We start from the raw sequence: 57,076 nt of genomic DNA, 5'->3' as shown, positions 1-57,076 counted from the left end.
GCGCTTCTACGACGCCGCCACCGTCACCGACGTTGCGCTGACCAACTGGTACGTCGGCGAGTGGTTCCTGTTCGCCGAGGCGAGATGGCGGCTCGACCTGGAGGGAGGCGGCCGCGTGGCGATGATGACCGTCGAGATCCTGCCCCTGGGCTCGGACGGGAAGTTGGTCGGGCGCAGCGGGTACGGCACGTCGTTCGAATGACCGGCGTCCTGCCCCGGGCGACGGCACGCACGGAGGAGGGAGCTCGACGGGGACAGGTGACCGCGGCCGAGCTCCCTTCGAAGGTCACGGCTCACGTCCATGATCGGACGATGTGCCGGACTCGACCTCGAGACGCAGGGCCTCGTTCATCCGGCCGAACTGCTCCCGCATCGCGACCTGCAGGTCGCGACGTCGGGTCAAGGCCCACAGTCCGTGGACGCGTTCGGCCTGGCGCAGCACCGTGCCCCCGTCCGCCGGGATCAGGACGAAGCTGTGCCGGCCGGACAGCTGCCAGCGGCGGTGAGAGCCACCGACCCAGGCGAACTCCCGCTCCGCCTTCCAGGTGTCCAGGACGACGTCGATCGTCGCCGGTCGACCGCCGGTGCCCACGCGAGTGACGTGCCAGAGCGCACCTCGCCCGTAGGCCCCGCCGGTGTCGATGCCGATGACGAACGGATTCCACGCCGGGTATCCGTCGAAGTCGGTGAGCACCGTCCAGACGGCCGCCGGGCTCGCCGCGACGAACGTGTCGACGACCGCACACACCCTCACCGCGACCCCGGCGTCCGGCCGGCGCTCACCATGCGGCACGACCGCGGCGTGCCCGGGAGAGCACCCGGTAGACCGGGTCGGTCTCGTCGTCGGCGCCGGACAGGGTGGTCCCGTACCGGGGTCGTGCTCCCGCCTCGTCGATCGGCCAGCCGTCGGCCCAGTCGACCACGGCGGCACGGTCGGCGATGCGCCAACGCCCGCTGCCGTCCCGCCGGTACTCGTCGAGGTACCGGCCGCCCATGATCCGGTAGGCGTAGCCGGTGTCGGTCGTGTGCACGGTGTGGGACACGTTGCGCACCTCGCCCTCGGCCACGTCGCCGTCGACCCAGATCAGGTGGTTCGTGAGCTGGTGGGCGACCATGATGCTGCCGGCGCGCAGCCGCGACATCGCCTCGATGTACTCGCTCGCCAGGCCGTTCGGCTCCCCCCGGTTGTCGCGACCGTCGGGCAGGTAGACCTGGCGGAGCAGCTCGGCGTCGTCGCGGTCGCAGGCCATGCCGTACAGCAGAACGAGATCGCGGATCTCCTGCTTCGCGATCACCTCGTCCATCAGCGCTTCCCGTGTCCTGGGCACGTCGTCGACGTGATCGGGTGCAGTCGGCCGGTTCATCCGACAAGGCCCGCCAGCCCGTGCGGCGCGGTGCCGTACAGCCGGGGAACGGCCACGGCGAGCTCCTCCGGTCCGAGCACGAAACCGTCGCGGGAGCGGTACCGCGCACCGGGCGACCAGCCCTCCATGCGGACGACCTCGTTGCCCTCGACCCGCAGCACCTGGCCGGTCAGCCAGCCCGCTGCCGGTGAGGCGAGATACACCACCAGGCCCGAGGCGTTCTCGGGGGCGAGCGGGTCGAAGCCGCCGTCGGTGGGCGCCTCGTCCATGATCGTCGCTGTCATTGGGGTGCGGGCGAGGGGGGAGACGGCGTTGGCGGTGACCCGGTAGCGGGCGGACTCCTGAGCGAGACTCAGCGTGAACCCGATGATCGCGGCCTTCGCGGCCGCGTATGCCGTCTGCCCCGGGTTACCCGCCATGCCCGCACCGGAGGTGGTGTTGACGACCCGGCCCGCGACGTCGCCGCCGGCCTTGGCCAGGCTCCTCCAGTACGCGCACGCGTGACGGGACATCGCATAGGTCCCCTTGACGTGGACGCCGAGGGTGAGGTCGAGATCCTCCTCGGTGGCCGAGGTCAGCATCCGGTCCCGGGCCACGCCGGCGTTGTTGACGAGGATGTCGAGGCGCCCGAGCTCCTCGACCGCGTGCTCGACGACCGAGGCGCAGGCCCGCCAGTCCGCGACCGACGAGGTGTGCGCGACCGCCTTTCCCCCGGCGGCGACGATCTCGTCGACGACCTCCACCGCAGGCGACGTGGTCTGGTCCGCCCGGGTGGGGACGTCGTTCACCACGACCGATGCGCCGGCGGCCGCGAGCGCCAGCGCGTGGGCCCGGCCGAGCCCGCGCCCGGCGCCGGTCACGATCGCCACGCGGCCGTCAAGAAGTCCCATGGGTGTGCCTCTTCTCGGTGCCGGTCTCGGATCTGCTCGCAGGGTCGATCCCGGGGTCCGGTGGGACGGGCAGCTCCACCACGGCCTTGCCCGACAGGGATCCGGCCTCCAGCGCCAGGAGCGCCTCGGGCAGCTGCTCGAACCGGAAACGCGACCCGATGTGGGGCCGGATCGTGCCGGCCTCGACCATCGCCCCGAGCTCGCGTGCGGTGGCGGCCATCGAGTCGACGGGACGTCGGAGCGGTCCGTTCCAGGCCACCCCCACGAGCGAGGTGTTGTTCAGCAGCAGGCGGTTCGTGCCGATCGTCGGGACGGACCCGGCCGCGAAGCCGAGGACGAGCAGCCGGCCCTCGGGGGCGAGGCAGCGCAGCGCCTCCGGCGTCACGCTGCCGCCCAGCGGATCGACGACCAGGTCCACGCCGTCCGGGGCCTGTGCGAGCACCTCCCGACTGAAGCGCTCGCCGAGCACCACGACGTCGTCAGCCCCGACCGAGACGGCGACCGGAACCTGCTCCGCGGTCGCGACGCCGGCCACCACCCGCGCGCCGCTCGCGCGGGCGATCTGGACCGCCGCGCTCCCGATCCCGCCCGCGGCGCCGAGCACCAGCACCCGCTCGCCCGCCACCAGCCCGCCCCGGACCCGCAGGGCGAAGTGCGCGGTCTGGAAGTTGATGACCAGGGCGACGGCCGAGCCGAAGTCCGCGCCCCGGGGGACCGGGACCACCCGGTCCCCGGGGACGTCCACCAGCTCGGCGTAGGCACCACCCTCGACGTAGCCGCAGACGGCATCCCCGGGTAGCCAACCGGTGTCCGGGGATGCCGCGGCGACGATCCCCGCCACCTCCCGGCCGGGGACGGCGGGCAGGCTCGGCAGACCCTGGAGCCGACCCCGGGTCGTGAGCAGGTCCGGATGGTTGATGCCGATCGCGCGGGCCCGGACCACGACCCGGCCCGGTCGTACTGCCGGCTCCTCGGTGACCACCGGGCGCAGTGCCCGGGGGCCACCGAAGGAGTCGAGCCGGTAGGCGCGCATCACCCGATCGCGAAGAACGGATCGGTGCTCTTCTCACCGAGGATGAACGGCTGGATGTCGTGGTAGGTGCCGTCGTAGGCCGGCACGACGTCGCCGTTCTTCACGACCGAGAACCCCATGTAGGGAGCGAACAGGCGGGGGAAGCCCGGCACCCGGGACTGGGTCGTGAAGTTCAGCGGCGGACCGGTGTCGTCGCTGTTCGCCGACGTGGTGGCACCCAGGGCCTGCTGGAGATTCGCGCCGGTGACGTCCTTGCCCTGCGAGACCATCTCGCGGATCGTGTTCGAGAGCACGGACATGGCCACCCACACCGGTTGGGCCGTTGTGGGGGAGTGCTTCTGCTTGTCCACGGTGGAGTACGCGGCGATCGCGTCGCGGAAGCCCTTCCACTGCGGGCCCTGGACGTTGGTCACCAGCCCGGTGACGACCGTGCCGTCCCACGTCGCGGGGTTCTGCGAGACGAGCTCCTTCGTCAGGCTCGCGTTGCTGATGATCCGCGAGAAGGTGATGCCGGCCTGGGGCAGCGCCGCGCCCAGCTGGGCGACGAAGGTGTCGGACGTCGCGCCGATGATCAGGCAGTCGCTGCCCTTCATCTGGGCGACGATCGGGCCGATGTCGCTGACGTTGGTCGGGTAGGTGATGACCCGGACACCGACACCCTGCTTCGTCAGGCCGTCCTGCTGCGGCTTAGCGCGGGCGACCAGGGACTCGTTGGTCACCAGGGCGACGGACCGGCACCCCTCCTTGACCGCGGCGGCGACCTGTCCCATGCCCTGCTGGAGCGAGCCGACCGTCACGGGGAACGAGTTGGTGTTGGTGAAGGCGTCGGGGGTCTGTGCGGTGCCGGGGACCCAGGGGATCCTGGCGTCCGCCAGGACCTGGAGGAAGGCCGGGCTCTCGATCGCCCAGCCCACCGTGGCCACGGCCTTGTCCGAGACGGCCTGCCGGGCGCACGCCGCGGTCTGCGTCGGCGACGCCTGGTTGTCGCACGTCGTGATCTGCAGGGGACGGCCGTTGATCCCGCCCGCCGCGTTGACCTGCTTCGCATAGGCCTGGGCGACGTCGATGAACTGGGGCAGCGAGACGAGCTGCGCGTCAACCGGTGCCGTCGCCATGACGACGATCGGCGCCCCGGACGGTCCACCGGACGTGCCGGCGGCACCGGGGGTGCCGCTGCTGCAGGCCGCCAGGCCGAGCAGGCCGGCGGCGACGGTCGCGGCAAGGCCGCCGACCCTTCGCCGGTGACGCACCGGTGGGGGCACAGCTCCTCGATTCGCGCGATTCGGGATGGTCAACGACTGCTCCTCTCTGAGCAGGAGACCCGTCGGAGCGATCGCCCACGCCGGTCGAGCCGCCACGCTGACATAGTTTACCAAGTAGAGCAAGTGCTCTTCCTGTATACATACAAGGATAACCTGGTTAACCTATTGCACTCGCTGGGATTGCGTGATTGGGTCGGCCGCGACCAGAGGGCTCGCACAGTGGGGAGCAGTCGATGCGAACGTCGCAGAGCGCACTCGTCGTCATGGATTTCCAGGAGGCGATCGCCGCAGGGTGCCCGGCCGCGCCCATGGCCCTGAAGAAGGCCGTCGAGGCGATCTCGCTGGCCCGGGCGGCGACCATGCCCGTGCTCTTGTGTCGGGTCGCCCTGCGCGCCGGCGGTGCCGGCATCGGCTCGGGGAACGCGATGTTCACCGCCGTGGCGGGCAGCGGTGCGTTCGCGCCGGGGTCCCCGACGGCGGAGTTCTGCGCCGGGATCGCGTCGGAGGACGCGATCGTCGTGGACAAGCGTCGGGTCAGTGCCTTCGCGGGGAGCGACCTCGACGAGGTGCTCTGTTCCCTGGGGGTCGGGACCGTCGTGCTCGCCGGTCTCCACACGAGCGGTGTCGTGCTCTCGACGCTGCGCGCGGCGGCCGACAAGGACCTCGCCGCCGTGGTGCTCTCCGACGCCTGCGCCGACCCGGACCCGGTGGTGCACGACGTTCTGATGGAGAAGGTGTTCCCGGCGCAGGCGACCGTGCAGGACGTCGACGGCTGGGCCGCGGCCCTCGGTGAGGGCCGGTGACCGAGGTGGCGATGGCGCCGACCGCGGCGGAGATCGACCGCTGGGTCGCCGAGAAGGTCTGGCGGACGGACAACCTGCTACACGTGCTCGACGCGCACGCCTCGGCTCACGGTGATCGGCTCGCGGTGGCCGACCAGCACCGCAGGCTGTCCTACCGCGAGTTCGCCGACCGGACCGCGGCGCTGGCGGCGTGGCTCGTCGGGCTGGGTCTGCCGGCGGGCGCCGTCGTGGCGGTGCAGTCGCCCAGCAACGCGACCATCCCGCTGATGCACTTCGCCTGCGACCGCGCGGACCTGACCTTCCTGCCGCTGTCGGACGCCTGGCGCGAGCGCGAGATCGGACACCTCCTGGAGCGGTCCGGAGCGAGGGTGGTCGTCGTCCCGCCGGACCGCGACGACGTCCGGTACTCGGCGATGATCGCCGGGCTCCGGGCGGACCTTCCCGCACTCGAGGTCGTCGCCTCCTTCGGGCCGGGTGCCTCGGTGGACCTCGACGAGGTCATGCTCCGGCCGGCGCGGCACCGGGGGACCGGTCTCGCCACGCAGTCGCTGCCGCGCATGTGCATGGTGACGTCCGGGACATCGGGATTCCCGAAGATCTCGCTCTACAGCGACGACAACCTCTGGTTCTTCCTCTCCGTCTACCGGGAGACCCTGGGAGTCGGTGAGCAGCCCGAGGTGTTCGCCGGCATCGCCCCGGCGAACACCGGATCGACCGGCTACCTCTTCCCCGTGCTGACGCCTCTCCTCTTCGGGTCGAGCAGTGTCATGCTCGAGCACTGGAACCCCGTGGCCGCGCTCGACCTGCTGGCCGAGGAAGGCGCGTCCGTCGCCGTCGCGGTGCCCACCCAGCTGATCAAGATGCTCGACGTCGCGAAGCGGCGTGGGATGCGGCTTCCCGCACTGCGGGTGCTGTCCAACGCGGGCGCTCCCATGCCGCCCGACGTCGCCGCGGAGATCGACGCCACCCTCGGCCAGGTCCTGCCCATGTACGGCGCCACGGACGGCGGTGTCCCCACGATGACGACCGTCGACGATCCGCCCGGGAAGCGGCACCGCTCGGTCGGTCGGCCCCTGCCCCACACCGAGCTGCGGATCGGGGAGGGGGCCGGTTCCGAGGTGGGCGAGATCCACTGGCGAAACCCCATCAAGAGCTACGGGTACCTCAACGACGCCGCCCAGACGGCGGCCGCCTTCACCCCCGAGGGTCTCTACCGGTCGGGTGACCTGGGCCGGGTGGACGAGGACGGCTACCTCCACGTCGTCGGGCGGGTCAAGGATCTGATCATCCGGGGCGGGCAGAACATCAGCCCCCGGGAGATCGAGGACGTCGTGGTGGAGATGGCGGAGGTCCTCGAGGTGGCGGCGCTCGGGGTGCCCGACCCGGTCTACGGCGAGCGCGTCTGCCTGTGTGTCGTGCCGACCGGACCCCTCACTCTCGACCGGGTGGCCGCCCACCTGCGGACACGGGGCCTCGCGGAGTTCATGGTGCCCGAGCGGTTCGAGGTGTTCGACGAGTTCCCCACCAACTCTGGTGGCAAGGTCAGCAAGGTGGACCTGCGGGCACTCGTCCTGGCCCGCGCCGCTCCGAACCCCGAGGAGGCCGTCCGGTGACGCTGCTGGAGACCTATGCCAGTCTCAACCCGTCCTTCGTGGCGGACGGCGTGCTCGAGCTGCTGTTCGACGCGCCGAACCTGAACGCGGTCACCGCCGAGATGCACGCGGACCTGGGGCACGTCTGGCGGGACATCGAGCGGTCGCCGGAGGTCCGCAGTGTGGTGCTGCGCGGGGCGAACGGCACCTTCTCGGCCGGCGGCAGCTTCGACGTCATCGACCGGGCGATCGAGGACCCGGCCTTCCGCACACAGCTGCTCCGGGAGACGCGGGACATCGTCTTCGCCATGATCGAGACCACGAAGCCGGTCGTCTCCGGCATCCGGGGAGTCGCGGTCGGCGCCGGGCTGGTGGTGGGTCTGCTCGCCGATGTCTCCGTGGTCTCGCGGACGGCACGCCTCGTCGACGGGCACACCCGGCTCGGCATCGCCGCGGGGGACCATTCGGTGATCTCGTGGCCTCTGCTCTGCGGCATGGCGAAGGCGAAGTACCTGCTCCTCACCTGCGAACCGGTGACGGGGGAGGAGGCCGAGCGGATCGGCCTCGTCTCCCTGTGCGTGGAGGACGACGAGGTCGACGTCCGGGCGCTGGCGATCGCGACGAGGCTGCGCCACGGTGCCCAGGACGCGATCCGCTTCACCAAGCAGTCGCTGAACCACTGGTACCGGGCCAATTCGGCGGCCTTCGACCTGTCGGTCACGGCGGAGATGTTCGGGCTCGGCACCCCGGACGTCCGGGAGGGGGTGGCGTCGCTGCGGGAGAAGCGGGCGCCCCGATTCGGATGAACGCATCAGGTCTCGCGGCCGGCTGTCCCTTGCGCCGAGTAATGTCTAACTTATGTCCCTAGGTGAGTCCGAGCGCGTCCGCGTGCCGAAGGCTGCGGAACTCGTGGCGATGCGACTGCGCAAGAGCATCGTGGAAGGCGAGCTGACCGACGGGGATCTGCTGCCCACGGAGGCGATGCTCACCGAGCGCTACGGGATCAGTCGTCCCACCCTCCGGGAGGCTCTACGGATCCTCGAGTCCGAGGCGCTCATCGAGGTGCGCCGGGGCAGCCGGGCCGGTGCCGTCGTGCGTCCGCCGAAGGGTGAGGTGGCGGCCCGCTACGCGGGCTTCCTGCTCGAGTACCGGGGGGCCACGCTGTCGGACGTCTTCACGGCCGCGGCGTCGATCGAGAGCCAGTGCGTGTCCGCGTTGGCGGCCAACCGGACGGAGGAGGATCTCGCCGCGCTACGGGAGGCGCTGGCGCGCGAGACGTCCGCGGGGTCGATGGAGGAGTCGCTCGCGGCCCAGAACGAGTTCCACGGGCTCGTCATCCAGCGCACCGGCAACATCACGATGGTCGCGCTCGCCGAGATGGTCCGCCATGTGATCGACCGTGCCACGACCAAGGCACTCGAGCGTGAAGGAAGGTCGGAGCGGCAGTCCGAGGCCCGGCACAAGAGCGACCAGACCCACCGCAAGCTCATTGCGCTGCTCGAGGCGTCGGACGCCGACGGCGCCAGCGAGCTGTGGGAACGCCACGTCCGGGAGACCAGCCGCTATCTCGAGAAGGTTCTGGACAGCCAGGCCGTACTCGATCTCTTCGACTGACCCGCCGCCTCGCGCGGCCATTGCGTGCCGGCCCTCGCCGGTCTACCCTAGATAGTTAACTAGGTCAGCTATCTGAAGGGCGTCGGCATGATCACGACGATCGGCACGTACCTGCCTCCGTGGGCCGGGCGGACGGGCCGCCGGGCGGGGCCCGACGAGGACGCGGTCACCCTGGCCGTCGCCGCGGGGCGGCTGGCTCTCGGCGCAGCGACGGGGCAGGTAGTCGGCCGGGTAGTTCTGATCTCGCGGGAGCTCCCGCTGCTCGAAGGCGGCAACTCGGCGGCCCTCACGGCCGGTCTGGGCCTGCCCCGCGGTGTCCGGGTCGTCGAGCAGCTCGGCGGGGCCGCCGCGACACTCGACGCTCTGCTCGAGTCCCCCGTCGCCACGCTCGTCATCGGCGCCGACGCGGGCGAACCGGCGGGGGCGGCCGCGGCGGTCGTCGGCGCGGGAGGGCTCGACGTCCGGTACGTGAGCCGGATCAACCGATCGCTGCCGGTCCGGTCGCGGGACAGAGCCGGGGGGTTCCACGACTACGAGGACCCTCGGCTCCTGCGCGATCGCGGCGCTCTTGCGTCCCTCGCCGAGCTCGGCCACCCGAAGCTCGACGTCGTCGCCGGCGTGGGCGGCCGGGAGGCCGGGGACCTGTCGTCCGGGTCGCCGCTCGACCTCCCGACGGTGGGCGCGTCGTCCGTGCTGTTCGCGCTCGCCGGGGCAGCCTTCTCCCCGGGAGCAGTGCTGGCCGCCGTCGACCAGGCCAGCGTCACCGTCGTCGAGCTCGACGGAGGGCACGTCGCCGTCCGGCGGGACGAGCGCGCCGCTCGCCCCGCTCCGCCCCTCACCCTCACACCGGGCCCGCCGATCCCCGTCTCGCTGAGCGCCTACGACCGGGCCTTCCGGGCGAAGCTGGGATGGCGGGCGAGCACCGACGCCGACACCGGCGAGCTGCGGTTCCCACCCAGACCCCACGGGGCCGTGCGGGACGCCGCGGGAGAGGTGGTCCTCGTCGACCTGCCGCGCCGCGGCGAGGTCTACACCTCGAGCACCGTCAACGTCCCGGTCCCGGGCAAGGCCACCCCGTACCAGCTGGTGATCGTCGAGCTCGACGGGATCGGTGTCCGGGCTCTCGCGTCGACCACCGGCACCGCGGCGGCGGTGGCGATCGGGGCGCCGGGCGAGATGGTCCTGCGCCGGATCGAGATCCGTTCCGGCATTCCCGACTACGGCTACGCCTTCCGGCCGGACCAGGAGATCACGGTATGAGACGGTGCGCGATCGTCGGCGCGGGCATGACCCGGTTCGCCGAACACTTCGACAAGGGGATGAAGGATCTGCTCCCGGAGGCGCTCGACGAGTGCCTGCGCAGTGTCGACAAGGGCGCCGCGAAGGCGGACATCCAGGCGGCCTGGTTCGGTCAGCTGCAGACGAGCGACGGGTTTCCCAGCGGGGTCCTCGCCGACTCGTGCGACCTGCTGGACATCCCCGTGACCCGTGTGGAGAACGCGTGCGCGACGGGCAACGACGCACTGCGCAACGCCGTCTTCGCCGTCGGGTCGGGAGCGTTCGACGTCGTCCTGGTCATCGGCGCGGACAAGATCCGTGAGTCCTCCGCACGCACGACGTTCTGGGAGTGGGCCGGCATGACCCGCGACATGGCCTGGGACTACCCGCTGGGTCTCATCGCCCCCGCGAACTTCGCGCTTCACGTGCAGCGGTATCTCCACGAGAGCCCGGCCACCCGGGAGCACATGGCGATGGTCGCGGTCAAGAACCACCGTCACGCGCTGAACAACCCGAAGGCGCAGCTGCGCTTCGAGATCTCCGTGGAGAAGGTCCTCGGCGCGCCGATCGTCGCCGACCCGTTCGGGCTCTACGACTGCACCCCCCAGAGCGACGGCGCGGCCGCGCTCCTCGTGGTCGCGGAGGACCGGGTCGACCGGTTCACCGACACTCCGGTGTGGGTGCGCGGGGTCGGGCTCGGGCTCGACCGGGTGATGCACCAGCACAAGCGCGACATGACCACGTTCCCGGCCACGGTCCGCGCGGCCCGTCAGGCCTTCACGATGGCCGGCATCACCCCGGACCAGGTCGACGTCGCCGAGGTCCACGACTGCTTCTCCGGGGTCGAGATCATGTCCTACGAGGATCTCGGGTTCGCCGACCGGTTCCAGGCCTACCGGCTGGTGGAGGAGGGAGCCACGAGCGTGGGCGGGCGGATCCCGGTGAACCCGAGCGGCGGCCTGAAGGCCAAGGGGCACCCGCCGGGTGCGACCGGGGTCGCACAGTGCGTCGAGATCGTGGAGCAGCTGCGGGGTGAGGCCGCGACCCAGGTCGACGGGGCCCGCCTGGGGATCGCGCACAACATCGGTGGACCCACCGCGGTGTCGGCCGTCTCCGTGCTGTCGATCGACAAGGGCTGATCGCGAGGAGGCCCGCCCGGTCGCCGTCTCGCGGGGACCGGGCGGAGCCACGGGGAGCGCCGGGCCGGGCGCCTCAGCGCGGCGCCCGGGGCAGGCCCAGGATCCGTTCGGCGAGGATGGTGCGCTGGATCTCGCTGGTCCCGCCGAGGATCGTCTGGGCGTGCCCGACCAGCATCCGCTTCACCAGCGGCTGTTCCTCCTCGAGCGCGGCGGGTCCCAGCGCGGCGATGCCGAGGTCCGCGATGTCGCGGTAGGTCTCCGAGGTCAGCAGCTTCAGCACGGAGAAGGTCGATCCCGACGGGTCGGTACCCTCCTCGATGGCGCGTTCCCAGGTCACCCGCATGAGCCAGACCCGGATCCAGGCCTCCACGATCTGGTCGCGAAGGGCGTCGTCGAGTCGCCCGTGCGCAGCCGCGGCGGTCTCGAGCTCCACGATGCTCTCGAACATGCCGACCGCGTTCGCCCCCAGCGAGAGCCGTTCACGGCCGAGCGTGGCCTTGGCGACGGCCCATCCGGCGCCCGGCGTGCCGATGACCTGGTCGGCGCCGAGTACGACGTCGTCGAGGAAGACCTCGTTGAATTTGCTCTCCCCGTCCATCTGTCGCAGCGGGCGGACCGTGACCCCGGGGCTGCGCATCGGCACGACGAACGCCGACAGCCCGCCCGGCCCCGGCCCGCCGGAGCGGGCAAGCAGGATTCCCAGGTCCGCGCTGTCCGCGGCACTCGTCCACACCTTCTGCCCGCGGACCTGCCAGCTCCCGTCCGGTCGCTCGACCGCCCTGGTGGCGACGGCGGCGAGATCGGATCCCGCACCCGGCTCGGAGAACAGCTGGCACCAGAGGTCCCGGCCGTCGCGGATGCGGGCGAGGTGACGCTGCTGCTGGGCGGGGGTTCCGAAGCGCATCAGCACGGGGCCGACGAGGTCCGGGCCCACCATCGACAGCTGACGCGGCACCCCGGCCCGTGCGCACTCCTCTGCGAAGGCGGCCTGGTCGGCGACCGAGGCGTCGGGCCCGCCGTGCTCGGCCGGCCAGTGCAGGCAGGCGTAGCCGTGCTCGGCGAGGGTCGCCTGCCAGTCGCGACCGGCCCGCACGTCGCCGTGCGACGGGGTCGGGCCGTAGTCGTGCAGGCCGGCCGGCCGGGGCGCCGTCTCCAGGAAGCGCGTCACGTCCTCACGGAATCTCACAGACCCACCAGCACCTTCCCGGACGCCCGCAGCGCCCGTCTGTGCTCCGCCGGCTGCCCCAGCAGTACGGCCGAGCCGCGTGATCGTTTGACGTGCAGCTGGGCCGAGTGCTCCCAGGTGAAGCCCGTTCCGCCGTGCAGCTGAACGTTCGTCGAGGCGCAGGCGAGATAGGCCTCGGTGCACACCGATCCGGCGATCAGCCGGGAGACCACGCCGGGGTCCGCGTCGGGCCCGGGCGGGTCGTCGAGCTCCTGGGCCGCCCGTCGCGCGGCGGATCGCGCGCTCTCGACGCGCAGCAGCATGTTCGCGCAGTGGTGCTGCACGGCCTGGAACGACCCGATCGGACGGCCGAACTGGACCCGGGTCCGGACGTGGTCCACGGACCGTTCGAGACAGGCCGCGGCACCACCGGTCTGCTCGGCGGCCAGCATCGTGACACCCACACCGTGTGCGGCGAGCACCGCCTCGGGTCCGCCGACCATGACGGCCGGGGAGTCGTGGAGGACCACGTGACCCACCCGGCGCGTGCGGTCCGATGTCGCGACCGGCTCGACGGACGCGACGTCGGCCCGCTCGACGGCGAACAGGCCGACCGTCCCGCCGGCGTCCGCCGTGACCAGGAACAGGTCCGCGACGGCGGCGTCGAGGACGTAGCGCAGGCGCCCGGCCAGGCGCCAGGCCGGGCCCGACGACTCCGCGGAGACGCCGCTCGGCGGGTCGTACCAGCTCCCCGAGCCGGCCGCCGGCGCGGCGACCGTGACGATCGTCGTGCCGGCGGCAAGGCCTGGCAGCCATCGGCTGCGGGCCTCGTCCGTCGAGGCCGACAGGGCCGCCGCCGCCAGGGTCGCGGTGGCGAGGAACGGCACGCAGGCGAGGGTGCGGCCCAGCTCCTCGTGCACTACGGACTGCTCGGTCCAACCGGCACCGGAACCACCGAGCTCCTCGGGGACGGCCAGTCCCAAGAGCCCGACCTGTGCCATGGCGGCCCAAAGCGCACGGTCGAAGCCGTCGCCGTCCATGTGTTCCCGGACCTGCTGCTCCGTCGCCAGGTCGGCGAGCACCGACCTCGTGACGTCCCGTAGCGCGGCACGCTCGAGGGTGTCCGTCACGGCACCTCCAATTACTTGTGGAAGTTAACTAGGTTACATGTTAACGTCGCCGCTGCCGGCGACGCAATCGCCCGGCCCTCCCCTCACCGGCGAGTTGGAAGGAGCAGTGACGCGATGGCCGTCACGGAAACGTCGGGCTCGCTGGGACAGGTCCAGCGGGTGGCCGACTCGTTGCAGCGTTCGATCAGGCACGCCGAGTCCGAGTACGTCGTGCCGTTTTCGACCGAGATCGTGATGGCCACGGTCTCGTCCCCGGAGTCCCTGCGCTGGTCGGACGATCTGGTCTGGATCGCCCCCCGGTTCGGCGGTAACGGCTCGCTCGCGCTCGAGGCCGCCACCGACCGTGCGGGCGTCACGGCCCACTACGAGTGGGTCAAGGGTGCGGGCGAGCGGGACCGCTACGACCTCATCGCCCGCCTGTCGACGGACTGGTGGGTCATCTGGGACTCGGAGTGGCGAGGTGTCTCGCCCTTCACCGGGGAGCGGGTGGAGACCGAGGCCTTCTCCCTGCACTTCACCGACGGCGACGGGATCAGCGGGGAGATGACCTCCCTGCGGCTCCGGCCGCCCGTCGACCAGTCGCACGCGGAGCGCGTCCAGCTCTTCAAGGACTACTTCGCCGCGGCCGAGGCCAACGACGTCGAGCGCCTGGTCTCGCTGTTCAGCCCGGCCGAGTACATGGGCACCGCGGTCCGGAGGTACTTCGGCCCCGAGGGGCCCGAGCTCGCGTTCCTCCCGGACCTCGCGGATCTCCGCCGGCACTACGAGGACGTCCGGGACGCCGTCACGGTGACCGGGGTGAGCATCACCAACTGGTACATCAAGGACTGGTACCTCTTCGCCGAGGTCTGCTGGTCGCTGGAGACCCGGAGTGGGGACCGGATCGGGATGTCGACGGCCGAGGTGCTGGTGTTGGCCTCGGACGGCCTCATCTCGGGACGCCTCGGCTACGGCACCCGTCCCGAGCCGCTCCCCGCATGACCGAGCTGCTCGGGGTGGCGGTGCTCGGTCTCGGGCTGAGCTCGCTGTACGCCCTCGCGTCGCTGGGCCTGGTGCTCACCTACCGTGGCTCCGGGGTCGTGAACTTCGCCCAGGGTGCGATCGGTCTGTGCGCGGCGTTCGTGTGGTTCGAGCTGCACGTCAACGGTTCCTGGCCCTATCTGCCCGCGCTCGTGGTCGCCGTCGTCGCGGCGGCGATCCTCGGCGCGGTGATCCATTTCGCGTTCATGCGGCCGCTGCGGACGGCCTCGGCCATCGCCCGGACGGTCGTGACGCTGGGCCTGCTGATCACACTGCAGGCGGCGGTGATCCTGCGCTACGGCTCGGTGGTGAACACCGTGCCGAGCGCTCTCCCGACCACTCCGTTGTCCGTCGGCGGGGTCACGGTGCCGGTCGACCGGCTCGTCCTGATCGCCGTCGCCGCCGCCCTGACGGTGGCGCTCTGGCTCGTCTACCGCTTCACCGGGTTCGGCCGCAGCACCAGCGCGGTGGCCGAGGACCAGACGCTCGCCGGCGCGGTCGGGGTCTCGCCCGACGTCGTCGCGGCGGCGAACTGGGCGCTGTCGAGCGCGCTCGCCGCGCTCGCCGCGATCCTGGTGGCGCCGATCATCACCCTCCACGCCAGCTCGATGACGACCCTGGTCATCGGGGCCCTCGCGATTGCGCTGATCGCCGGCTTCCGCTCGTTCCCGGTCGCCTTCGCCGCGAGCGTCGTCCTGGGCGTCGGCCAGACGCTCGTCACCCGGCTCGTGGACCAGCCGGGCGCGGCGGCGGCGGCCCCCTTCGTGGTCATGATCATCGTGATGACGGTGCGCGGGAAGGCGATCCCGCTGCGGGACCATCCCTTCGCCAAACAACCCCGCGTCGGGAGCGGTCGGCTGCGGCCCGGCCCGGTCGTGGCGGGGGCGATCGTCACCACCGTCCTCGTCCTCACGCTCTCCGAGGCGTGGGTGCTCGCGATCGGCACGACGCTCGCGGTGGCGACCTTCCTGCTCTCCTTCGTGGTGCTGGTCGGGTACGTCGGCCAGATCTCGCTCGCCCAGTGGCCGCTGGCCGGCTTCGGTGCGTGGGTGGCCGGGCGGCTCATGTCCGCACACGGAGTCCCGTTCCTGCCGGCCCTGGTGATCGGCGTCGTCGCCACCGTCGTCCTCGCGGTCGTGATCGCGCTGCCCGCCGTCCGGGTGCGGGGCATCAACCTCGCCATCGTCACCTTCGGCCTGGGGGCGGTGCTGGAGTTCCTCCTGTTCACCAACTCCGAGTACACCGGTGGCATCGACGGGACCGCCGTAGACATGGAGCTCTTCGGCTGGTCGTTCGACGGTGGACTGCACCCCTACCGCTACGTCGTGGTGACCTTCGTCGTGCTCCTGCTGCTGTCGGTGGTCGTCACCAATGTGCGTCGCGGGCTCGTGGGACGGCGGATGTTGGCCGTGCGGACGAACGAACGGGCCGCCGCCGCGCTCGGGATCGGTGTCACCTCGGTGAAGCTCTACGGCTTCGCGCTGTCGGCCGGCATCGCGGCCGTGGGCGCGGTGCTCGTCAGCTTCTCGGTCGGGATCGTGGACTACGCCCAGTTCTCCTCCTTCGGGTCGACGGTCTACCTGGGCCTCGCCTACCTGGGCGGGATCGGGTTCCTGGCCGGGCCGCTGCTCGGCTCCCCGCTGGCCCCGAGCACCATCGGTACGCAGTTCGGGAAGGACGTGCTGGTCGGGTTGGGGGCGTATCTCCCGCTCATCGGCGGCATCGCGCTCGTTCTGACCGTGGTCGCCAACCAGGACGGGGTGGCGAACGACCTCGCCCGTATTTCCCGGCGGGTCGTGGACCGCATCGGCCTGCACCGCCGGTCGAACGGGCGGGCCCGGCCGGTCGCGTTGCCGGAGAGCCCTGTCGCGGACCGCGGCCGGGTCCGGCCGGCCCTGCTCGAGGTCGAGGGGCTCTCAGTCAGTTACGGCAGCACGGTCGTGCTCGACGGGGTCTCGCTGGACGTGCGGCCCGGCGAGGTGCTGGGCCTGATCGGGCCCAACGGCGCCGGGAAGACCACGCTCATCGACTCGATCACGGGCTTCACCCGGCCGACCGCGGGCACCGTGACCCTGGATGGCGCCGACCTGCTGGGGCGGTCCCCGTCGGCTCGCGCCCGGGCCGGGATCAGCCGCGCGTTCCAGTCCCTCGAGCTGTTCGAGGACCTCACCGCGCTGGAGAACATCATCGCGGCCACCGATCCGGCCAGCCGCGCCTGCTACGTCACCGACCTGCTCCGTCCGGCACCGGTGCGGCTGGAGCCCGGAGTGGTCGACGCGATCCGGGAGTTCCGGCTCGAGGACGACCTGGACCGGCCGGCATCGGACCTCCCGTACGGCCGACGGCGCCTCCTCGCGATCGCCCGTGCCGTGGCGAGCGGCCCGAGCGTCCTGCTGCTCGACGAGCCCGCAGCGGGCCTGTCCGGCGAGGAGTGCCGGGAGCTCGCGCGGGTCGTCCGCAGGCTCGCCGACGAATGGGGGATGGCGGTGCTACTCATCGAGCACGACGTGGAGTTCGTGATGGAGACCTGTGACCGGCTCGTCGTCATCGACTTCGGCCGGGTGATCAGCAGCGGCGATCCCGCCGTGGTGCGACACGATCCGGCCGTGGTCGAGGCCTACCTCGGTGGGGGAAGCGCGCCACTCGCGCTGAACGCGGAGCGGACGTCGTGAGCGCTGAACGCGGAGCGGACGTCGTGAGCACGGGGGCGAGGGCCGCGGCGGACGTGCCCGTCGTCGCCGAGGTGCGCGGGATGTGCGCCGGCTACGGGAATGTCGCGGTGGTCAACGATGTCGACCTGGTCGTCCGGGCCGGACACGTCGTGACGCTGCTCGGCCCCAACGGCGCCGGAAAGACCACGACGTTGCGCGCGATCGCCGGGCAGATTGGCCTACGGAGCGGCGAGGTCCGCTTCGCGGGCCGGGCGACCCGCATGCCGATGCACCGGCGCGTCCGGTCCGGGATGGCGTACATCCCGGAGAACCGGGCGGTCTTCCGCAGCCTGAGCTGCCGGGACAACCTGCGCCTCGGCAGCGGCGGCCTGGCCGCGGCACTGGCCGTCTTCCCCCAGCTGGAGAAGCGGCTCGACGTGCCGGGCGGCCTGCTCTCCGGCGGGGAGCAGCAGATGGTGGGGCTCGCCCGGGCACTCAGCCGGCGGCCGCGACTGATCATCGCCGACGAGCTGTCGCTCGGGCTCGCCCCGTTGGTCGTCGACGAGCTGCTCGCCGCGATCCGGAGCGCCGCCGACGACGGCGCGGCGGTCCTTCTCGTCGAGCAGCACGTCCGGAAGGCGCTCACGATCGCCGACGAGGGTCACGTCATGAACCGCGGCCGGATCGCGCTCTCCGGGAGCGCCGCCGAGCTGGTCGAGCGCATCGACGAGATCGAGGGCGCCTACCTCAGCCTCGCGACGGCGGACGAGGGATGACGCTGCTGCGGCTGCGGAACGTGGGTGCTCTGGAAGAGGCCGTCGGAACACCGCTCGGGCCCGGGTCCTGGCACACTGTCGGACCCTCGAGCGCGGAGTCCTTCGCCGGGGCCACGGGCCGCGGCACTCCGCCCGATGTGGTCGACGGGCTGTTGACGTTGTCGCTCCTGCCTCGTCTGGTGAACGAGATGCGAACGGTCGAGAACGTCCGGATGGGGGTCAACTACGGCCCGAACCGGGTGCGGTTCCCGGCCGCCGTCCCGATGGGTGCCCGGGTCCGCGCCCGGGCGGTGATCATCGGCGTCGAGCGGCTGCCCGGTGACGCGGCCCAGGTGGTGACCCGGGTAGTCGTCGGTCTCGAGGACAGTGTCGATCCGGCCTGCACCGCGGACCTCGTCGTCAGGTACTACTTCGCCAGGGAGCCGTGAGCACCGATGTCCCGTCCTAATGCCCTTGCCGGTGCCCCGGGTGAGCCGGCGCCGCACCTGCGGGAGTCCGCGGTCCCGATCCGGAGCCTCGTGCACGTCGGGGCCGAGCCCGCAGCGTTCGAGCAGGCGGTCGGAGCAGGTGCGGACGCGCTGTTCTTCGACCTCGAGGAGCCTCGCCTCCCGTACGGACCCGACGAGATTACCGAGGCGCGGGCAGCAGTCCGCGACTGCCTCGACCGGTTGCCGGTGGGCCGGGGTCCGCTGGGCTTCGTCCGCGTCCACAGCCCCTGGTCAGGCGAGACCCTCGCCGATCTCCGGGCGGTGCTGCGGTCGTCGTTGACCGGCGTCATCCTGCCCAAGACGGCCGGGCCGGCCGACGTGATCGCGCTCGATGCGCTCCTGACCTGCGTCGAGCACGAGGCCGGGCGTGCGGTCGGTGAGCTGCAGATACTGCCGTTCCTGGAGACTGCCCAGTCGATCAGGGTGGCCTACGAGATCGCGACGGCCTCGCCCAGGGTCACGTACATGGGGGGCATGGTCTCCCGGTTCGGCGACGTTCACCGGGCGATCGGATACCGCTGGACCCCGGAGGGCGGGGAGTCCCACTACCTGAGGTCGAAGGTGCTGATCGACGCCCGGGCGGCCGGCATCCGCTACCCGATCAGCGGGGTGTGGGGTGGCGAGCCCGACGATCTCGAAGGGCTCCGACGGTGGAGTGGACAGCTCCGCGACCTCGGGTACTACGGCATGATCGTAAGTCCGGCGGGTGTCGGTGTCGCCCATGAGGTCTTCTCCCCGACCGCGGAGGAGATCGCCTCGTGGATGGCGCTCGTCGAGGCCGACGGTGACGCGGGCTCGCCACCCGATCGCCATCTCTCCTACGTTGAGTCCGCCCGGTCCAACCTGCAGTGGGCGAGCCGGCTCGGTGGAGGAACTGGTACTGCCTGATGGACCTGGCCGCGTCGCTCGCGGCGCCTGCAGGAGGGCCGGAAGCGCCGAGGCTCGAGATCGCCGGAGCACGGGCGTGGAGCCCGAGGCGGCGGTCCGGCCGTCACGGCGAGCCCATCGCGCGTGACGCGCTGCGCCGAGGCCGTCCGACGATCTCGGAGATCGCGGCGAAGACGGGCTACCAGTCGGAGCGTGCATGTGGTGCGCCTTCAGCCGCTGTCCCAATTCGGCGACGACGTGGGCGTTGATGCACCGCGAGCGGATCGTAGAGCGGGGCCGGCGGGCGTGATCTACGACGCCCTGGAACGTATTCGCGGCGGCTCAAGCGCGACGTGCTCTTGGCGGATGGCGATAGACGGCGCGCCGGCTCAGCGATGGGCCTCGGTTGACGGCGACCGATGCTTTCAACTACCGTCCGGCTGGCCGGTTGGTCGAGAAGATTCGACAGGCTTGGTCCGGTGAAAATAGAGGAGTGACAACGCTAATATGTGTCCGCAAAACCGACCGGCTGGCCGGTCGATAGAGCCGTTGCCCACTGATCTGGAGCTGCTGTCCCCGGCCAGGGTTGCGGACCCGTATCCGGTGTACGAGGTGCTGCGGGCTCAGGGATCGGTCGTTGAGGTGCCCGAGCAGGGACTGTGGCTGGCCACGACGTACGCGGCGTGTCTGGAGATCCTCGGTGATACGGAGCGGTTCTCGTCGCGGGAGTCGTTGTCGGGTCGCAATCAGTTCAAGGCGCACCCCGAGGCCGCCTCGGTGCTGCGCGGCGGTCCCGGCTATCCGCGGGTACCGACCTTGATCCTGACCGACCCGCCGCAGCACACCCGCTATCGGAGGCTGGTGCAGCGCGCGTTCGCCCCGGCGAAGACGATCAAGCAGTTGCGGCCGGAGCTCGAGCGCATCGTCGACGAGCTGATCGACGGCTTCGTCGACCACGGGAGTTGCGACTTCGTGGCCGAGTTCGCCTATCCGCTGCCGATGCAGGTCATCAGCCTGGTCCTGGGCATCCCGCCGGAGATGCGGGACACCCTGAAGAGGTGGTCGGACGACTTCATCGCGGCGCAGGCTGGCAACATTGACGCCGAACGGGTCGCGTCGGCGGCGGCGAGCACGGTGGAGTTCGAGCACTACGTCTCCGACGAGTTCGACCGGCGCGCCGCCGCCCCCGACCGCTACGAGCGGACGGACTTCCTGTCGCGGCTGGTCGTGGAGGACGAGGCGAGCTCCCCCGAGGAGCGGCTCAGCCGGCAGGAGCAGCTCAGCCTGGTGCAACAGATGCTGGTGGGCGGCAACGAGACCACCACGAATCTGCTGGGCAACGCCATGGCGATCCTGGCTAACAACCCGGAGCAGGCCGAGCGGCTGCGCGCGGACCTCACGCGGGTCCCGGAGTTCGTGGAGGAGGCGCTGCGCTACCGCTCCCCTCTGCAGGGCCTGTTCCGCATGACGACCCGCGACACGCAGGTCCAGGGCATCGACCTCCCCGCCGGGGCCAAGGTCATGGTGCTGTTCGGCTCGGCGAACCGGGATGAGGGCGTCTACTCCCGGCCGGGGTTCGACCCGGACCGGGACAACCGCTCGAACCCGCACCTGGCGTTCGGCCGAGGTGCGCATGCCTGTATGGGGCAAGGGCTCGCTCGGGCCGAGGCTGCCACCGCGGTGGCCCGGCTGGTCGGCCGGCTCGCGGACATCCGCCAGGTCCCGGGCAGCGTCTGGGCGCCGGTCGAGCTGTTCGGCTTCCACGGCCACCGGGTACTGGACATCGAGTTCATCGCACGGAAGGCCTGACCGGCGGTTCCGGATCCACCACCTCACCACGTCGACGAAGACAGGAGGAACCGTTGTGAGCGTCACGAGCAGCGGTAGCGAGATCGAGCGGAAGGCACTGGAAGCCTGGCAGGCCGAGCGGCTGCGGGACACCGTGGCTCACGTCGTCGGGAACTCGCCGTACTGGGCGCGGCGGTTCGCCGACGCCGGGATCGACCCGAGTTCGGTGACTACTCCGGCGGACCTGTACCGGTGCCCGACCCTGACCAAGCGCGACTACATCGACGTGCTGGCCGAGAGTCCCGGGGACTACGGGGGCCTGCTATGCGAGCCGCTCGCTGATGTGATGGCCAACGGCGCGAACTTCTACCGCACGACGGGCACGTCGGGGTTGCAGGGCCGGTTCGTCAACACCGACGAGGGCAGTGCCGTCTACGGCGCGCAGGGCGCCGAGCTGCTGCGTTCGGCCGGGGCGGTCGCGGGCGACACAGCGCTGCTGGCGTTCCCGCTGGGGTTGTGGGCGGCCGGCTGGGGCCTGTATTACGGGGCCAAGCAGGCGAAGATCGTCGTCGTGGCGGCGGGTTCGCCTACCGACACCGCCGGCCGCGTGCAGTTGTTGCAGGACTACCGGCCGGCGGTGGTCGCCGTAACCCCCAGCTACGCGCTGACCCTCGGCGGAGCGCTCGTGGAGGCCCACGTCGACCCGACAACGTTGGGAGTCAAGGGCCTTCTGTTGGGGGGTGAAACCTTCTCGCGGAGCCGCCGAGACCGCATCGAGGAGCTGTGGGGTGTCCCCGGCGGGACGCGCAACTTCTTCGGCATCAGCGAGGGCGGGCCCCTGTTCGCCGTGGAATGTGCCGCGCAGGACGGGCTGCACCTGTTCGAGCGCGACACGATCCACCAGTTCTGGAAGCCCGACAGCACCGAGCCCGCAGCACCGGGTGAGCTGGCCGAGCACGTGTTCACCAGCATCGCGCATCGGACCATGGCGACCTGGTTCAACTTCCGGACCCGCGACGGCGCCGTGTACTCCGATGAGCCCTGCCCGTGCGGCAACCCGAGCCGCCGGATGTGGATCAAGGAACGGCTCGACGACATGGTGAAGATCCGTGGGATCAACATCTTCGCGTCCGCCGTGGAGCAGATCCTGTCCGGTGTGCCGGGCGCATCGTTGCAGTTCCGCCTGGTGGTTGAGCGGGAGAACGAGCACGACACGGTGACGGTGGAGGTCGAGATGGACCCCGCCGCCGACAGCGCCGGGCTGGAGGCCGCGGCCGCGGCGGCGCTGCGGACGGCGATCGGCACCCGGCTCGATGTCCGGGCGGTGGCCCCCGGCACCCTGCCGACGACCGAGCTCAAGGCCCGCCGCTGGCTCGACAAGCGCCCGAAGGACTGAGCCGGTGACGACGTCCCCGATCTCACCGACCTCCGCGGTCCCAGCGGCCGGGCGGACGGCCGGTCCCTACCACTACGAGGACTTCGAGCCCGGCCGGTTGTTCGCCCACCACTGGGGGCGCACCCTCACCGAGGCCGACGCGGTGCTGTTCGCCACCCAGACCCACCAGTACCAGCCGGCACTGTTCAACGCCGCGTACGCGGCGCACCTGGGCCACCGGGACCGGCCGGTGAGCGAGCTGCTCACCTTCTCCGTCGTGCTCGGCCTGTCGGTCGCCGACCTCACCGAGTCCGGTGGCCCGTTCCTCGGCGCCGACGAGATGAGCTTCGGCGTGCCCGTGTACGTGGGGGACACGCTGGATGCCACCAGCGTCGTCGTGTCCCGCCGCGAGTCGGGCAGCCGGCCCGGTTGGGGCGTCGTGCGGTGGCGCACGGTGGGCACCAACCAGCACGGCGACATGGTCGTGCACTACCAGCGCTCCAGCCTCGTGCGCCGGCGTCCGGAGGAGACGGGGGCGGACACGTGACCGTCACGACCGCGGCGTACTACTTCGAGGACATCGAGCCGGGGCTGGTGGTGGAGCACCGCCGTGGCCACAGCGTGTGCACGGCGGACAACCAGCTGCTCTCGCTGTTGACGATGAACACCGCGCAGACCCATTTCAACCGCGACTCGCTGTCGTCCTACATGGACGGTGCTTTTCCCGAGCCGCTGCTCAACGCGTGCGTCGCGCTCGCGCTCGCTGTCGGGCTGACCACGGACGACCTGAGCGCCAACGCCCTGGCCGACCTCGGATACGCCGAGTTCCGGATGCCGGCCCCGGTGTTCGTGGGGGACAGCCTCTATGCCGCCAGCGAGGTCGTCGAGGTCGCCGACGTCCCCGACCGGGCCGACGCCGGCGGCGTCACTTACCGGATCACCGCCCGCTGTGGTGACACGACCGTGCTCACGGTGCGGCGCCACGTCCTGATCAAGCGCCGGTCGCACTGGCTCGCCCGCGACGAGGAGTTCCTCCGGGCCGTCCATGCCGCCGGAACCGCGCTCCTCGGGCGCGGCTGACCATCGAAGGAGGAGATGTCGTGGACATCGTCATCGACTGGGGTCTGTGCGAGAGCCACGGGCAGTGCGAGTATGTGGCCGGGAAGGTGTTCCGGCTCGACGACGAGGGCGATCTGCACGTCGCGGAGGACGTCGGCGAGGAGCTGCGTCCGCAGGTCGAGCTCGCCGTGAACGTCTGCCCGGCCCAGGCCATCGCGATCCGGGGCTGACGGGTGGCACCGACGCGACGGATCGCGGTCGTCGGGGCCTCCCTGGGTGGGCTGCGCACCGCGGAGGCGCTGCGGACGCTGGGCTACGACGGCCAGCTCGTCGTCGTCGGTGAGGAGCCGCACGCCCCGTACGACCGCCCGCCCCTGTCGAAGGACTTCCTCACCCGGCCGATGTCGGTCGACGAGCTGACCCTGCGCTCGCGGGACCGGCTGGACATCGACTGGCGGCTCGGCGTGCGCGCGACCGCGCTCGATCCCGGCGCTCGCTCGGTCCGGACCACCGACGGTGTGCTGTCCGACCTCGACGGCGTCGTGATCGCGGCCGGGGCCGCGGCCCGCACGCTCGAGCTTTCCGGGCTGGCCGGGATCCACACCCTACGGACCGCCGCGGACGCCCTGGCGATTCGTGAGTCCCTCGCCGTCGCCGCGCGCGGGTCCGGGGCCGTGGCGATCCTCGGGGCCGGACTTGTCGGTTGCGAGGTCACCGCGAGCTGTCGTGAGCTGGGTCTGTCCGCCGTCCTCGTCGATCCCGCTCCGCGGCCGATGGCCCGCGCCCTGCCTGGCGTCGTCGGCGGGCTGATGGCCGAAGAGCACCGCCGGGAGGGCGTCGACCTGCGGCTTGGCACGACAGTCACCAGCGTCCGTGGCAGGAACCGGATCAGCGGCGTCGAGCTGAGTGACGGCACCTCGGTGGAGGTCGACGCGCTGGTCGTGGCCGTCGGATCGGTGGCTGCGACCGGCTGGCTGGCGGGCTCCGGCCTGGACCACGTCGACGGCGTGCTCGCCGACGAGTGGTGCCGGGCCCTCGGCGGGGGCGGGCGGGTTGTCGCCGTCGGCGACGTCGCGCGCACCCCCCGGCCACGGGGTGGGCCGGAGCGCGGCGAGCACTGGTCCCTTGTGGTGGAGCAGTCGCTCGTCGCGGCCAGGGCGCTGCTCGGCGACCTGTCCCCGGGTGTGCCCGCCGTGCCCTTCTTCTGGTCCGACCAGTACGGCCGCCGGCTGCAGATCGTCGGCAGCCCGCGCGACACCGACGCGTACTCCGTCGAGACGTCCGAGCAGGGGTGGGCGGTCTCGTTCACCCGGGACGACCGGCTCGTCGGGCTCGCCGCGCTCGACTTGCCCGGCCGTGTGGCCGCCGCCCGCCGGACCCTGCGGACCGCGTCGGCTCTCGCCCGCTCGAACCACGGAGGGGCATCGTGAGACCGAGTCCTGATCTCACCGCCACCCCCGTCACCGACCTGCTCGATCTCGGGGGCCGGACCGCGGTGGTCACCGGCGCCGCCCGCGGGATCGGCAGGGCCTGCGCCCTGCGGCTGGCCGAGGCCGGCGCACGCGTCGTGGGGGCCGACCTCGTTTACGGCGACGGCACCGAGGAGGGGATCGACGGGATCGCCGCACGGCACGTCGACGTGACCGACCCCGACAGCGTGGGCGCGGTCGTGGACCGGGTCGTGCAGGAGACCGGACGCCTCGACATCTGGGTCAACGCCGCGGGCATCTTCCCCCGGGGCGGCGTGCTCGAGCTCGGCCTCGAGGATTGGCGGACCGTGTTCGCAATCAACGTCGAGGGCAGCTTCCTGGGCGCGCAGCTCGCCGGCCGGCACATGACCGAGGCCGGCGGTGGCGTCATCGTCAACGTCGCCTCCACCGTCGCCCACCGGGTTAATGGCAACGCCGCGCATTACCGCGCGAGCAAGGCGTCGCTGCTCTCGCTCACCCAGAACCTCGCCGTCGAGCTCGGGCCGGCCGGCGTCCGCGCCCTCGCCGTCTGCCCGACCCTGACCCTCACCGAGGGGGTGCAAAACCTGGCCGGGACCGATCCCGTCGGGCTGGAGCGATTCGGGGCGCGGCTGCCCCTCGGCCGCGCCGCCGTGCCCGACGACGTCGCCCGCGCGGTGCTGTTCGCCGTCAGCCCCATGGCCGGCTACATGACCGGCAGTGCCCTCTACGTCGACGGCGGGGAGCTGCACAGGTGAGCCATCATCGCCGTCCGGTGGCTCCTTGCCGGAAGTCCCTGCCGGGAACAGTACGATCGATGGTGGGTGACCGGCTGGCCGGTCATCGATGGTGAGGTGGACGGAGGCCGACCGATGAGCGTTGCGCACGACAATGATGGCGAACTCACGGATGCCAAGCGGCTTATCGTCCGGCACGCCGCGGCCCTGTTCCGTCGGAAGGGGTTCCTCGGGACCTCCATGCGCGACATCGCCGACGCCGTCGGCATGTCCAAGGCCGGCATCTATCACCATTACCCGACGAAGGAGCGGCTGCTCCAGGACATCGTCGGAGTGGGAGCAGACGCTCTCGACGCACAGCTTCGCGAGGTCATGGACTCCGGAGCGTCGACCGAGGATCGCCTCGACTGCTACTTCCGCAGCCGGATGCGCACGATCGCGGAGTATCAGGACGTTCTGACTGTCATCTGGCAGGAGCGGCCGACCATAGGCGACGGCCTGTTCGAGTCCGTCGCCCGCCGGCTTGAGCGATACCGTGCGGGCGTAGTCGAACTGATTGCCGAAGGCCAGAGGTCCGGAGTCGTGCGTGCTGACCTCGATGCCCACCTCATGGCGCTGGCTGTCGACGGGATGACCGGTTGGGCCTACCTCTGGTATCGCGACAACGGTGGCCAGACGCCCGAGCAGATCGGTGGAGCTTTCTGGTCGATGCTCTGGGACAGCATGCGGAGCGGGTAGCCCCGCTGAGGAGGAGGCCGAGGACACGATCGCGGCCATCCGATGTGCGGACTGCGGGCCTGCTGACTACCTGGTTGGGGTCTCGCTTCGGTGGGGGGTCTGTCCGCGCAAGTTGGCCTTTTGGATCTTGCCGGTGGACGAACGGGGAAGTCGTCGACGAGGGTGAGTCGGCGGGGCATCTTGAACGAGGCGATCGTCCCGCGCAGGCGGTCGAGCAACCGCTGCGGGGGCGTCGTGGTAGCCGAGCATGATCGTCGGGCTGTCCACGCGGATCTCGCCGACGACGCCGGTGGAGGCAGACTGTCCGTCCGGGCCGACGACCGGACCGACGCGCCGTTCAGCCCGATCCCTTCGGAGCCGGCCGGCTCCGCGGTGCTCCAGTCCAACGGCGTGGAGGTGACATTGCCGGACGCCTCGGTCAGCCCGTAGAGGTTCATCAGGCGGGCACCAGGGTCTGCTCGACGCGGGTGAACACAGTCGGCGGGCCACCACCCCACCAGGCGGACCGGAGGGTGCGCACGGGAACTGGGGGCAGGCCGTCGGGCCCGCGGCGTCGGCTCTGACCGCCGGGCTGGCGTGGCGTTCGACGACGATGCCGGCGACTTCTCCTGTGCCGTCCACGCTGTACCGGCGTCGGGCGCTGCCGAAACGTCGATGATTCCGCTGTGCACCAGGTGTTGTGCACGTCCTTCCGGGCCACCGGCACGAGAATGACTCCACCCGTGGCCGCGCCCGGGTCCTGCAGGAGGTGGTGAACGGGACGCTCGTCTCCGGCGGCTGGCGGTCTCCTGAGGTCCACGATGCTCTGGGCCTCTGCCCGTCCTGCAAAGGATATGCGTCGGACTGCCCGACCTGGGTGACATGGCGAGCTACAAGGCGGAGGTCCTGCACCAGGCCTACCGCGGTGGGCTCGTCCGAGATCGCACTGCGCGCTGGGGTGGCTCCTCGCACCTCCGCACGTGGTTCGAACAGCACGAACGCCCCGTCGCGGGTGACCCGGTGCTGTTCTGGGTCGACACCTTCACCGAGGTGTTCTCCCCGGAGGGCGGCATCGCCGCTGTCACGGTCCTCGAAGGCGCAGCTACCATGTCGAACTCAGTGCCCGCGGCCTGTGCTGCGGCCTGACCTGGATCAGCACCGGGCAACTCGACACAGCCCGTCGGGTCCTCGGCAGGAGTGTCGCCGTCCTGGCGCGATCCGCGGGCCGCCGGGATCCCGATCGTCGTCCTCGAGCCCCTCGTGCGCAGTCGTGTTCCGTGGGGACGCGGCGACACTCCTCCACGACACGCACAGCGCCGACGCCGTGCCAGTGTCGACCGAGACCCTGGCCGAGCTGCTCAGCAGCAGCCCCGGGTGGGAGACCCCGATCTGAGCGGCACCACCGTCCTCGCTCAGCCCCATTGCCACCATCACGCCGTCATGGGCTGGGAAACCGACCGCGGGCTGTTGGCCGCCGCCGGCGCCGAAGTGACCGCGGTGGGTCGATGGTGCGGACTTGCCGGCAACTTCGGTGCCGAGGAAGGACACTTCGATCTCTCGGTCGCGGTCGCGGAGACCACGCTGCTCCCCGCCGTCCGGGCCGCAGCCGACGATCATGTCGTCCTGGCCGACGGATTTCCTTTCGCACCCAGCCCGAGGCCCTCGCGCCGCGCAAGGGGAGTCACCTTGCCGAGTTCCTCGCGGCGCAAAGGCACCGAAGCTGGTCAGCGACGTCGCCGTGACGACCAGTCGGTCGGTCGACTCTGGGGATGTCGGCCGGCACGAGGAGGGTAACCCAACGGTGGTTGATTGTGCGACCGCCGTCACATGGCGCGGAGCCGAGTGGTGGTGCCTCGGATCAGGCTCGCCGAAGGTCGTGCTGTGATCAATCTGCGGTATCGATTCGATGGGGGCACTCCTGCCGGCTGATCGCATGCCGCGGGATCTGCCGGAGCGGGCTGGGTATTGGACCACCTGTCCGGCCGGGCGCGGTCGCATCACGGCGCGCCAGATCGGTGACTCGGTCGCCTCGTAGGCGCTAGCTGTTCAGGCCCTGAGTAAGTCAAGTCTCGCGACGCAGGGCGGTTTGCGCACCCAGGTCGATCACTCCGAGTCGGGGTGCTCCATCAGGGCGCGATTGGAGGCGGCCCTGACGTGGGTGAGCATCTCCGCCGAGGCGGTGGCGGGGTCGCCTACGGCGAGAGCGTCGAGAATCCGCCGATGCTCGGTGGCCGCGCGTGCGGCGTGCGCGTGCCCGGCCTTCATGAAGAGGCGGAATCGCTGCACCGGGCCGCTGAGCGCGTGGAAGGCGCTCTCGAGGAAGGGATTGTCAGCCTGAGACGCGATGAGGCTGTGGAAGCGGGCGTCCGAGGTCCAGTAGAGGCGGAACCCGTCGGCGTCGCTGTCCGCGTTGGCCGCGGAGGCGGCGAGCTCGTCGATGGTGACGGCGAGCTCGGCGATGAACTCCGGCGTCCGGCGCAGCGCGCTCTCGGCGGCGATGGCCGGTTCGATGAGCTCACGGGCGGCGGCCAGCTTCGACATCTCGCGGTTCGTGAAGGCGGGGGCCACGAAGTAGCCGCGAAGCGCCTCGCGCTGGACGAGCCCGGAATGCTCCAGGCGCGCCAGGGCTTCACGGAGGGGAGTCTGGCTGACCTCGAGCTCCCGGCTGAGCGCCCCGATGTTCAGGGGCTCTCCGGGCTTCCGGGTACCGTCCATGAGCTGCGTGAGCAGTACGTCGTACATGCGGTCCGCAAGAGGAACCCTCGGCAAGGACCATCCCCCCATCGCTTCGTCGACGGCTGGAGGGAGAACCCTGCCAGGCTCGTCGGGTGACGCCGTGCCGATGTAGCGCTGCGTGAAAATAGTATCTCGCGCATCGTACGCCGTACCACCGTGACGTTCACACACCGTGCGGACCGCCCGGCCGAGCGCTACCCGGTTACATCGTCGGAGACCGCTGCGGCGGTCGCCAGCAGTTCCGCGTCGCGACCGCGCACGGAGAACAGCTGGATGCTCCAGGGCGCCGGACCGTCCCCGGCGCCGGGCAGCGAGATCGCGGGGCCACCGAGGAGGTTCTGCAGCCGGGTGTTGCGCATCAGCATTCGGCGCACGTTCTCCAGGACCGCCTCCTCGCGGGTCGGCCCGGTGATCGGGATCGTCGCGTTGACGAGCGCGTCGTAGCGCTCGGCGAGCGCTGCGACCTCGGTACGCACCCGGTCCACCTCGCGCAACGCGTTCTCGTACTGCTCGCTGGTGATGCGGGAACCGTCCTGCAGTCGCTCGCGGACATCGGCGCCCAGCCGCTCGGGGATCGTCTCCAGGCGTTCCCGGTTCACCCGGTAGGCCTCGTAGGCCATGATCGTGCTGGACACGTCCATGACGTCGAACCCGATGGGCGACGTGACGGAGTCGATCCGCCAGCCGCGGTCCGCCAACGAGTCGAGTGCTCCCTGCAGTGCTGCCGCGATCGCGGGATCGACGGCCAGGTCGGGATCGTCGAACAGAGCGAGCCGGCGCCCTTCGCCGGGCCCGACCTCGATCGGGACGTGGCCGAACACGCGCATCGCGATGCGCGTGTCCGCTACCGAGACGGCGAGGAAGCCGACGTGGTCGAGGGTGGGGGCCGTCGGATGGACCCCCTCGGTCGACAGCAGCCCGTAGCTGGGCTTGAAGCCGACGATCCCGCAGAGGGCGGCGGGGGCGCGGATCGAGCCACCGGTGTCGGAGCCGAAGGCGATGGGGGAGAGACCGCCCGCGACGGCCGCCGCGGAACCGCTGCTGGAACCACCGGGGATGATCCCGGGGTGACGCGGGTTGTAGGCGCCGCCGTCGAAGTCGTTCAGACCCGACGGGCCGTACGCCAGCTCGTGCATCCGCGTCGTGCCGATGATGATCCCGCCCGCGGCGCGGAGCTGGGTGATGACCGGCGCATCGGACGTCGGGACGATGTCGACGGCACCGGACCCGGCACGCATCTTCTGCCCGCGGATGCCGATGATGTCCTTGACCGCGAAGGGGATCCCGTCGATCTCCGACAGCAGTCGGCCCGCGCGGCGCCGTTCGTCGCTCTCCTGCGCCTGCCGGCGGGCGTCGTCGGCGAAGACCACGACGAAGGCACGGATCGAATCGACGGTGGCGTCGATCTCCCTGAGGTAATGCTCGAGGAGTTCGACCGCCGAGTACCGGCCCTGTACGAGACCGTCGCGCAAGTCGCACAGTGTGTTCGGTGTCGGCTGGCCCAGTGCGTTCTTCAGCGTCTCCACGATCCGAAAGGTACTACAACTTCTCCGCCTCTGCTATAGTATAGGCAAATGGCTGACATCGATCACCTCCGTCCCGGCGTCCGCGCCAGCCTGCCCGAGTTGAAGGAGTTCTCCGATCAGCGGCTCGCGGAGAAGATCGTCGACGCGTGGGCGCTCTCGTTGAGCGAGACCGAGTTCGAGCGCATCGAGGACATGCCCGGCTCGGCCAATCCAGACTCGCCGCCCCTGCGCGACGGCAACCAGGCCACACACGTCCGCGGCGTGGCACTGCTGACCGTCGCTCTTGGCGAAGAGCTGCAGCGGGTTCTCGGGCCCCTCGGCATGAACCGCGACATGCTCTATGCCGGGGGAGCGCTGCACGACCTCGGGAAGCCGTTCGAGAACAGCCCGGCCAACCAGGCGCGTTGGAAGGCAGACCCGGGCAGGACCGGCCTGCCCTCGATCCGGCACTCCGTGTACGGGGTGCACATCGCACTGACCGTCGGCTTGCCCGAGGAGCTCGCCCACATCTGCGGCTGCCACTCCGGCGAGGGCCAGCTCGTCTACCGCAGTCTGCTCAACAGCGTCGTGCACCATGCCGACCACGCGTTCTGGGCCGCCGCCGAGAAGGGCGGCCTGCTCGACATGGATCCCTCCGAGCTCTGGACGAAGAAGGGCTGACCCGCTCCGCCCTGCACCAGCGATCTCGTCTGTGCAACCCGAGATCGACAACTCTCATCCGAGACCACGAAAGAAGGAGAAAGCTGATCATGGCCAACGAAATCCTCGCCAAGGGCATCGCTCCGCTCGAAGTTCCCCTCACCCACGTCGTGCGCGCGGGTGACATGGTCTACATGTCCGGGCAGATCGCCGTCCGTGCGGACGGGACGATGGTCAAGGGAGACTTCAAGGAGGAGACCCGCGCAGTCCTGGGGAACATCAAGGCCGGCGTCGAGGCGGCCGGCGGCACGCTGGACGACGTCGTCAAGACCACCGTCTTCCTGCTCAACGCCACCCTGTTCGCACCGATGAACGAGGTGTACCGCGAGTACTTCACCAAGCCCTTCCCGGCGCGCTCGACGATCGTCGCCCCGCTGTCCGATCCCGACCTGCGCATCGAGATCGAGGCCGTCGCGTACATCCCCGAGCACAGCTGACCGTGGCTCCGACCGACAGTGGCGAGGCCGGGGCGACGGGCAGCCGTCCAGGTCCTACCGGCCCTCCACAGCACCGGACGGTCCATGCCAGCGGGCTGCGCTGGCACGTGATCGAGGCGGGCGGTGGGCCGACGATCGTGCTCGTGGCCGGCTTCCCGCAGAACATCCACGCCTGGCGGCACGTGATCCCGCTGCTCGCCGAGAGCTGGCACGTCGTCGCGGTCGACCTGCCGGGTCAGGGCGACTCCGAGGTGCCGGCCGGCGGGTTCGACACGTGGACCACGGCCGGGCGGCTGCACGACCTGCTGTTCGAGCTCGGTCTGCACCGGTACCTGCTGGTCGGGCACGACATCGGCTCGTGGGTCGGCTTTCCCTTCGCCCACCGCTATCCCGAGTCGCTCACAGGCGTCGTGTTCGTGGACGGCAACATCGCCGGGATCTCGTTGCCGGAGATGGTGCCGACCGGGCTGGACGGGTGGCGCCAGTGGCACTTCCTGTTCAACGCCCTGCCCGACCTGCCCGAGGCGCTCCTCGCGGGCCGGGAACGGATCCTCATCGAGTGGTTCTTCGCCCGCAAGACCGCCAGCTGGCGCGAGACCTTCACCGATGCGGACGTCGCGGAGTACGCCCGCACCCTGGCGGCGCCCGGCGGTATCCGGGGCAGCCTCGGGTACTACCGCGCGGTGGCCGAGAACGCCGAGCGCAACAAGGAGCTGCAGAAGACGCAGATCCAGGTGCCGGTCTTCGCCGTCGGGGGCGAGGTCGGTTCCGCACCGGGCCTGCAGGACGACATGCGCTCGCTCGGTGTCGACGTCACCGGCACCGTGATCCCCGGCTCCGGGCACTACATCCCGGAGGAGGAGCCGCACGCGCTGGTCGAGGCGATCGTCTCGTTCGCCGCGCGGCTGGGTGACCGCTGACGAGGTCGCACAGGTAGACGTGCTCCCCGGCGGAACGCGCTCGGCATCGCCCCCGTGGCGGCGCCGGGCGTGCATCGCGTGGCGGCGGGGGTGAGACGGACGTGTCGCCGGGCCCCGCCGCCGCCCGACCGCCGAGCAAGGAGGACCACCGATGGCCGATCGATCCATCGTCATGATGAGCGGGTTGGCGACGCGCAAGGCGTTCGACGACCACCTCTTCGCTGCCTTCACCGAGCGCACCGGGGTCGAGATCGTCCCCGTGTACGACCCGACGGTGGCACTGCTCCGGCGCCTCGACGCCGGCGAGACCTTCGACGTCATGATCGCGGCCACCCCGTCGTTCGACGACCTGGTCGCGCGAGGCGTCGTGGCCCCCGGCCCGCGCCCGATCGTCCGGGCCGGGATCGGACTCGCCGTGGCGCGCGGTGCCGCGCACCCTGCGATCGGGACCACGGACGAGTTCGTGGCCGCGCTGGCGTCCGCGCGCTCGGTCGCGTACTCGCAGACGGGTCAGAGCGGCATCTATTTCGTCGAGCTGGTGACGCGGCTCGGTCTCGCCCACGTCGTACTCCCCGGGGCCACCGCGCTCGAGAAGGGCTTCACCGCGACGGCCCTGGAGAGCGGTGTGGCCGACCTCGCCGTCCAGCAGCTCAGCGAGCTTCTGTACGTGGCGGGCGCCGAGATCGTCGGCCCCTTCCCCGACGAGCTGCAGAAGTGGACCGAGTTCTCGGCCGGGACGGCCGCGGCCTCCGCGGGCAACGCCGATGTGGCGGCGTTCGTCGAGTTCCTCGGCAGCGCGGAGGCGGACGAGGCGTACCGGCTGACGGCCCTCGAGCCGGTGAGCCGGGTGCTGACCTCATGACCGGCCTGCGTTTCGACGCGAACCTCAAGTGGCTGTTCACCGAGCTGCCCTTCCCCGAGCGGTTCGAGGCGGCCGCCCGTGCCGGCTTCACCGGTGTCGAGTACGCGTCCCCTTACGAATACGAGGCCCGGCAGCTGCACACCCTGCTCGATGACGCGGGACTCGAGCAGGTCCTGATCAACACCCCGATGGGTCCGGCCGGCTCGCCAGCCCGCTCCGGCAACGCCTGCATTCCCGACCTGGTCGAGGAGTACCGCGAGGGAGTCCTGCGCGGGCTGGAGTACGCGACCGCCCTGGGCGCGGCATTCCTCCACCTCGTGGGCGGGGTCGTGCCGGAGGGTGTGAGCGCGGACCGCGCCTTCGCGCGCTACGTCGCCAACGTCGCCTGGGCGGCCGAGCAGGCCCGCGGCACCGGTGTCCGGCTGTTGCTCGAGACGCAGAACAAGCGCGACGCGCCCGGCTTCGTCCTCACCACGCAGGCCCGCGCCGCTGCGGTCGTGGAGGCCGTCGGTAAGGACGTCGTCGGGCTGTTGATGGACTTCTACCACCTCCAGATCGACGAGGGCGACCTCGTGCGGACGTTCGAGAAGTACCGCGACATCACGTTCCACCTGCAGATCGCCGACGTGCCCGGGCGTGGCGAGCCCGGCGCCGGCGAGATCGCCTACGGCACCCTGTTCCGGGTCATCGAGTCCTCCGGGTACGACGGCTGGATCGGGTGCGAGTACCGCCCCGCCACCGAGACCGTGGCCGGGCTCACCTGGATGAAGGAGCTTGCGAGATGAGCGCTGCCCTCAAGATCGCGCTGATCAGCGCCGTGCCCGCAGCCATCCCGCCCGCGCAGGCCGCGCTGCAGGCGGCCCTGCCCGACGTGGTGGTGTGGAACATCCTCGACGATCGGCTGCTCGACGACGCCGACGGCCGCGGGGGTCTGGACGCCGCCCTACGCGAGCGCATGCAGCGGTTGATCGCGCATGCCGTATCGGAGGACGCGGACGGGGTGCTGCTGACCTGCTCGCTGTACGGCCCGGTCGCGCAGCAGACGCAGGCCGCCGTGCCGGTGATGGCGCCCGACGAGGCGGCCTTCGTCGACATCGCCACCGGCTACGCGTCCGTGCTCGTGCTGGCCTCCTTCGACAACGCGCGCGACGACTCGGTGCTGCGCCTGGAGACGGCCCTGCGCGCCGCGGGCAGTGGCGCCCGCGTCGTCGGCCGCTCGGTGCCCGCGGCGATGACCGCGACCCGGTCCGGTGACCAGGAGGCGCTGGTCGCCGCGTTGGCGGAGGCATGCGCCGACCGGCCCGCCGATGTCGATGTCGTCTTCCTCGCGCAGTACTCCCTCGCACCCGCGCACGACGCCCTGCAGGAGGCCATCGGCATTCCCGTCGTCTCCGGACCCGTGAGCGCGGCGGAGGCCCTCCGTCGGCTCGGGTGCGAGCAGGTCGCCCGATGATCGGTGTCATCGCCGACGACGTCACCGGGGCCACCGACGTCGCCGTGGCGTTCCGTAGGGCGGGGCTGCGGTCCGGTGTCTACTTCGGAACGCCCGAGTCGACGGCCGTCGATGAGGGCCTGGACGTCGTGGTGATCGCGCTGAAGTCCCGCACGATCGCAGCCGACGGCGCGGTCGCGCAGTCGCTCGCCGCCGCGCACGCACTGCAGGCGATGGGCGCGACGCAGCTGTACTTCAAGTACTGCAGCACCTTCGACTCCACTGCGAACGGCAACATCGGGCCGGTCCTCGACGCACTCGTCGGGCTGGTGCAGGTCGACGTCGTGGTGACGACGCCGGCCTCGCCCGAGCACGGCCGGACGACGTTCCACGGCCACCTCTTCGTCGACGGTGTCCTGCTGTCCGAGTCGTCCATGCGGAACCATCCGCTCACACCGATGCGCGACTCCGCGCTCACCCGGCTCATGGACGCGCAGGCCGAGGGCGGGAGCGCCGTCATCGGTCACGACGTCGTCGCGCGGGGTGCGGCCGCGATCCGGAGCGAGGTGGAGGCGGCCCGCGGCGGCACGCGCTACCTGTTCCCCGACGCCGCGTCCGAGGTCGATCTCCTCGCGATCGCCCAGGCGGTCCTCGACGCGCCGCTCGTGGCCGGTGCCGCGGGCCTTGCCGGCGCGATCGGTCGGGTGCGGGGCGGGGCCCGCGCGTCGCGGAACGGCCGGAACGACAGCGTGCCGGCGGGCCGGGCCGCCGTTCTCGCGGGGAGCTGCTCGCGCCGCACGCTCGAGCAGATCGACCGCGTGCTGCAGGCGGAGCGCCCGGCGCACCGGCTGGACGCGCTCGAGTCGGACGACCCGGAGCACCTCGCGCGGCGCGCACTCGAGTGGTACGACGCGCTCCCGACCGGCCCGGCCCCGCTGATCTACTCGTCCCTGCCTCCGCCGGAGCTCCACGAGGTGCAGGAGAAGCTCGGGGTGGAGCGCTCGGCGGAGATCCTCGAGGCCGCCATCGGACGCGTCGCCGAGGGTCTGCGCGATCGGGGGGTGACCCGGTTCGTGGCCGCGGGCGGCGAGACGTCGGGATCGGTGGTGGCGGCGTTGGGGGTCCGCGGCGGCATCGTCGGCGTCGAGGCCGCCCGGGGCGTGCCGTGGATCCACACGGACCAGGACCTCGACGTGCTGCTCAAGTCCGGGAACTTCGGCGAACCCGACCTCCTGCTCTCCGCGTCGGAGGGCAGCGCATGACGCCGACCCACGAGGCACCCGCGGACCAGATCGTCCGCGTCGCCCGGTCCCTGTTCACGCGGGGTCTGACTCACGGCAGCACCGGGAACATCTCCGTCCGGACGGCCGACGGCATCCTCGTCACGCCGACCGGGTCGAGCCTGGGCACGGTCGAGGCGGACGAGCTGTCGCTCGTCGACGACCGCGGGGTGCACCGGTCCGGGCCGAAGCCGTCCAAGGAGGCGTTCCTGCACGCCGCGATACTGCGCGCCCGGCCGGGCGCGCACGCCGTCGTGCACACGCATTCGACGCACAGCGCGGCCGTGTCCTGCCTGAACGGCCTCGACATCACCAACGCCCTGCCGCCGCTGACCGCGTACTACGCGATGCGGGTCGGCCGGCTACCCCTGCTGCCCTACCACGCTCCTGGCGACACCTCGTTGGCGGCGCACGCCGAGACGACCGCGGCCACGCGCCACGCCATGCTGTTGAGCAACCACGGTCCGGTCGTCGCAGGGGCCAGCCTTGCCGCGGCGATGGACGCCCTCGAGGAGCTGGAGGAGACGGCGAAGCTGTTCCTCCTCCTGCGTGGCTTGCCGGTCAATCCGCTCACCGAGAAGCAGGCCGCCGCGCTCGCTCCCTGACGTTCCGGCTCCCTCCACATCGACGACGGCCCCACCACTCGCCAGGGTGGTGGGGCCGTCGTCGGTCCGGGTGACGCAGGATGACCAGTCCCGATCCTGGCCGAACCGTGATCCGTCCGATCATGATCTCGCCCGGACCGAGGTGTTGCACACCCTCGGTCCGGGCGAGTTGTCCGGAGCGGATCGCTGCCGGAGGGTTCCGGTAGAAATGGGTACCCGGTCTCCCGGCAGGGCCTCTAGACGAAGTCGGTCAGCGAACGGCCCGTGGTCTCGTCGTTCTTGTAGGCCGCGATCGCGGTCCCGACCGCGGACACCATGACGAAGAACGCAGGCAGGAGCAGGTTGCCCGTCGAGCCGTAGAGGGCGGTCAGGATGAGCGGCGCGGCCCCACCCAGCACGGCGGTGGTGACGTTGTACCCCAGCGCATAGGCCGTGGTGCGCACGTTCGAAGGGAACAGCTCGAGCATCATCGGGTGCATGACCGAGTAGTTGCCCGCGAAGGCGAGACCGAGGACCGCGCCGGCAACGATCGCCAGTGCCTCGCTCCCCGCGTTGAGCGACAGGTAGGCGGGAACGGACAGGACGATGATCGCGACACAGGACGTGATCATGACCGGCCGTCGCCCGATGCGGTCGGAGATCCGCGCGAAGAACGGGATGGCCACCGTCGCACAGGCCAGCGAGACGGCGGCGACCAGGAGGCCCGCAGGACGGGTGAACTTGAGCTGGCTCGTGAGGTACGTCGGCATGAAGACGAAGATCACGAAGAAGCCCGCGCTGTTCAGCATCGGAAGGGTGAATGCCAGGACGAGTCGCCGGCGGTTCTCCCGGGCGAACGCGTCGCGCAGAGGGTTCCGCGCGATCTTGCCCTCATCCCGCATCGCGGTGAAGGCCGGGGTGTCCTCGAGCTTCTGGCGGATGTAGAAGCCGATGATGCCCAGCGGTGCTGCAATGAGGAACGGGATGCGCCAGCCCCAGCTCTCCATGGCCGCGGGCGAGAGCGTCGAGGTCAGGAGGAAGGCTGAGCCGCTGCCCACGAGGTTGGCCAGCGTGCTGCCCGCTTGCGGGAACGACATCAGGAAGCCCCGCTTGCGCGGCTCCGCGTGCTCGCCGACGAACGACATGGCCGCGGAGACCTCGCCCCCCACGGACACACCCTGGATGAGGCGCAGGAGGAGTAGGAGCAGCACGGAGCCGATGCCCCAGGAGGCGTATCCGGGCAGCAGGCCGATGGTGGTCGTCGCCCCGGCCATGAGGGTCAGGGCGAGCACCATGGCCGGACGCCTGCCCACTCGGTCGGACATGATGCCCAGCAGCACCCCGCCGACCGGCCGGAAGACGAACGAGACGGCGAAGATGCCGAAGGTGAAGAGCAGCGCGACGGCCTCCGCCCCTTGCGGGAAGAAGACGATCGCGATGATGCCGGCGAGGAAGCCGTAGACCGAGTTGTCGTAGTTCTCGACGAAGAACCCGATCGCTCCGGCGACGGTGACCTTGCGGGTCTCGCTCGGCGATGAGCTCTGCACCACGTGGGCAGATTCAGCGGATGTCACTCGGGATCCTCTCGGCAGATGTCGGGGGCATGGCCCATCGCGGAACACCGTGAGACACAATAGTATAGTCTTTCGCCAAGTACTATTGCAACGTTCGCGTTAAGCGTTGAACGGGATGAGGCATCATCACCGTCGTCGACGGGACGCTGGCAGCCGCGGTGCTGCTGAGCCTCGACACGGCCTGGGACGGTGATGGGCCGATCCCGTCGCGGGAGCACTGGCGGCGGATCGCCTGGCTCACGTCGGCCCACGGCCAGGACGGTTACCGCGCCCGACAGCGAGAGTCGACGAGAGGGACTGCCAGGGTTCGGTTAGACTTCAGATCCGTGAGGACGTGCTCCTCGCTGGAAGAATCGTCATCGTGCCCAAGCCGTTCCCGAAGGTGTTTCGCCGCGACGTGATCGCCGTCGCCCGCCAGGGCGACCAGTCCATCGCCTAGGTCGCTCGGAACTTCGGGATCTCGGAGTCCTGCCTCTCACGCTGGTCGAAGATCGCCGACCGCGAGGACGGCATCAGCGCAACGGCCGATCAGGAATCGATCGCAAGAACGACCTTCCCGAGGCTGTGCCCGTCCTCAACGAGCCGGAGGGCGGCGTGAGCGTCGTCGAACGGGCGCACATCCGTGACCAACGGGTCGAGCGCGCCGGCAGCCACCAGGTGCCCTAGCTGTTCCAAGACCGCGGTGCTCCGGTCGCGGGTGACGTTGGTGCCTCCCAGCTGCGCTACGAGGTCCCAGTTGGACACCGAACGCAGATGCCGGGCCGGATCGGCAACCAGTGGGGCGACGGTCCTCAGCGCCTTGCGGCCTGCCATGTTGAGTACCGCGTCGATGCCGCCCGGGGCGGCGGCGTGGATCCGGTTGAGGACGTCGTCGTCGTAGGCCACCGGGATCGCGCCGAACCGTATGAGATCGTCGTGCTTGGCGGGGCTGGCCGTACCGATCACACGCAGCCCGCGGGCACGAGCGAGCTGGACGGTCGGGATCCCGACGCCGCCGCCGGCGCCGTTGACCAGCAGCGTCGAGCCCTCGGGGAGGTCCAGCTGGTTCAGCGCGTCCCAGGCCGTGCCGGCAGCGACGGGCAGCACGGCGGCGTTCTCGGGGCTCACCCCGGTCGGCCGGTGCGCGCAGAAGGACGCGGTGACGACGGCCTCCGGGGCGAAACCACCGACCATGCCGGGGCAGCCGCCGAAGACCTCGTCACCCACCGCGAACCTGGTGATACCCTCGCCGACGGCCGTGACGGTTCCGGCCACTTCTCGTCCGAGTACGGCCCGCCCGACGGCGCCATAGAAGCCCTGGCGCAGCCGCCAGTCGCCGGGATTGACTCCCGCGGCGCGGACACGGACACGGAGCTCGCCGGGTCCTGGCTCGGGTACCGGCACCTCGAGGAAAGCTTCCCGATCCGGCCCGCCAGTGTCGGTGAAGCCGTACGCTCGCATGATCCGTTTACGCACGTTCCTGGACTGCAGGTTTCTGCGCGAGTCGTTCCATCGCTTTGACCGGTCCGATTGCTGGTGTCTCCGCGGCGACCTCGGCCATGAGCCGTAGGGCCGCCGGTTGGGTACTGTTGACCGTCAGTCCTGTGATGCCGGACTCGGCCCATGCAACGTACCGTTCCCGGATCCGATCGGGTGGGCCGACGAGGACACGCCCGTCGATGTAGGCATCTGGCACTGCGTCTGCAGCTTCGGCCTTGCGGCCGGCCAGAAAGAACTCTTGGATCTGGGCCGCCTCGTCGGAATACCCGGCCTTGACCATCTGCGCATTGTGGTAGTTCTGCTCACGTGCGCCCATGCCTCCCACATAGAGGGCGATGCGCGGCTTTATTGCCGCGAGCGCACCTTCGACGTCGTCGGTGACGAGCACGTCGATGGTGGGCTGGATCTCGAAGCCCGTCCAGGACTTGCCCCCGCCGGCCCTGGCGAAACCCTCCATGAGCAGCGGCCCGATCTCCGCCATCGAGTCCGGCCACATGCGCAGCGGCAGCAGCCCCTGTCCCAGCTCGCCCGCCAGCCGCGTCATCGCCGGGCCGCCTGCCCCCAGCCAGATCGGCAGTGCTGGGTTCGGGTGCAGGATGGACATGAGGGGCTTGCCCAGCCCGGAGGCACCCGGGGCATCGGCGGGATAGGGAAGGACGATCTCGTGCCCGTCGTGCTCGACGGGGCTCTCCCGCGCGAAGATCTTGCCCATGATGGTGACGTAGTCCCGTAGCCGCCAGTACGGCTTGCCCCAGGGCTCGCCGTACCAACCCTCGACGATCTGCGGCCCGGAGACGCCGAGCCCGGCGACCACCCGTCCGCGGCCGGCAAGAGCGTCGACCGTCTGGACCTGCATCGCACACATCGCTGCGGTTCGGCCCGCGAGCTGCATGACCGCCGTCCCGAGCCGGATGCGGTCGGTCTTCGCGGCCAGGTATGCCAGGGGCGTGATGGCGTCGCTGCCGTACGCCTCCGCGGTCCACACGGAGTCGTAGCCGAGCTGCTCCGCCAGGAGCACTGTGTCCAGAGGGAGTTCCAGGCTCCGCCCCGAGTAGCCGATGGACAGGCCGAGCTTCACGAAAGCCTCCGGGTGGGTGGGGTGCGGGGGAGTGGGGGTGGGCTCATCTGTACGCAGTGGCGATGGCCCGCTGCAGGGGGACGCCGTCGGTGACGAGCCCCGTGGCCACGAGCTCCTCGACCACATCTGCGGCGAGGCCGGCATCGGCCAGGATCGCCCGGGAGTGTTCCCCGACGCCGGGCGGGATCAGCGGACCGGAGCGAGCCGTGCGACTGAAGGTTGCGTAGCGGCCGGGTGCGGCGATCCACGACCGCCCGTCGGACGCGCCGACCACGTGCAGGAACTCGGCTTCGAGCAGCCGCGGGTCGCGGATCACCTCGCCGATCTTCCGAGCGATGACGGCGGGGACGTCGGCCGTGCGCAACGTGGCCATCGCCTCGTCGGAGCTCATTCGTGCGAAGGCCTCCGTGAGGGCTTCCTCGGGTCGGGACACCAGATCGGAACTCTGGATGCCGAGAGCCGCGCCCAGCCGACGACCGGTGTCCCCCTGCGGGCGGGGCGCGATCCGGATCCAGCGGTCCTTCACCTCGTAGAGCCGGTCGAACTGCCCGGGCCCCGGAAAGTCGTCCCGGCCGATGGTGGGATCCGGTGCCGAGGCGAAGGTCGTCAGCTCGCCACTCTGGAGGTAAGTCGCCGTGGCGATCAGGGAGTCGTGGATCTGCTGGCCCTCCCCGGTGCGCTCGCGGTGCAGCAGGCCGAGTGTCACCGCCAGCGCCGACATCGCCGCGGTCGCGTTGTCGTTCACGGCGATGGTGTTCACCGCCGGCTCCCCGTCGCCTCCTTCGGCGCGCATCATGCCGCACAACCCCTGGACGACCACATCGACTCCGCCGAGCCGGCTCATCGGCCCGATGTCCCCGTAGGCGGACATGGACACGACGACGAGCGCGGGGTTGGCCTTGAGCAGCGACGCCCGGTCGATGCCGAGGCGGGTGGTGACTCCGGGCCGCAGTCCGTCGACCACGGCGTCGCATCCTGCGACGACCTGGTGGAAAGCGGCCAGCCCGGCGGGGGAGCGGAGGTCGATCGCCAGGCTGCGCAGCCCCCGGTTCACCGCGTAGGCATTGTCGCGGAACGGGTCGCCTCCTGTGGGCTCGACCTTGATGACGTCCGCGCCGAGCTCCGCGAGCAGCAGTCCGGCGAACGGGGTGGCGACGAAGGCGCCGGTGATGACGACTCGCCGGCCGTGCAATGGGCCTGGCCGGACGGGGCCACGGGCGGGGGCGCCGGTCCGGCCGCTCCAGTCCTCGATGGTGTCGGAGTGCTGGCCCAGCATCGGTGCGGGACCGCGCACCCGTCCGGGGGACGCCGTCATCCGGATCGGGACGCCGGGCATGACGACCTCTCCCCGCTCGGGGTCCTGGACCACCTCGCGCATGCCGATCGCCCGCACCTGCGGGTGGTCCAGCCACCCGGACCGGTCCGCGACGACCACGCAGGGGATGCCCGCGCCCTGCAGGGCCTCGACCCACTCGTCTGCCGACGCACGGAGGAAGGCATCGGAGATCTTCTTCTTGGCCCACGCCAGGTTCTCGGGCTGCACGAGCCCCCGGGTGTTGCCCTCCAGACGCTCGTCGTCGAGCATCTCCGAGAGCCCGAGCACATGCAGCAGCGCGGTCTCGAACTTCGGACCGAGGGCGCCCGAGGCGATCCACCGGCCGTCTCCGGTGAGGAATCGGGTGTACGCGGGATGACGTCCCCCGGTGCCGACGGCGGTGGACACGTCCGGCGCGTCCGGGTTGACGGTGAACGCGGAGGTGAGCAGCTGCATGAGCCCGTTGACCCCGGACACGGTCACCCGCTGCCCGCACCCGGAGCTCTCCCGTTCGAGCAGCGCCGCGACCGTGCACACGGTGGCCCACAGGCCCTGGCAGTAGAGCGTCGTCGGGTAGACGGAGTCCACGGGGTGGCCGGACATCGAGCTCTGCCGCCAGGCCTGCCCGCCGAGTGTGGCGAGCAGTGCGGCGGACTCGGCGCCGCCCGACCAGGGGGTGTACCCGGGCAGGTACGGCGGCAGCTCGACGACGACCAGGCGGCCGTGCCGGGAAAGGAGCTCGTCCCGGTCCAGGCCGTACCGCGCGAGCTGGTTCCCCCCGGTGACGATGAGGACATCGGCTCCGGCGACCTGTCGCCCGAGCCACGCGACCCGGGCCGGATCGTCGGCCGGGACGACGACGCCGCGCTTGCCCCGGTTCCAGGTGGCGAAGCCCGCCCGGGACCGGGCCGGGTCCCCCTCGGGCCCCTCCACCTTGACGACGTCCGCGCCGAAGTCGGCGAAGAACATCCCGACGAGGGGCCCGGCGACACCACCGGTCAGGTCGAGCACGCGAATGTCGTGAAATACGTCCATGTGACACCTTTGGGGTGGCGGCGGAGGGGTTCCTCGATGAACGGGCTGGGGCCCACCCTGCTTGACGGAATCTATAGATTCGTTACATTAGTGGCCGGTCATGGGAGCGTCAAGGCTGGACCGGCCGTCCTCTCACCGGTCACCCGGCGGGTGGTGGTGGGGGCGTCCGGGGCGGTGTCGGAGTTCGCCGTTGTCGGCGAGAAGGAGGTGGTCCGTGAGCTATTCCTTTCCCCTCGAGCCCGGAAAGGTGCGGGAGTTCGCGGTGGCGACGCAGGTCGGGCATGGCCGGTCCGCCGAGGTCGGGACGGTGATCCCGCCGACGTTCCTGGCTGCCCGGGTCTTCTGGAAGCCCGCTGACCAGCCGGCGGTGATCGGGGACCGGATGGATCGCACGCGAGTGCTGCACGCCGGCGAGGAGTTCCGGTTCCACGGCCGGGTGCCGGCCGCCGGTGAGGTGCTGACCGTGACCGAGCGTCTTGGGGACGAGTGGCGCAAGGAGGGGCGCCGGGGCGGGGGACTGCACTTCATGACCGTTGTCACCGAGTTCCGGGACGCCGACGGGGTCCTGGTCGCCGAGGCGATCTCGACGGCGGTCGAGACGGAGCGGGCGGCCGAGGAGGGTGCGCGGTGAGCAGTCGGACAGCCGGTTCTGTGGCCTCGGTGATTGAGGTCGGGGCAACTGCGGCCGAGAGGGTCGTCGGACCCGTCACCCGGACCGACATCGTCCGGTACGCGGGCGCCTCGGGGGACTTCAATCCCATCCACCACGACGAGGAGTACGCCCGGGCGGCGGGATACCCAGGTGTGTTCTCGGTGGGCATGTTCCAGGCGGGCGTCCTCGCCGGTTTCGCCGTGGACTGGCTGGGGGCCGAGCGGCTCCGTGGCCTGCAGGTGCGCTTCAAGGAGCAGGTCTGGCCCGGGGACGTCCTGACCTGCAGGGGCAGGATTGCCTCGGTCGAGGCGACAGAGACCGGACGGCTCGTCGAGGTGGAGCTCACCTGTCTGCGGCAGACGGGCGCCGCCGCGATCGTGGGCCGGGCGACCTTCGAGCTCGCCGAGGGCGACGGCGGAGCTACGTCTTGACCCCGGTTCGGAAATATCTATAGATTCGACCGGCGGCTCGCGACCTGTGATGCCGCGCCCTCGAGGCGGGTGTCGTCGGACCATGTCGGACCGGCGGCGCGGCGATGAGCACGGTGCGCTGACGGTCTGCGGGCCGTGTGGTGAGAAGGAGTCGGCATGGGTGTACTGGACGGGCGCGTCGCCATCATCACCGGCGCGGGACGCGGCATCGGCCGCGAGCACGCGCTGTTGTTCGCCCGTGAGGGCGCGCAGGTCGTCGTCAACGACCTGGGCGGGAGCCCGAAGGGCGAGGGCAGCGACGCGAGCCCGGCACAGCAGGTCGTCGACGAGATCCGCGCGGCCGGGGGCGAGGCCGTCGCCAACGGCGACGACATCTCGGATTGGGACGGCGCACGCAGCCTGGTCGGCTCGGCCGTCGAGACCTTCGGGAAGCTCGACGTTCTGGTGAACAACGCGGGCATCCTGCGCGACCGCACCATCGTCAACATGACCGAGGCCGAGTGGGACGACGTCATCCGCGTTCACCTCAAAGGTCACTTCGCGCCGCTGAAGTGGGCGGCGGTGTACTGGCGGGAACAGTCCAAGGCCGGTGCGCAGGTGCAGGCCTCGGTGATCAACACTTCGTCCACCTCGGGCCTGCTGGCCACCGCCGGCCAGGCGAACTATGGCTCGGCCAAGACCGGCATCGCCACGCTCACCGAGATCGCGCAGAAGGAGCTGGGACGCTACGGCGTCCGGGTCAACGCGATCGCGCCGGCCGCGGTGACCCGGCTGTCCGAGGGCGTCCCCGGCTTCGAGGAGCGTCAGGAGCGCCGGCGGGCCGAGGCCGCGCAGACCGGGTTCGACAAGGGCGACCCGGCGAACATCTCCCCGTACGTCGCCTACCTCGCCACGGCAGACTGCCCGGTCGCCGGCAAGGTCGCGTTCGTGCGGGCCGGCACCGTGCAGCTCTTCCAGCCCTACACCGTCGTCGACAAGGTCACCGTCCAGCACCGTTGGGAGGTCACCGAGCTCGCCGAGGCGGCGGCGAAGTGGGGCGAGATCAGCTGGGACGCCGAGCTGGACCTGGGCTGAGCGCGGTACGGAGGGAGGCGATCATGTCCGAGGGCCCGATCCCCGAGCCGACGCCCGAGACCGCCCCGTTCTGGGACGGTGCCGCCGCGGGTGAGCTGTGGCTGCAGAAGTGCGACGACTGCGGCCGGTTCTACTTCTATCCCCGCCCGTTCTGCCGGTACTGCGCCTCTGCCAACGTCGCGTGGCACCGCGTGTCCGGCCGCGGACGGCTGACGTCCTACGTCATCAACCACCGGCAGGCTCCCGGTCTCGTGGGCCAGAGCCCGATCATCGTACTGGTCGAGTTGGACGAAGGGCCCCGCATGCTGAGCACCATCGTCGGGTCGGATCCGGACCCGTCCCAGCTCCCCCTAGACGCGCCGGTCGTCGTCCAGTTCGCGCACCGGGGCGGGCGCGCGATCCCTGTCTTCCGGCTACAGGAGAAGATGTCATGAGCGGGATGCACGAAGGGAACATTGCCGTCGTCGGCGCCGCGGAGACCGACGAGGTCGGCGTTGTGCCGGGCCGCTCGGCGCTGCAGCTTCACGCCGAGGCGGGCCGCAACGCGCTGGCCGACGCCGGTCTGACCGTCGCGGACATCGACGGCATCGCGACCGCCGGGCTCAACGTCGTGGAGGTCGCGCACCACCTCGGCGTAGTGCCCCGCTGGCTCGACGGGACCTCCGTCGGCGGGTGCAGTTTCATGCTGCACGTGCGGCACGCCGCTGCGGCGATCACCGCGGGGGCGGCGTCGGTCGTGCTGGTGACGCACGGGCAGTCAGGGCGTTCCCGGGTCGGTGCCCCGCCGTACACCGTCGCCCCGGACTCGTTGCAGGGCCAGTTCGAGGCGCCGTTCGGGTCCTCGGCGCCCTTCACCTCCTTCACCGTCCCTGCTCTACGGTTCCTGCATGACCGGGGCATGGACCGCCGCGCCCTGGCCGAGGTCGCGGTGGCGCAGCGGGCGTGGGCCGTCGACAACCGTCGGGCCTTCCGCCGCAAGCCGGTGACGGTCGAGGAGGTCCTCGACGGGCCCCCCGTGGCCTACCCCTTCACCCGCGACATGTGCTGCGTCGTCACCGACGGCGGCGGCGCGCTCGTGCTCACCAGCGCCGAGCGGGCGGCGGACCTGCCCGGCGCGGCCCGGGCCGTGTACCTGCTCGGCAGCGGCGAGGCGAGCGAGTCGTCGCTGATGGCGCAGATGGACGACGTCTCGTCCTTCGGCGCCTTCCGGCGCGCCGGCGCCGAGGCGTTCGGTACGGCCGGGGTCACCCACGCCGACATCGACCACCTCATGGCTTACGACGCGTTCGCCCACCTCCCGCTCTACATGCTCGAGGACCTCGGGTTCGTCGGGCACGGGGAGTCCGGACCCTTCGTCGCCGAGGGACACACCCGGCCCGGCGGCTCGCTACCCATGAACACCAACGGCGGGGGGCTGTCCTACACCCACACCGGCATGTACGGCATGTTCGCGATCCAGGAGTCGGTGCGCCAGCTCCGGGGGGAGGCCGTCGTGCAGGTGCCCGACGTGGAGATCGGGTTCGTCCAGGGCGTCGGGATGTTCTTCGGGGCGGCGGGCAGCCTCATCCTGTCCGCCCGGATGCCGTGAGCGAAGGGAGCCACATGACCACCAGCACGTCGGACGCGGGGTTCCGCACGCGGGTCCGGACCTTCCTGCAGGACCGGGCAAAGCCCGCCGGGTCGCCCACCGGTTCGTCCACCGAGGACCTGCCGCGCGCCGACGCGTCTCCGCTGCAGGAGGCCAAGGCCTTCCAGCGGGCGGTGTGGGATGCGGGACTGGCCGGGATCACCTGGCCCCGCGAGTACGGCGGGCAGGGGCTGAGCACGGACGAGCTGGTCGCCTACAACCAGGTCGCCGCGGACTTCGAGCTGCCGACGATCCCGCTATCCATCGGGATGGGGATGGTCGGGCCCACGCTCGTGGAGCTGGGCACCGACGAGCAGAAGGCCCGGTACCTGCCGCCCCTGCTGCGGGGCGACGAGGTCTGGTGCCAGATGTTCTCCGAACCGGACGCCGGGTCGGACGTCGCAGCCCTGCGGACGAGGGCCCTGCGGACCGCGGACGGATGGGTTGTCAGCGGCCAGAAGACCTGGACGTCGAACGCTCAATGGAGTGACTACGGGGTGGTGCTGGCCCGCACGGACCCGTCCGCGCCGAAGCACCGCGGGATCACCATGTTCGTGGTGGACATGCACGCGCCCGGCGTCACGGTGCGCCCGCTTGTCGTGGCCACCGGCCTGGCGCCCTTCAACGAGGTGTTCTTCGACGGGGTGGCGCTGCCGGCGGACGCGGTCGTGGGGGAGGTGGACCGCGGCTGGCAGGCCGCCGTGGCCATGCTGCGCCACGAGCGGGTGTCCATCGGCACGCGGGTGCAGACCCGCGCCAACGCCCTGGGCTTCGACTCCCTGACCGAGCTGGTGCGCAGCCGCCGGTGGCCGCCGGACCCTGTGACCAGGCGACAGCTCGCCGACGCCCACGTCCGGGAGGCCGCGGTGCTCGCCTACGGGCAGGTGCTGCAGGCCGAGGTGAAGGCCGGGATCGAGGCGGGCGCGCGCGGATCGGTGGCGAAGCTCGCCGGCGCCGAGCTGCGGCTCTGGCAGGCGCGCCTCGCGCAGGAGCTGCTGGGCCCGGACATCGCCCTCGGCGCCCCCGGCACCGCGGCCGCCGCGCTCGGCATCATCGCGGCGCCCGGGGTGGCCACCGCGGGTGGGACCAACGAGATCCAGCGCAACATCATCGCCGAGCGGATCCTGGGCCTGCCGAAGGACGGCGGGATCGCCGCTCGGGATACACCCTTCGACCAGATCAGGACGACCCGATGAGCCTGGTGCGCACCGAGGAGCAGCGCAGCCTCGCGGAGATCGTCCGGTCCTTCGTGGCGAAGCGGTCGCCGCTCTCGGCGATCCGCGTGATGATCACGGAGGGCCGAGCCTACGACCAGGACGTCTGGCGCACCCTGTCCGGTGAGCTCGGCCTGTCCGGGCTGATCGTCCCGGAGCATCACGGGGGCACTGGTGGTTCGTGGGCCGATCTCGCCGTGGCGCTGGCCGAGCTGGGCGCTGGTCTCGTGCCTTCCCCGTTGCTCGCGTCGGGCGTGCTCGTGAGCGGAGCCCTGATGGCGTCCGACGACGAGGATGTCAAAGCGGAGTTGCTGCCGCGCCTCGCGGACGGCTCCCTGCTCGGGGCCCTGGCCGTGAGCGAAGCGGAGTCCCCGAGGTGGATCCCGGACAGGCCACGTACAGTGGCGCGGAACGACGGGGATGGGGTCCGCCTCTCGGGGCGCAAGAACGCCGTCCTCAACGGGTGCGAGGCAGACGTGCTGCTCGTGCAGGCGGTTCGCGAGGGCAGATCGGAGCTGCACCTCGTCGATCGCGGTACCTCCGGGCTCTCTGTCACCCGGACGCCCGCGATCGACCCGACCCGCAGCGTCGCCTCCGTCGAGCTCGAGGATTGCCTTGCGCGCCCGCTCGCCGGCGACGCCACCGCCGCCCTGTCGCAGCTCGCCGACCTCGCCGACTTCGCGCTCGCCGCTGAGCAGGTGGGCGCACTTCGGGCCTGCCTGGAGATGACGGTCCAGTACGCCGGGTCCAGATTCGCCTTCGGCCAACCGATCGGGGCCTACCAGGGCGTCAAGCACAAGCTCGCCGACATGTACACGCAGTGGAGTCTCTGCGATGCGGCCCTGCGCGTGGCCGCGGAGGCCGAGGGATCGGCAGAACAGCCGACGACGGCAGCCGCGGTGCGTGCCTTGACGTCGAGCACCTATGCGGACGCCGCACAGACCGCCATGCTCCTGCACGGTGGGCTCGGCTTCACCTGGGAGCACGATGCGCATCTCTATCTCAAGAACGCGATCGCGGGCAACGTGCTCCTGGGCGAACCGGCCGAGCGGCTGGAACGGGTGGCGCTGGGCCTCGGCCTCGCGTGATCCGCTGAGGTGATCCTGCCCGCTCCTGGCGAGTTCTGAGGCTGCTGCACCGGCCGCCAGTGCCGGGGAGGCTCTGGCAAGCCCTCACGACGTGTCCTGAGGCTCTGCCGGCGCCGTTCGCGAGGCTCGAAAAAAACTATAGATTCTCTTGCCGGACGCGTCCTCCGCTGGCTACGCTCGTCCCGTACGAATTGTTACCTGCTTTTGACCCGGCCCGATCCGTCCGAGCCGTCGCCACCGTGTTCCGGACGGGCCCGACCTGTCCGGTACACCCGCTGTCGAACCGTCCTGCGACACGTCGCAACCAGGCTCGGGAGTGTGGCGTGCACCGGATCACCGGTGTCGGTCGGTCCGAGCAGCACATGACCTCAGTGCCGGGCTCGCCCGGGTGAAGGGAACCTCCGTGAAGATCGGGTGCTACTTCAACTTCCAGAACTACACCGACTGGGATCGGTACCTCGCGAAGAAGCCCGGCCCACCGGCCGTGACCGACGCCCAGATCTACGACGAGGACATCGCCCTCGCGGATCTGGTCGAGCCGTTCGGCTTCGACTCCTACTGGGCGATCGACCACTACACCTCGCCGTACGCCATGACCGGTGGTGCGCTGAACCATCTCACCTACATGGCGGGCAAGACCCGCACGCTCGACCTGGGCACGATGGTGACCGTCCTTCCGTGGCACGAGCCGGTGCACGTCGCGCACCAGATCGCGATGCTGGACAACCTCCTGCAGGACCGGCAGCTGACGCTGGGCTTCGGTCGCGGCGCCGCGATCCGTGAGTTCAACGCGTTCGGGATCCCGATGGGGGAGTCCCGGCAGCGCTACAACGAGAGCCTCGAGGTGATCAAGGCCGCGCTGAACGACGAGTGGTTCTCCTACGACGGGGAGATCTTCAAGGTCCCGGAGACCACGATCCGGCCGATGTTCCGCAACCCGCAGCGCATCCTCGACCGGATGCGGGTCGCGTGGGCGAGTCCCGAGTCGCTGCCCCCTGCCGCCCACGGCGGGCTCGGCATGCTCCTGACCGGCCAGAAGACGTTCGCCGAGTACGGCCGCGACGTCCGGAACTTCAATGCCGTCCGCGCCGAGCACGGATGGGCGCCCACGCAGCCGACCGTCGTCGTGCGGGCCGCCTGCTTCGAGACCGAGGAGGAGGCCTGGGACGTGATGGCCCGGCACACCCTCGAGGGCAACAAGAGCAGCCGCGTGCACTACGAGTTCGCCGACATCGAGCGATTCCGGACCACCAAGGGCTACGAGCAGTACGCCAAGGCGCGCGACCACGTGCGCAGCGAGCAGGAGATCCTCGACGGTGCGGGCCGGCCACAGGCGTGGGGCACGCCGGACCAGGTCTACGAGCGTCTGCTGGACATCCAGCGCACCACCTGCGCCGAGGAGTTCGTCCTCAGCTTCCGGATGACCTCGATGCCGGCCGAGCAGGCCGAGCGCTCCATGCGGCTGTTCGCCGAGAAGGTGCTGCCCCGGATGCACGCCTACGAGCCGGTGTACAACCCCGCGGTCGGCGAGGCCGTCCAGGAGGAGGCGGGCGAGCAGGAGCTCGCCCGGGCAGTGTCCGGCTCCGGCGTCACTCCGGCCTGACGTCGACCCATCGGCAGGAGACGGACAACGGCGGGTATCGAGATGACAATGGCGAGTGAGCAGGTGCCCGAGGTCGAGGAGACCGGGCGAACCGAGGGTGAGGAGCTGCGAGCGGCGGTTCGTGCGTTCCTGGAGAAGGAGTTGCCCCGCCCGGACCGGTACGGGACCGGTGTCGCCGGCGGGCCGGGATACATGGACTTCGCCCCCGGGTTCAGCCGGAAGCTGGCGGCGCAGGGATGGCTGGGTATGACCGTACCCGCCGAGTACGGCGGGCATGGTGGTAGTGACCTCGACCGGTTCGTGGTGATCGAGGAGTTGCTGGCCGCAGGGGCGCCGCTGCTCGCCCACTGGGTGGCCGACCGGCAGACCGCGCCGATGCTGATGGCGTTCGGGAGCGAGGAGCTGCGACGCCGGTTCCTGCCCATGATCGCCGCAGGCGAGTGCTCGATGGCTCTCGGCTTCTCCGAGACCGAGTCCGGTTCGGACCTTGCGTCCGTCCGGTGCAGGGCGACGAAGACCGATGACGGTTGGAGCCTGTCCGGGACGAAGATGTGGACCAGTGGGGCCCACACCAACGACTGGATGGCGACGTTGGTCCGCACCGGCGAAGCCGACGGTGACCGGCACCGGGGCCTGACCCTGATGCTCGTGGACCTGCACGCCCCGGGCGTGACTGTGCGGCCGATCCTGTTCCCCGACGGCGGCCACCGGTTCAACGAGGTGTTCCTCGACGACGTCGCCGTCCCGGACGAGCTGGTGATCGGCGAGCCCGGCAGCGGCTGGGAGCTCATGAACTCCGAGCTCTCCCACGAGCGGGCCGGGCCCGAGCGATTCATGGCCGTGTGGCCGCTGTTCGAGGCCTACCTGGCGGAGAGCCGGCGTCACGTCGACGGCGCCGAGGAGGTCATCGGCCGGATAGGGGCACGCTTCTGGGCGCTGCGGCAGTTGGCACTCTCGGTTGCTCCGGGCCTGTCCAGCAACAAGGCCGACCCCCTCGGGGTCTCCATCCTGAAGGACGTCGGCACCCTCTTCGAGCAGGAGGTCGTCGAGCAGCTGCAGGCGATCGTCGAGGCGGACCCGGATCCGGGGGCGGACTCGCTGTTCGAGGTGCTGCTGGCGCGGGCGCTGGTCATGGCTCCGTCGTGGACGATCACCGGCGGTACCACCGAGGTGCTGCGCTCGATCGCGGGCCGCCGGCTGCGTGGCCGGACCGCCGGGCGGGCCATCGAGGAACAGCCCGGCCCACTGGAGGAGACGCTCACCGAACTGTTCGAGGAGCGCAATGGGCCGGACGCCCGCCAGGCGGCCGAGGCCAGCGGCTGGCCGGTGGACTGCTGGGACGCCGTCGCATCCTCGGGCTTTCAGTGGGTCGGGGTGCCCGAGGCGGTCGGGGGGTCCGGGGGAGACCTGGCGGAGGCCGCTTCAGTCGTCCGGCTCGCCGGCCACCACGCGGTCGCGTTGCCCCTTGCCGAGACCTCGATGCTCGGGGGTTGGCTGCACGGGGTCGCCGGGCTGGCGCTGCCCCAGGGAGCCGTCAGCGTGCCGACGGCCGGCGTGGCCGACACGCTGCGGATCGGCGCGGGCAACCGGGTCACCGGTCGGTTGGACCGGGTGCCGTGGGGTGGCCGGGTGGAGCGGGTACTGGCAATCGTGGACACCTCGCAGGGGCCGGCTCTCGTCGTGCTGAACCCGCGGTCCGCGGAGATCCGATCGGGACACAACGTAGCCGGTGAGCCACGAGACACCATGGTGTTCGACGGCGTGCCGGTCCCGGCAGAGCACGTAATGCCGATCTCGCCGGAGACCGTGCAGCAGCTGGAGCTGCGAGGTGGCCTGTCACGGGCTCTGCTGTCAGCGGGGGCGCTGCGTGCGGTCGCCGACCTGACGACGACGTATGCGAACCAGCGCCGGCAGTTCGGCCGGGAGATCATCTCCTTCCAGGCCGTGTCCGGGCGGCTCGTACAGCTTGTGTCGGAGGCCGAGCTCGCCGCGCTTGCCGCCGAAGCGGCGATCGGGCGCCTCGCCGAGGGCGGGCCCACGGCGGAGCTCGCGGTCGCATCGGCCAAGGTCACGGCCGCCCGGGCCGCGACTGCGGTCACCGCGCACGCCCACCAGATCCACGCGGGCATGGGGATGACCCAGGAGTACCCGCTGCACCAGTTCACCCGACGCCTGTGGGCGTGGCGGCAGGAGTGGGGCACCGAGGCCCGCTGGGCACAGCGGGTCGGGCGGACGTTCGTCGCTGCCCCGGTGGACCAGCTCTTCCCGTTGATCACCGCAGGCCCGATTCGTCGCTGACGGTGAGCCTGCTCCCCGATGGAGGGCTCGGCGCGGGCGCGCCGACTCGGTCGTGCTCGCGCCGCCGCCGTTCCGCGTCGGACACCGTCCCCCGCTCGACACAGGGAGAGACCTGACCATGTCAACCAGCGCGACAGCTGCCCCGGAGTCCGGTCCCCACGACGCGCCGCACGGTGCCTATCGTGTGGTCGACCCGACGACCAACGAGGTGGTGCGGGAGTTCCCCACTGCCACTGATGCCGACATCGAGAACGGCCTCGCCGGCGCCCACGCCGCGTTCCGCGTCTGGCGCGCGGTCCCGATGGGCGACCGCTCGGCCCTGCTGCACCGTGTCGCCGCCCTGTACGCGGAGCGGATCGACGAGCTCGCGGTCGCCGTGACCCGGGAGATGGGCAAGCCGGTCCGAGAGGCGCGGGGTGAGCTGAAGCTCGTGATGTCGATCTTCCGCTACTACGCCGACAACGGCGCGGAGTTCCTCGCCGACACGCCGCTCTCGCCGCGGGGCGGGGGCACGGCGGTCGTGCGCAAGGACCCGGTTGGACCGGTGCTGGGCATCATGCCGTGGAACTACCCCCACTACCAGGTCGCCCGGCTGGTGGCGCCGAACCTGATGGCCGGCAACCCGCTCGTGATCAAGCACGCCCCGCAGTGCCCCGAGACCGCTGCGGCGATCGAGGAACTCTTCCGCGACGCCGGATCACCGGAAGGCCTGTACACCAACGTCTTCGCGACGAACGTGCAGGCGGCCGCGATCATCGCGGACCCGCGGGTCGCGGGCGTCTCGGTGACCGGCAGCGAGCGGGCCGGCGCGGCGGTGGCGGAGATCGCGGGCCGCAACCTGAAGAAGTGCGTCCTCGAGCTCGGGGGTTCCGACCCCTTCATCGTCCTCAAGTCCGCTGACCTGCCGAAGGCCGTGAAGGCGGCGGTCGCCGGGCGGATGGGCAACGCGGGTCAGGCCTGCAACGCCTCGAAGCGGATCATCGTCGTCGGGGACAACTACGAGCCCTTCGTCGAACAGTTCACGGCGGCGATGGCGGCACTGCAGCCGGGTGACCCGACGGACCCCGCCTCCGGCTTCGGCCCGATGTCGTCCGAGCGTGCCGCCGAGGGCCTGCTCGAGCAGGTCCGCGACGCCGTTGACCAGGGTGCCATCGTCCGCACCGGCGGACGCAGGGTCGACCGCCCCGGCTCCTTCGTCGAGGCCACCGTCCTCACCGACGTCGGGCCCGGGATGCGGGCCTACCGTGAGGAGCTGTTCGGCCCGGTCGCCGTGGTGCACGGCGTGCCCGACGCCGACGCCGCGGTGGAGCTGGCCAACGACTCACCGTTCGGGCTCGGCGGTGTCGTGTTCGGCGGTGACCAGAGCGCGGCCGAGGAGATCGCCGACCGGCTCGACACCGGAATGGTGTGGATCAACAGCGCGCAGGGCTCGGCCGCCGACCTGCCCTTCGGCGGGACCAAGCGATCCGGGATCGGCCGTGAGCTGGGCTCGCTGGGCATCGAGGAGTTCGTGAACAAGAAGCTCATTTACACCCCCGCCCCACGCTGAGACGGCGCTGCTCCACCGGTCGGGTCCCGGCCCTCGGACATCCGGCCCTCCCCGTCGCAGCGGGGAGGGCCGGACTCCTGTCAGGAGCTGGTGCGCGAGGCGACCGGGCCCGGGTAGGTGGCCAGGGCACCCCCGTCGAGCGGGACCAGCGCAGCGGTGATGTAGCGACTCGCGGGCGAGGCCAGGAAGGTGACGAGCTCGGCGACGTCCTCGACCGTGGCGGGGTCGGCGATCATCCGGTTGTTCCGGCGGGCCGCGTTCCTCACCGGGTCCGCGAAGGTCGCCGCGGTCTCGGCGCTGTGGATCGAACCGAGCACGATGATGTTCGACCGGATGCCGTGCTCGGCGTAGTCCACGGCGATCTGTCGGCTCAGGCCCTCGAGCGCCGCCTTCGACGTCGCGTACCCCGGCGAGGAGCGGTAGACGCGGTGCGCGCTGATGCTCGAGACCCCCACCAGCGCACCGCCACCCGCCGCGACCATGTGCGGGAGGGTGTACTTGGCCAGGAAGAACGGGCCGTAGACGTTGACCTTCATCAGCCGGTCGAACACCTCGGTGGGTTCGTCGGCGACGGGCCGCTCGCCGCCGCCGCGCAGCACGTCGCTGGCCGCCGCGTTGTTGACCACGATGTCGACCCGGCCGAACTCGGCGACCGCGGTGTCGACCGCCGCGCGCACGGCGTGCTCGGACGTCAGGTCGGTGGGAACGAAGATCGCCCGGCCACCGGCGTCGCGAACCTGACGGGCGATCGTCTCACCGGAGTCGCTGCGCCCCAGGCCGACCACCGCGGCGCCGTCGGCGGAGAGCCGCCGAACCAGGGCAGCGCCCATGCTCCGGGTCGCGCCACTGACGACGGCCACCTTTCCGTCGAAGATGCCGTCTTCCATGTCTTCCTCCAGGTATGTCAGGTGAGTGCGGGGCAGACGTCGACCAGGACCTTGCCGATCGCACCCTGTTTGACCGCCTCGAACGCCCGTCCGAGATCGGACAGTGGATGGCGATGGAGCGGCAGGCCGGCGCTGCGGCCCACGTCCAGGACGCCGGCGTCCAGAGCCAGGGTGATGGCGTCGACCGCGCAGCGCTTCGCGGCCGGCGGCATCGTGAAGATCGAGACGAACTGCCAGCGGGCATTGAGCATCATCGGCCCGCTGATCTCCAGCGAGAAGGTGTTCGCGGCCCGGCCGGCGTAGACAGCCACAGTTCCACCGGGTGCGAGCACGCCCAGGTCGAGCTCGGTGTTGTGATCGGGCGCCAGTTCGACGGCGATGTTCACGCCCGTCGGGGCGAGCTGCCGGACGACGCTCCCGGCATCGCCGTCCCGGCGGTGGACGACGTGATGTGCCCCCGCCGCCTCGGCGAGCGCCGCCTTGTCCGGGGTGCTCACGGTGGTGATCACCGTGGCGCCGCCCCAACGGGCGAGCTGGATTGCCGCGTGCCCGACGGCGCCGGCACCGCCGGCCACCAGCACGGTCTGTCCGGCCAGCGAACCCGGGGTGAGGCGGTCGGGCCCCCGTTCGGCGACGGTGAGGCACCTGTGGGCCGTGACAGCAGGGACACCGAGACAGGCGCCGACCTCCAGACCGACACCGTCCGGTAGCTGGACCGCGTTCTCCGTCGGCACGATACTGAACTCCTGGGCGCTGCCACCGCACCGCTGGCGGGCCGTCTCCCACAGCCACACGCGCTCACCGACGCGGGAGGCGTCGATCCCGGGCCCGACGGCATCGATCACCCCGGCGCCGTCCTGGAGTGGGACGACCGGCGCGTGGCCGGTGTATCGAAGTCGGTTCTTCCAGTCGGCGGGGTTGATCCCGGCAACCCCGATCCGCACCCGTACCTCGCCATCGCCGGGTTCCGGGACGGGGCGGCGGATCTCGTGGACGTCGCTGAAACGTCGATAGGCCATGGCACGCACTGCGTCTATAGCCCGGCCGAGACGCGGACGGCCTCCAAGGCGCGCAGCGTCTGCTCGGGCGTGGGCGGCGGCGCGGCATGGGTCTCGGCTGCGACCCGGGCGTACTCGTCCCGCGTCGCTCCGATGTGGACCGGGGCGCCGGAGTGGTTGTACAGTGCGACCACCAGCCGCGAGGCGCCCGCTTCGGCGTACTCCTCCTGCATCTGCGGGGTGGCGCCGCGGACGATGGCCGAGATCTCGATCCCGGAGGGGTCGCGGCCGATCTTCTCGCACTCGGCCTCGATCTGCCGGCGGGTCTCGGCGATGGTGGCGGGCGACTCGCCGGTGGCGATCCAGCCGTCCCCCCAGCGCGCGATCCGGCGGGCCAGGTTCGCGTTCCGCGGCCGGCCGCCGATGATCACTGGCGGGTGGGGTGTCTGGACGGGCCGAGGGTCGCAGCGCACGCTCGGGAACTCCACGAGGGTGCCCTTGT

Annotated in this window: 55 protein-coding genes and 1 pseudogene (2 of these 56 running past the window's edge); 40 read left to right on the top strand and 16 right to left on the bottom strand. The window is 71.0% G+C overall.

Annotated elements, in window-relative coordinates:
* Positions 1–202, top strand: partial view of a nuclear transport factor 2 family protein gene (locus ABD324_RS18265; RefSeq protein ID WP_344418293.1) — the final stretch only. It extends 227 nt beyond the left edge of the window; 202 of the gene's 429 nt are visible here — the last part of the coding sequence; its start codon lies off the left edge, out of view; its stop codon occupies positions 200–202.
* Between the two features lie 84 nt (positions 203–286).
* On the opposite strand, the gene ABD324_RS18260 is transcribed toward ABD324_RS18265, so the two are convergent.
* From ABD324_RS18260 to ABD324_RS18240, 5 genes are read right to left on the bottom strand one after another with little or no spacing between them, the layout of a single operon-like run.
* Positions 287–793: an SRPBCC family protein gene (locus ABD324_RS18260; RefSeq protein ID WP_344418212.1), complete on the bottom strand. Its 507-nt coding sequence runs from the start codon at positions 791–793 to the stop codon at positions 287–289.
* On the bottom strand, positions 780–1,304 hold the full coding sequence (locus tag ABD324_RS18255) for a nuclear transport factor 2 family protein (protein ID WP_344418210.1): 525 nt from the start codon (positions 1,302–1,304) through the stop codon (positions 780–782). The genes ABD324_RS18260 and ABD324_RS18255 overlap by 14 nt, the downstream gene beginning before the upstream one ends.
* Positions 1,305–1,360: 56 nt before the next feature.
* A complete protein-coding gene (locus ABD324_RS18250; RefSeq protein ID WP_344418208.1) occupies positions 1,361–2,254 on the bottom strand; it encodes an SDR family NAD(P)-dependent oxidoreductase in 894 nt (297 codons plus the stop codon).
* Entirely contained in the window at positions 2,241–3,287 is a 1,047-nt protein-coding gene (locus tag ABD324_RS18245; protein ID WP_344418206.1) for an NADPH:quinone oxidoreductase family protein, read from the bottom strand. The genes ABD324_RS18250 and ABD324_RS18245 overlap by 14 nt, the downstream gene beginning before the upstream one ends.
* The gene (locus ABD324_RS18240) at positions 3,287–4,537 is read right to left on the bottom strand and encodes an ABC transporter substrate-binding protein (RefSeq protein ID WP_344418204.1); all 1,251 of its coding nucleotides are present in this window, start codon (positions 4,535–4,537) and stop codon (positions 3,287–3,289) included. The genes ABD324_RS18245 and ABD324_RS18240 overlap by 1 nt, the downstream gene beginning before the upstream one ends.
* 245 nt (positions 4,538–4,782) lie before the next feature.
* On the opposite strand from ABD324_RS18240, the gene ABD324_RS18235 reads away from it, so the two are divergent.
* The 6 genes from ABD324_RS18235 (at position 4,783) to ABD324_RS18210 (ending at position 10,975) form a co-directional block, all read left to right on the top strand.
* Complete coding sequence (locus ABD324_RS18235; protein ID WP_344418202.1) at positions 4,783–5,352, top strand: cysteine hydrolase family protein; 570 nt, start codon at positions 4,783–4,785, stop codon at positions 5,350–5,352.
* A complete protein-coding gene (locus tag ABD324_RS18230; protein ID WP_344418200.1) occupies positions 5,349–6,965 on the top strand; it encodes a class I adenylate-forming enzyme family protein in 1,617 nt (538 codons plus the stop codon). Before ABD324_RS18235 ends, ABD324_RS18230 begins: the two co-directional genes overlap by 4 nt.
* Positions 6,962–7,750: an enoyl-CoA hydratase/isomerase family protein gene (locus ABD324_RS18225; protein ID WP_344418198.1), complete on the top strand. Its 789-nt coding sequence runs from the start codon at positions 6,962–6,964 to the stop codon at positions 7,748–7,750. The genes ABD324_RS18230 and ABD324_RS18225 overlap by 4 nt, the downstream gene beginning before the upstream one ends.
* Before the next feature lie 52 nt (positions 7,751–7,802).
* On the top strand, positions 7,803–8,558 hold the full coding sequence (locus ABD324_RS18220) for a FadR/GntR family transcriptional regulator (protein ID WP_344418196.1): 756 nt from the start codon (positions 7,803–7,805) through the stop codon (positions 8,556–8,558).
* Between the two features lie 87 nt (positions 8,559–8,645).
* Positions 8,646–9,818 carry a Zn-ribbon domain-containing OB-fold protein gene (locus ABD324_RS18215; protein WP_344418194.1) on the top strand — a complete coding sequence of 391 codons (1,173 nt, stop codon included), beginning with the start codon at positions 8,646–8,648 and terminating at the stop codon, positions 9,816–9,818.
* On the top strand, positions 9,815–10,975 hold the full coding sequence (locus ABD324_RS18210) for a thiolase C-terminal domain-containing protein (RefSeq protein ID WP_344418192.1): 1,161 nt from the start codon (positions 9,815–9,817) through the stop codon (positions 10,973–10,975). Before ABD324_RS18215 ends, ABD324_RS18210 begins: the two co-directional genes overlap by 4 nt.
* A gap of 73 nt (positions 10,976–11,048) precedes the next feature.
* Here ABD324_RS18210 and ABD324_RS18205 read toward each other — a convergent pair whose 3' ends face one another.
* Together ABD324_RS18205 and ABD324_RS18200 are read right to left on the bottom strand one after the other, a co-directional pair.
* Entirely contained in the window at positions 11,049–12,143 is a 1,095-nt protein-coding gene (locus ABD324_RS18205) for an acyl-CoA dehydrogenase family protein (protein ID WP_344418190.1), read from the bottom strand.
* Positions 12,144–12,157: 14 nt separating this feature from the next.
* Positions 12,158–13,270, bottom strand: coding sequence for an acyl-CoA dehydrogenase family protein (locus ABD324_RS18200; protein ID WP_344418188.1), 1,113 nt, complete (start codon positions 13,268–13,270; stop codon positions 12,158–12,160).
* A 114-nt stretch (positions 13,271–13,384) separates the two neighbouring features.
* Here ABD324_RS18200 and ABD324_RS18195 point away from each other — a divergent pair, with 114 nt between their 5' ends.
* From ABD324_RS18195 to ABD324_RS18130, 14 genes are all read left to right on the top strand, one after another.
* Positions 13,385–14,251 carry a hypothetical protein gene (locus tag ABD324_RS18195; protein WP_344418186.1) on the top strand — a complete coding sequence of 289 codons (867 nt, stop codon included), beginning with the start codon at positions 13,385–13,387 and terminating at the stop codon, positions 14,249–14,251.
* The gene (locus ABD324_RS18190; RefSeq protein ID WP_344418184.1) at positions 14,248–16,962 is read left to right on the top strand and encodes an ABC transporter permease subunit; all 2,715 of its coding nucleotides are present in this window, start codon (positions 14,248–14,250) and stop codon (positions 16,960–16,962) included. The genes ABD324_RS18195 and ABD324_RS18190 overlap by 4 nt, the downstream gene beginning before the upstream one ends.
* The gene (locus tag ABD324_RS18185; RefSeq protein ID WP_344418182.1) at positions 16,959–17,717 is read left to right on the top strand and encodes an ABC transporter ATP-binding protein; all 759 of its coding nucleotides are present in this window, start codon (positions 16,959–16,961) and stop codon (positions 17,715–17,717) included. Before ABD324_RS18190 ends, ABD324_RS18185 begins: the two co-directional genes overlap by 4 nt.
* A complete protein-coding gene (locus ABD324_RS18180; protein WP_344418180.1) occupies positions 17,714–18,145 on the top strand; it encodes a MaoC/PaaZ C-terminal domain-containing protein in 432 nt (143 codons plus the stop codon). Before ABD324_RS18185 ends, ABD324_RS18180 begins: the two co-directional genes overlap by 4 nt.
* A gap of 6 nt (positions 18,146–18,151) precedes the next feature.
* Positions 18,152–19,093, top strand: a complete 942-nt coding sequence (locus ABD324_RS18175) for an HpcH/HpaI aldolase/citrate lyase family protein (protein ID WP_344418178.1) — start codon at positions 18,152–18,154, stop codon at positions 19,091–19,093.
* A gap of 528 nt (positions 19,094–19,621) precedes the next feature.
* Positions 19,622–20,881, top strand: a complete 1,260-nt coding sequence (locus tag ABD324_RS18170) for a cytochrome P450 (RefSeq protein WP_344418177.1) — start codon at positions 19,622–19,624, stop codon at positions 20,879–20,881.
* Positions 20,882–20,936: 55 nt separating this feature from the next.
* The gene (locus ABD324_RS18165; protein WP_344418176.1) at positions 20,937–22,256 is read left to right on the top strand and encodes a phenylacetate--CoA ligase family protein; all 1,320 of its coding nucleotides are present in this window, start codon (positions 20,937–20,939) and stop codon (positions 22,254–22,256) included.
* Between the two features lie 4 nt (positions 22,257–22,260).
* A complete protein-coding gene (locus ABD324_RS18160) occupies positions 22,261–22,782 on the top strand; it encodes a MaoC family dehydratase (protein ID WP_344418175.1) in 522 nt (173 codons plus the stop codon).
* Positions 22,779–23,315 carry a MaoC family dehydratase gene (locus ABD324_RS18155; RefSeq protein ID WP_344418173.1) on the top strand — a complete coding sequence of 179 codons (537 nt, stop codon included), beginning with the start codon at positions 22,779–22,781 and terminating at the stop codon, positions 23,313–23,315. The genes ABD324_RS18160 and ABD324_RS18155 overlap by 4 nt, the downstream gene beginning before the upstream one ends.
* Before the next feature lie 20 nt (positions 23,316–23,335).
* On the top strand, positions 23,336–23,524 hold the full coding sequence (locus ABD324_RS18150) for a ferredoxin (RefSeq protein ID WP_344418171.1): 189 nt from the start codon (positions 23,336–23,338) through the stop codon (positions 23,522–23,524).
* Positions 23,525–23,527: 3 nt separating this feature from the next.
* A complete protein-coding gene (locus ABD324_RS18145; protein WP_344418169.1) occupies positions 23,528–24,724 on the top strand; it encodes an NAD(P)/FAD-dependent oxidoreductase in 1,197 nt (398 codons plus the stop codon).
* A complete protein-coding gene (locus ABD324_RS18140) occupies positions 24,721–25,500 on the top strand; it encodes an SDR family NAD(P)-dependent oxidoreductase (protein WP_344418167.1) in 780 nt (259 codons plus the stop codon). Before ABD324_RS18145 ends, ABD324_RS18140 begins: the two co-directional genes overlap by 4 nt.
* 114 nt (positions 25,501–25,614) lie before the next feature.
* Complete coding sequence (locus tag ABD324_RS18135) at positions 25,615–26,217, top strand: TetR/AcrR family transcriptional regulator (protein WP_344418165.1); 603 nt, start codon at positions 25,615–25,617, stop codon at positions 26,215–26,217.
* A gap of 861 nt (positions 26,218–27,078) precedes the next feature.
* Positions 27,079–27,342: a hypothetical protein gene (locus tag ABD324_RS18130; protein WP_344418163.1), complete on the top strand. Its 264-nt coding sequence runs from the start codon at positions 27,079–27,081 to the stop codon at positions 27,340–27,342.
* A gap of 957 nt (positions 27,343–28,299) precedes the next feature.
* On the opposite strand, the gene ABD324_RS18125 is transcribed toward ABD324_RS18130, so the two are convergent.
* Positions 28,300–28,938 carry a GntR family transcriptional regulator gene (locus tag ABD324_RS18125; RefSeq protein ID WP_344418161.1) on the bottom strand — a complete coding sequence of 213 codons (639 nt, stop codon included), beginning with the start codon at positions 28,936–28,938 and terminating at the stop codon, positions 28,300–28,302.
* A 188-nt stretch (positions 28,939–29,126) separates the two neighbouring features.
* Entirely contained in the window at positions 29,127–30,404 is a 1,278-nt protein-coding gene (locus tag ABD324_RS18120; RefSeq protein WP_344418159.1) for an amidase, read from the bottom strand.
* Positions 30,405–30,506: 102 nt separating this feature from the next.
* Here ABD324_RS18120 and ABD324_RS18115 point away from each other — a divergent pair, with 102 nt between their 5' ends.
* The 8 genes from ABD324_RS18115 to otnC all read left to right on the top strand — a co-directional run bounded on the left by ABD324_RS18115 (position 30,507) and on the right by otnC (position 36,693).
* Complete coding sequence (locus ABD324_RS18115) at positions 30,507–31,118, top strand: HD domain-containing protein (protein ID WP_344418157.1); 612 nt, start codon at positions 30,507–30,509, stop codon at positions 31,116–31,118.
* Positions 31,119–31,207: 89 nt separating this feature from the next.
* A complete protein-coding gene (locus ABD324_RS18110; protein ID WP_344418155.1) occupies positions 31,208–31,594 on the top strand; it encodes a RidA family protein in 387 nt (128 codons plus the stop codon).
* Positions 31,595–31,701: 107 nt separating this feature from the next.
* A complete protein-coding gene (locus tag ABD324_RS18105) occupies positions 31,702–32,514 on the top strand; it encodes an alpha/beta fold hydrolase (RefSeq protein WP_344418153.1) in 813 nt (270 codons plus the stop codon).
* A gap of 151 nt (positions 32,515–32,665) precedes the next feature.
* Positions 32,666–33,376: a substrate-binding domain-containing protein gene (locus tag ABD324_RS18100; RefSeq protein ID WP_344418151.1), complete on the top strand. Its 711-nt coding sequence runs from the start codon at positions 32,666–32,668 to the stop codon at positions 33,374–33,376.
* Positions 33,373–34,161, top strand: coding sequence for a hydroxypyruvate isomerase family protein (locus ABD324_RS18095; RefSeq protein WP_344418148.1), 789 nt, complete (start codon positions 33,373–33,375; stop codon positions 34,159–34,161). The genes ABD324_RS18100 and ABD324_RS18095 overlap by 4 nt, the downstream gene beginning before the upstream one ends.
* Positions 34,158–34,829 carry a hypothetical protein gene (locus ABD324_RS18090; protein ID WP_344418146.1) on the top strand — a complete coding sequence of 224 codons (672 nt, stop codon included), beginning with the start codon at positions 34,158–34,160 and terminating at the stop codon, positions 34,827–34,829. The genes ABD324_RS18095 and ABD324_RS18090 overlap by 4 nt, the downstream gene beginning before the upstream one ends.
* Positions 34,826–36,070 (top strand): 3-oxo-tetronate kinase, encoded by a 1,245-nt coding sequence (gene otnK, locus ABD324_RS18085; protein ID WP_344418144.1) that lies wholly within the window; start codon positions 34,826–34,828, stop codon positions 36,068–36,070. The genes ABD324_RS18090 and otnK overlap by 4 nt, the downstream gene beginning before the upstream one ends.
* The gene (gene otnC / locus ABD324_RS18080; protein ID WP_344418142.1) at positions 36,067–36,693 is read left to right on the top strand and encodes a 3-oxo-tetronate 4-phosphate decarboxylase; all 627 of its coding nucleotides are present in this window, start codon (positions 36,067–36,069) and stop codon (positions 36,691–36,693) included. Before otnK ends, otnC begins: the two co-directional genes overlap by 4 nt.
* Positions 36,694–36,929: 236 nt before the next feature.
* Here otnC and ABD324_RS18075 read toward each other — a convergent pair whose 3' ends face one another.
* Positions 36,930–38,246, bottom strand: coding sequence for an MFS transporter (locus ABD324_RS18075; RefSeq protein WP_344418140.1), 1,317 nt, complete (start codon positions 38,244–38,246; stop codon positions 36,930–36,932).
* A 361-nt stretch (positions 38,247–38,607) separates the two neighbouring features.
* On the opposite strand from ABD324_RS18075, the pseudogene ABD324_RS37295 reads away from it, so the two are divergent.
* Positions 38,608–38,757, top strand: a pseudogene (locus ABD324_RS37295) (transposase); the annotation flags it as partial.
* A 17-nt stretch (positions 38,758–38,774) separates the two neighbouring features.
* On the opposite strand, the gene ABD324_RS18070 reads toward ABD324_RS37295, so the two are convergent.
* Genes ABD324_RS18070 through ABD324_RS18060 form a run of 3 tightly spaced genes read right to left on the bottom strand, consistent with a single transcriptional unit; the run spans position 38,775 to position 43,153 of the window.
* On the bottom strand, positions 38,775–39,701 hold the full coding sequence (locus tag ABD324_RS18070; protein WP_344418138.1) for an NADP-dependent oxidoreductase: 927 nt from the start codon (positions 39,699–39,701) through the stop codon (positions 38,775–38,777).
* Complete coding sequence (locus tag ABD324_RS18065; RefSeq protein ID WP_344418136.1) at positions 39,694–40,803, bottom strand: LLM class F420-dependent oxidoreductase; 1,110 nt, start codon at positions 40,801–40,803, stop codon at positions 39,694–39,696. The genes ABD324_RS18070 and ABD324_RS18065 overlap by 8 nt, the downstream gene beginning before the upstream one ends.
* A 43-nt stretch (positions 40,804–40,846) precedes the next feature.
* Positions 40,847–43,153 (bottom strand): CaiB/BaiF CoA-transferase family protein, encoded by a 2,307-nt coding sequence (locus ABD324_RS18060; protein WP_344418134.1) that lies wholly within the window; start codon positions 43,151–43,153, stop codon positions 40,847–40,849.
* Between the two features lie 214 nt (positions 43,154–43,367).
* Here ABD324_RS18060 and ABD324_RS18055 point away from each other — a divergent pair, with 214 nt between their 5' ends.
* The 10 genes from ABD324_RS18055 to ABD324_RS18010 all read left to right on the top strand — a co-directional run bounded on the left by ABD324_RS18055 (position 43,368) and on the right by ABD324_RS18010 (position 54,689).
* Positions 43,368–43,784, top strand: coding sequence for an FAS1-like dehydratase domain-containing protein (locus ABD324_RS18055; protein WP_344418132.1), 417 nt, complete (start codon positions 43,368–43,370; stop codon positions 43,782–43,784).
* Entirely contained in the window at positions 43,781–44,236 is a 456-nt protein-coding gene (locus ABD324_RS18050) for a MaoC family dehydratase (RefSeq protein WP_344418130.1), read from the top strand. The genes ABD324_RS18055 and ABD324_RS18050 overlap by 4 nt, the downstream gene beginning before the upstream one ends.
* A gap of 156 nt (positions 44,237–44,392) precedes the next feature.
* Positions 44,393–45,310, top strand: a complete 918-nt coding sequence (locus ABD324_RS18045; RefSeq protein ID WP_344418128.1) for an SDR family oxidoreductase — start codon at positions 44,393–44,395, stop codon at positions 45,308–45,310.
* 23 nt (positions 45,311–45,333) lie between these two features.
* Positions 45,334–45,744, top strand: coding sequence for a Zn-ribbon domain-containing OB-fold protein (locus ABD324_RS18040; protein ID WP_344418126.1), 411 nt, complete (start codon positions 45,334–45,336; stop codon positions 45,742–45,744).
* Positions 45,741–46,898 carry a thiolase C-terminal domain-containing protein gene (locus ABD324_RS18035; RefSeq protein ID WP_344418124.1) on the top strand — a complete coding sequence of 386 codons (1,158 nt, stop codon included), beginning with the start codon at positions 45,741–45,743 and terminating at the stop codon, positions 46,896–46,898. The genes ABD324_RS18040 and ABD324_RS18035 overlap by 4 nt, the downstream gene beginning before the upstream one ends.
* Before the next feature lie 14 nt (positions 46,899–46,912).
* Positions 46,913–48,133 carry an acyl-CoA dehydrogenase family protein gene (locus ABD324_RS18030; RefSeq protein ID WP_344418122.1) on the top strand — a complete coding sequence of 407 codons (1,221 nt, stop codon included), beginning with the start codon at positions 46,913–46,915 and terminating at the stop codon, positions 48,131–48,133.
* A gap of 5 nt (positions 48,134–48,138) precedes the next feature.
* Positions 48,139–49,239 carry an acyl-CoA dehydrogenase family protein gene (locus ABD324_RS18025; RefSeq protein WP_344418120.1) on the top strand — a complete coding sequence of 367 codons (1,101 nt, stop codon included), beginning with the start codon at positions 48,139–48,141 and terminating at the stop codon, positions 49,237–49,239.
* A gap of 403 nt (positions 49,240–49,642) precedes the next feature.
* Positions 49,643–50,842 carry an LLM class flavin-dependent oxidoreductase gene (locus tag ABD324_RS18020; RefSeq protein ID WP_344418118.1) on the top strand — a complete coding sequence of 400 codons (1,200 nt, stop codon included), beginning with the start codon at positions 49,643–49,645 and terminating at the stop codon, positions 50,840–50,842.
* Positions 50,843–50,890: 48 nt separating this feature from the next.
* Positions 50,891–53,140, top strand: a complete 2,250-nt coding sequence (locus ABD324_RS18015; RefSeq protein WP_344418116.1) for an acyl-CoA dehydrogenase family protein — start codon at positions 50,891–50,893, stop codon at positions 53,138–53,140.
* A 184-nt stretch (positions 53,141–53,324) separates the two neighbouring features.
* Positions 53,325–54,689, top strand: a complete 1,365-nt coding sequence (locus ABD324_RS18010; RefSeq protein WP_344418114.1) for an NAD-dependent succinate-semialdehyde dehydrogenase — start codon at positions 53,325–53,327, stop codon at positions 54,687–54,689.
* A gap of 80 nt (positions 54,690–54,769) precedes the next feature.
* Here the strand turns inward: ABD324_RS18010 and ABD324_RS18005 are convergent, their stop codons facing one another.
* The 3 genes in view from ABD324_RS18005 to ABD324_RS17995 are tightly spaced (at most 17 nt apart) and all read right to left on the bottom strand, a layout consistent with a single transcriptional unit that may run on beyond the window.
* Positions 54,770–55,576, bottom strand: a complete 807-nt coding sequence (locus ABD324_RS18005) for an SDR family NAD(P)-dependent oxidoreductase (protein ID WP_344418112.1) — start codon at positions 55,574–55,576, stop codon at positions 54,770–54,772.
* Positions 55,577–55,593: 17 nt separating this feature from the next.
* Positions 55,594–56,595: an NADPH:quinone reductase gene (locus ABD324_RS18000; protein ID WP_344418110.1), complete on the bottom strand. Its 1,002-nt coding sequence runs from the start codon at positions 56,593–56,595 to the stop codon at positions 55,594–55,596.
* Positions 56,596–56,609: 14 nt separating this feature from the next.
* Positions 56,610–57,076: the 3' portion of an LLM class F420-dependent oxidoreductase gene (locus tag ABD324_RS17995; protein ID WP_344418108.1), read on the bottom strand. It continues 463 nt past the right edge of the window; only the last 467 of its 930 coding nucleotides appear in the window; its start codon lies off the right edge, out of view — the gene reads right to left on this strand; it ends in the stop codon at positions 56,610–56,612.

Origin of the sequence: Pseudonocardia ailaonensis, from assembly GCF_039531635.1 — a bacterium.
Classification (GTDB): domain Bacteria; phylum Actinomycetota; class Actinomycetes; order Mycobacteriales; family Pseudonocardiaceae; genus Pseudonocardia; species Pseudonocardia ailaonensis.
The sequence above is the reverse complement of the archived record's forward strand: the minus strand, read 5'-3'. Positions and strand labels throughout refer to the sequence as shown.

Bases quoted from the DNA above. Each gene is read 5' to 3' on its own strand.
- ABD324_RS18255 (WP_344418210.1), bottom strand. From the start codon at position 1,304: ATGGACGAGGTGATCGCGAAGCAGGAGATCCGCGATCTCGTTCTGCTG.
- ABD324_RS18250 (WP_344418208.1), bottom strand. From the start codon at position 2,254: ATGGGACTTCTTGACGGCCGCGTGGCGATCGTGACCGGCGCCGGGCGC.
- ABD324_RS18245 (WP_344418206.1), bottom strand. From the start codon at position 3,287: ATGCGCGCCTACCGGCTCGACTCCTTCGGTGGCCCCCGGGCACTGCGC.
- ABD324_RS18235 (WP_344418202.1), top strand. From the start codon at position 4,783: ATGCGAACGTCGCAGAGCGCACTCGTCGTCATGGATTTCCAGGAGGCG.
- ABD324_RS18220 (WP_344418196.1), top strand. From the start codon at position 7,803: ATGTCCCTAGGTGAGTCCGAGCGCGTCCGCGTGCCGAAGGCTGCGGAA.
- ABD324_RS18215 (WP_344418194.1), top strand. From the start codon at position 8,646: ATGATCACGACGATCGGCACGTACCTGCCTCCGTGGGCCGGGCGGACG.
- ABD324_RS18210 (WP_344418192.1), top strand. From the start codon at position 9,815: ATGAGACGGTGCGCGATCGTCGGCGCGGGCATGACCCGGTTCGCCGAA.
- ABD324_RS18195 (WP_344418186.1), top strand. From the start codon at position 13,385: ATGGCCGTCACGGAAACGTCGGGCTCGCTGGGACAGGTCCAGCGGGTG.
- ABD324_RS18190 (WP_344418184.1), top strand. From the start codon at position 14,248: ATGACCGAGCTGCTCGGGGTGGCGGTGCTCGGTCTCGGGCTGAGCTCG.
- ABD324_RS18180 (WP_344418180.1), top strand. From the start codon at position 17,714: ATGACGCTGCTGCGGCTGCGGAACGTGGGTGCTCTGGAAGAGGCCGTC.
- ABD324_RS18175 (WP_344418178.1), top strand. From the start codon at position 18,152: ATGTCCCGTCCTAATGCCCTTGCCGGTGCCCCGGGTGAGCCGGCGCCG.
- ABD324_RS18135 (WP_344418165.1), top strand. From the start codon at position 25,615: ATGAGCGTTGCGCACGACAATGATGGCGAACTCACGGATGCCAAGCGG.
- ABD324_RS18130 (WP_344418163.1), top strand. From the start codon at position 27,079: ATGGCGAGCTACAAGGCGGAGGTCCTGCACCAGGCCTACCGCGGTGGG.
- ABD324_RS18125 (WP_344418161.1), bottom strand. From the start codon at position 28,938: ATGTACGACGTACTGCTCACGCAGCTCATGGACGGTACCCGGAAGCCC.
- ABD324_RS18115 (WP_344418157.1), top strand. From the start codon at position 30,507: ATGGCTGACATCGATCACCTCCGTCCCGGCGTCCGCGCCAGCCTGCCC.
- ABD324_RS18110 (WP_344418155.1), top strand. From the start codon at position 31,208: ATGGCCAACGAAATCCTCGCCAAGGGCATCGCTCCGCTCGAAGTTCCC.
- ABD324_RS18100 (WP_344418151.1), top strand. From the start codon at position 32,666: ATGGCCGATCGATCCATCGTCATGATGAGCGGGTTGGCGACGCGCAAG.
- ABD324_RS18095 (WP_344418148.1), top strand. From the start codon at position 33,373: ATGACCGGCCTGCGTTTCGACGCGAACCTCAAGTGGCTGTTCACCGAG.
- ABD324_RS18090 (WP_344418146.1), top strand. From the start codon at position 34,158: ATGAGCGCTGCCCTCAAGATCGCGCTGATCAGCGCCGTGCCCGCAGCC.
- otnK (WP_344418144.1), top strand. From the start codon at position 34,826: ATGATCGGTGTCATCGCCGACGACGTCACCGGGGCCACCGACGTCGCC.
- otnC (WP_344418142.1), top strand. From the start codon at position 36,067: ATGACGCCGACCCACGAGGCACCCGCGGACCAGATCGTCCGCGTCGCC.
- ABD324_RS18060 (WP_344418134.1), bottom strand. From the start codon at position 43,153: ATGGACGTATTTCACGACATTCGCGTGCTCGACCTGACCGGTGGTGTC.
- ABD324_RS18045 (WP_344418128.1), top strand. From the start codon at position 44,393: ATGGGTGTACTGGACGGGCGCGTCGCCATCATCACCGGCGCGGGACGC.
- ABD324_RS18040 (WP_344418126.1), top strand. From the start codon at position 45,334: ATGTCCGAGGGCCCGATCCCCGAGCCGACGCCCGAGACCGCCCCGTTC.
- ABD324_RS18035 (WP_344418124.1), top strand. From the start codon at position 45,741: ATGAGCGGGATGCACGAAGGGAACATTGCCGTCGTCGGCGCCGCGGAG.
- ABD324_RS18030 (WP_344418122.1), top strand. From the start codon at position 46,913: ATGACCACCAGCACGTCGGACGCGGGGTTCCGCACGCGGGTCCGGACC.
- ABD324_RS18015 (WP_344418116.1), top strand. From the start codon at position 50,891: ATGGCGAGTGAGCAGGTGCCCGAGGTCGAGGAGACCGGGCGAACCGAG.
- ABD324_RS18005 (WP_344418112.1), bottom strand. From the start codon at position 55,576: ATGGAAGACGGCATCTTCGACGGAAAGGTGGCCGTCGTCAGTGGCGCG.
- ABD324_RS18000 (WP_344418110.1), bottom strand. From the start codon at position 56,595: ATGGCCTATCGACGTTTCAGCGACGTCCACGAGATCCGCCGCCCCGTC.